The organism is Cellulomonas sp. PS-H5 (assembly GCF_019265565.1).
Taxonomy (GTDB): domain Bacteria; phylum Actinomycetota; class Actinomycetes; order Actinomycetales; family Cellulomonadaceae; genus Cellulomonas.
In genome coordinates, this window is sequence record NZ_JAHVCI010000020.1 from 1 (window position 1) to 57,671 (window position 57,671).

Below are 57,671 nucleotides of genomic sequence, written 5' to 3' on the forward strand. Positions count from 1 at the left end.
GTCGTTGCTGTGCATGAGCAGGAACTGGTGGAGCAGGTCGAGGTTGCCGGTGGGGTCGCGGTCGAGCAGGTCGAGCAGCTCGTCGAGGATGTCGGTCTTGGGGATGGTGCGGCCGTTGCGGTAGGCGATGGCCTGCCAGGCGGTGGCGCCGGCACCGGGTGCGCTGTGCAGGGCGGCGGCTACGTCGTTGTCGAGTGCCTGCCGTTCGGCGCGCAGGTTGTCGAGTGCGACGATCTGGGTCGCGATGTCGTCGGTGAGGGAGGCGACGGTGCCGCGGGCGTGGGTGATGCGCCAGGCCGCGGTGTCGTCGTCCTTCTCGTAGCGTGCGAGGGTCTTCTTGGCGGTACTGAGGGAGCCTTCGGCGCTGGACAGCGCGGAACGGATCTGGTCGCCGCGGGCCTGGATGTCCCTGAGGCGGGTGGCGTAGCGCACGAGCTCGTCCTTGACCCGGTCCCACGCCGCGACGGTGAGCCTGCTGGACTCGGTGGCCGCGTCCAGGCTCGAGCAGAACGCGTTCCCGGCCTGTCCCTGCCAGGCGGTGCGCACCGTAGGGGCGAGGGTGCTGGCGGTGCTGGCGGCGCCGGCGAGGTCGGTGCAGATCCCGCGCACCTGCTCGGCGGCGCTGTCGCACACGCTGGGCACGCCGTGGTCGGGCCGGCGTTCCATCCCGCTCACCGGAAGCTCTCCGCGACGTCGGTGTGCTCGTAGGGGTTGTCCGCGGGATGCGGCGGGGTCAGATCGCCGGGTGTCGAGGCCCGTGTCATCAGGGCCAATTTCGGCCTGGGTGTGGGAGAGGGTGACGGGTGGACGGTCGAGGAGCACCCGGCTATCACCAGGAACGCCAATGCGCTCATGGCGCACTCGCGCAGTCGTGTCCGCACGCTAGTTCACCTTTCCGGCCGCCATCTGGCCGCGGCTCGCGGTCTTGTCGCTATGGCTCATAGACAGCCATTTGCATTCTGCGTCGGGGATTACCTCGCCGCGAGGCTCGGTGGCCGGGTCGGAGGTGTGTCGTCCCGCCAATGCGGCGGGGGTGTCGAGAACGGCGCGGGCGATGTGAAGACGCTCGTCCGCGGCCAGTCGACAAAGATCTGGGTGGTGACTTCGACGTCGGGGCAGGGTTCGGAGCTGGGCTGCACTTCGCGGAGGCGGTGCGTGGTGGGTTCGAGCCCGAGTGTGATCAACGCGGTGCGCTCGTCCTCGGTCAACGGCGAGAGGTCGTAGGTGATCCGGAACCTCTGGGTCGAGCCTTCGGTCTCTACCTCACCCGTGCTTCGCAGGGCGTAGCGTTGGGGCGAATCCTCGTAGCACGCGATCACCTCGACGTGGCCATCGTCTCGAGGAGCGATCTCCAGTGGCGTGAAACTCGCCGGGCCGATTCCGAACCGATCTCCTCCTGTGGTGAACGAGTAGTTTTCCTCGCATTTGAACCCGTCTGCGTCCACCAGCGCCTTGTACTCGTCGGTGCTGCACAGGTCGTTGAGCCACCCCCACGAGGCGACGACGAAGTCGCGGCGGAGGGAGACGATGACGTCGGTGTGCTCGTAGGGGTTGTCCGCGGGGTGCGGCGGGTTCAGTTCGCCGGGTGTCGAGGCACGTGTCACCAGAGCCATGCTCGGCCTGGGGGTGGGGGAAGGTGATGGGTCGATGGTCGACGAGCATCCGGCGATCACCAGGAGGGCCAGTGCGCCGACGCCGCGTCGGCGAAGTCGTGTTCGCACGCTAGTTCACCTTTCCGGCCGCCACCTGATCACGGCTTGCGGTCTCGCCTTTATTGCTCATGGACAGCCATTTGCGGTCTGCGCCGGGTTTTACCGAGCCGCGAGGCTCGGTGGCCGGGTCGGAGGTGTATCGTCCCGCCAATGCGGCGGGGGTGTCGAGAACGGCGCGGGCGATGTGAAGACGCTCGTCCGCGGCCAGTCGACAAAGATCTGGGTGGTGACCTCGACGTCTGGGCAGGGTTCGGACCTGGGCTGCACTTCGCGGAGGCGGTGCGTGGTGGGTTCGAGCCCGAGCCCGAGCGCGATCAACGCGGCCTGCTCGTCCTCGGTCAAAGGCGACAGAATGTAGGTGATCAGGAACCTCTGGATCGGTCCCGCGGTCTCCACTTCACCCGTGCTTCGCAGAGCGTGGCGCTGGGGCGAGTCTTGATAGCAGGCGTGGACCTCGACGTAGTCATCGTCGCGAGTTACGACCTTCAGCGGCGTGAAACTCGCCGGGCCGATCGGTAGTTTATCTCCGCCTGTCGTGAATGAGTAGAATTCCGCGCACCTGAACACCCCATCCTCGTCGACCAGTGCCCGGTATTCGTCGGTCTCGCACAGGTCGTTCAGCCCCGCCCACAGGGCGACAGCGAAGTCGTGGCGTAGGGAGATGACGACGTCGGTGTGCTCGTAGGGGTTGTCCGCGGGATGCGGCGGGGTCAGATCGCCGGGTGTTGAGGCCCGTGTCACCAGGGCGGGCACGCTTGGCGTGGGTGTGGGGGAGGGTGATGGGTCGACGGACGTCGAGCACCCAGCGATCACCAGGCAGGCCAGTACGCCGATCCCGCAGCCACGGAGTCGTGTCCGCACGCTAGTTCACCTTTCCTGCTGCCATCTGATCGCGGCTCACGGTCTCGTCGCTATGACTCAGTGAGACCGAGTAGGCGCCATCGGTCTCCTCGCTGCTGAAGGCGGCCGCCGCGGTGTCGTACGTCTCGCCAATGTTCTTGGCGAAGTCATCGATCGTGACCGGGCGTACCAGGCCGGTGCCGAGGTCTACGACGGTGTACGGGGGGTTCATTCCGGCGATCGCGGTCTCGAGTGCGTCGCTGATCCTGGTATTGAGCTCGTCACGGCCCGCCGTCTTGGGGTTGTTGCGGATCTCGAGCAACTGATCGTCCGTCAGGATCTGCGGCATGATCTTCGCCAAGACGTCTGGCGCCACAGTGGTGGCAGCGGCAACTCCGATGCCGACGCCCGCACTCGCGCCCGGGACAGGTACCAATCCGCCGACCGCGAAGATCTGGTCGAGGAGCGCCCGCGACGAGTTGCTGAGGCGTGCCGCGTCCCCTGCTGCCTCGACGCTGTAGGCCGCGTACGTGAAACCCCACACGGCGCTCACCGAGCTCAGAAGGGCTCGGGCCTGATCGAGTGTCGGGGGCGTCACGCCCGTCACGTGGGCCAGCACCGCGTCGCCGTAAGCGCGCATCTGGACCAGGAAGGCACTCAGAGCGCTCGGATGGGTGGCGGCGACACCAAGGGCGCGAGCCAGGTTGCCGAACTGCGCATCCAGCGTCGGCGCGTTCTGGAGGAGTCCGTCGCGGAACACTTCCGCCGCTACGCCCGTGGACGTGGATCGATCCTGATCGCCGAAGATGTTGCCCGCGATCTCCGGGATGAAGGACGAGATGGCGATGGCGATGTCCAGTGCCGCCGCCGGGCTCACGTTCGAGGTGTTGTAGTCGGGACGGCCGCCCAAGTTGTCCAGAGCCGTGGAGCAGAACTCGAGGATCGCCTTCCACTGCTCGTCGCCGCCGGCGAGATCCACGGGTTCGTTCGCGATCGCCCGGAGCAGGGCGGCGGGTCCGGTGAACCCGTCGCTCGCCCAAGGATGCCTGCCGTACCAGTAGGCCACCGCTTCCGTTGGGTCGCTCCGCGAGAAGAAGTAGTCGCGAGCTTCCCCGGGGATCTGGCTCATGAGGAGGAAGAGCGTGTTCGCCAGCGACTCGATCGTGTAGTCAGCCGCTCCCGAAGGGGCGCCGAGGGGAGCGGTGATCGCAGCGAATCTCGTGGGGTTCAGGTGACGGAGTTCGTCGAGACGCGCGAACGCGCCGAGGCCCACGTGGGGCGGCACACCCGGCGATGCCAGCAGGCGGGCGAGGAGCTCCTGGTCTGAGGTGAGGGACGACACGGTGTCGGGGTCGATCGCGTTGACGAGTGCGGCACCGAAGGCGCGCTGCTTGTCGGAGGACCACCCGGACGAGGCCGTGACGAAGCCGGTGGCGAGCAATCCGAAGATGAAGGTGGCGGTGCCGCCCGGTCCGGCTCGGCGCATGAGGTCGATCAGCCCTCGTGCGCCGAGCCCGTCGAAGAACGTGCTCATGAGCTCGGTGTCGTTGCTGTGCATGAGCAGGAACTGGTGGAGCAGGTCGAGGTTGCCGGTGGGGTCGCGGTCGAGCAGGTCGAGCAGCTCGTCGAGGATGTCGGTCTTGGGGATGGTGCGGCCGTTGCGGTAGGCGATGGCCTGCCAGGCGGTGGCGCCGGCACCGGGTGCGCTGTGCAGGGCGGCGGCTACGTCGTTGTCGAGTGCCTGCCGTTCGGCGCGCAGGTTGTCGAGTGCGACGATCTGGGTCGCGATGTCGTCGGTGAGGGAGGCGACGGTGCCGCGGGCGTGGGTGATGCGCCAGGCCGCGGTGTCGTCGTCCTTCTCGTAGCGTGCGAGGGTCTTCTTGGCGGTACTGAGGGAGCCTTCGGCGCTGGACAGCGCGGAACGGATCTGGTCGCCGCGGGCCTGGATGTCCCTGAGGCGGGTGGCGTAGCGCACGAGCTCGTCCTTGACCCGGTCCCACGCCGCGACGGTGAGCCTGCTGGACTCGGTGGCCGCGTCCAGGCTCGAGCAGAACGCGTTCCCGGCCTGTCCCTGCCAGGCGGTGCGCACCGTAGGGCCGAGGGTGCTGGCGGTGCTGGCGGCGCCGGCGAGGTCGGTGCAGATCCCGCGCACCTGCTCGGCGGCGCTGTCGCACTCGCCGGGGACGCCGTGGTCGGGCCGGCGGTCGGTCCCGCTCACCGGAAGCTCTCCGCCAGTGCGGCGTCGACGCAGGTCATGCTGTCGACGGCGGCTTCGAGCTGGTCGCCCAGGTTCGCCCAGGAGGTGTAGGCGTTGGCGTCCTGCTGCCGGATCATCTGGAAGGCGTGCACGTAGGCCTGGATCACCTGGTCCGAGCCGCACGAGGAGATGGACGGGATCGTGCGGTCCGGGCGGATCATCGACCGGCACTCCCGGAGCGTGCGCACGGGTTCGGCCACTGCGTCGCCGCTCACGGTCAGGGTGCTCACGGTGTCGTCCTCGCTCTCGGGTCGGGTGGTGCCGGTCGTGGCTGGTCAGGGGCGTGGCAGCTGGACGGTGCGCGCGTGCCCGGTCTGGACGTACAGCCCGCGCCCGACGGGGAAGTCGGTGCGCCGCACCCGGGGGAACGACGTGCGGAACAGGGAGTCGCCGTCGGCCTGGTCCGGCTGCAGCGCGATCCCGCGCCGTTCGCTGCGGAGCTCGCCGATCAGGGGCCAGGACGACAACCAGGTCTGGGTCTCCGACTCGGCGATCACCAGGTGCCCGTTGCGGCGCGCGGAGCGGATCAGCCCGAGCAGGGCGGCGTCCACCTCGGAGTTCACGAAGTCGGCGACGCCCTCGATGACGAGGGTGCTGCCGGGCTCGTCGTCGTGGGGGACCTCGAACTCCGGCGCGAGGTCCCGGGCCATGGCCGCGATGTCCTCCATCCGGCGGGCCGTGCGGTCCCACACGTCGGCCTTGCCCGCCGCGGAGCGCCGGGGGCCCACGTAGTAGAGGGGTGCATCGGCGCGGTGGCGCCGAAGCGCGTGCGCCAGGGCGATGAGCGCGGTCGTGCGCCCGGACCCGGACATGCCGGCGACGACGAACGTCCCCGACCGGCCGAACCCCATCGGGGCGAGCGTGTCGTCGGCGATGCCGAGGACGGGTTCGCCGGCGACGTCGTCCGGCAGGTCCGCGACCGGGACGACGCTCTCGAGCCGCCGCACCCCCGGCGCCTCCGGAGCCCCGGCTGCGGCGATCTGCGCCGCCAGCGCCTCGATGTGCGTGGCCTGCTCGACGGGTGCGTCGCAGCCACCCGGAGTGGCGACCTGGATCACGTCCGTGGTGCCGGACAGCACGGCGCGGCCGGCGGGGGACTCGCCGGAGAACACGTCCTTGGGGATGCCGAGCTGGGCGGAGGCGTTCTCATCGACCTGCCGCAGCACGAGCCGCTTGCCGACGGCGCTGGCCATGGAGGTCGGCAGGCCGCTGGGCTGCTCCACGGTCACGACGACGTGGATCCCGACGGCCCGCCCCTCGGCGAGGACCCGCTGGAGCTGGGAGACGATCGCGGCGGTGGTCGACTGGCCCTCGTACGTGCTGCGGAACGCCACCAGGCCGTCCAGCAGCAGGTACAGCCGGGGGTCGTCCTGTCCGGCGAGGTCCCGGTAGCCGGTGAGGGTGTCGGCCCGTGCGGCGGAGTAGGCGCTCGCGCGCCGCTCGACCTCTGTGAGCAGCTCCGTCAGCAGCCGCTGCACCCGCTCCGTGTCCGACCCCGCGACGACGGACCCCACCTGCGGCAGCGCCTCGAGCATGCCGAGCGCGCCGCCGGCGAAGTCGAGCCCGTAGATCCGCACGTGCCCGGCGGCGGTGGCCGCGGCGACGGCGATCGAGCGCAGCGCGGTGGACTTCCCGGAGCCGGAGGTGCCGTAGATCGCGAGCGACCCGTCCTCGTCCGGCCGGTACCGGAACGCCACCTGAGCCTGGTCTGCGGGGACGTCGACGAGGCCGAGGGGCAGGTCGCCGTCGGTGTGGCCGGAACCGGTGTCCAGGGTGATGATCTCCGGCAGCTCGTCGAGCCACGGCCGCCGCGGCGCCGGGACGCCCGCCTGCTCCGCGGCGCGCCGCAGCGTCGCGACGACCCGCGCGGCGTCGGTCGGCCCCTCCACGGGCCGCTCGAGCAGCGCCTCCGGCGGCGGTGGCACCGTCCACTCCTCCCCGGGCCCGAACGCCAGCGTCTCGATGCCCACGGACACCGGCGGGGGCGCGCTGTCGGACCGCCCGCCGACGTATCCGGTCTGGAACATCGCGAGCCGCCCCGGGCCGGTCCGCACGGCGCCGCGCCCCGGGATCCGGGGGTCGAAGTGGGCCGCCATCGGGGAGCCGAGGACGTCGCTGGAGTCGGCCTCGTCGGCCATCCGCAGGGCGATGCGCAGGTTGGTGTTGGCGCGCAGGTTGTCCTTGATGACGCCGGCGGGACGCTGGGTCGCGAGGACGAGGTGCAGGCCGAGGGAGCGACCGCGCTGGGCGACGTCGACGACGCCGTCGACGAACTCCGGGATCTCCTGGACGAGGGCGGCGAACTCGTCCACGACGATGACGAGGGCCGGCGGGGTGCGGGGGTCGCCGGTGCGCTCGAGCGAGAGCAGGTCCTTGGCGCCGGCCTGGGCGAGCAGGTGCTCGCGGTGCCGGAGCTCGGCGCGCAGCGAGGTGAGGGCACGCCGCACGAGGTGGCCGGCGAGGTCCGTCACCAGGCCGACGCAGTGCGGCAGCTCGACGCAGTCGGCGAACGCGGCGCCGCCCTTGTAGTCGACGAACAGGAAGGTGACCCGGTCGGGGGAGTGCGCGGCGGCCATGCCGAGCACCCACGCCTGGAGGAACTCGGACTTGCCGGCGCCGGTCGTCCCGCCGACGAGGGCGTGCGGTCCCTGGGACCGGAGGTCGAGGACGAACTCGCCGTCGGTGCCCTGCCCGACCACGCCGCGCAAGTGGGCGTCGGACGACCGCCGGGCGGGAGGCGCGGTGCGGTCGAGGATCGACCCGGTCTCGTGCCAGCGCTCGACGACGGCGCCGGCGTCCTCGGCGACCTCCGGTCCGACGATCGCGAGGTAGCCGGCGGACCGGGGCAGGTCGGACTCGTCCAGGGTGAGGGCGCCCGCGTCGGTCACGCCCGCCAGGTGCCGCCCGAGGGCCGTGGCGGTCTCGGCGTCGAGGGTCTCGGGGGTGATGTCCCACCACTGGCCGTCGGCGGTCCGGCCGGTGCGCGCGCCGCGCTCGTCGGCGACCAGGACGGCCCGGCACGAGGCCGGCAGCCTGCGCTGGGTGTCGGCGCGCCAGACGACCACGACCCCGGCGGCGAGCCCCTCCTCGGCGATCCGCACGAGCCGGCCGCGCTCGGCCGGGGCGTCGTCCTCGACGAGCAGCACGACCCAGGGCAGCGCGGTGCCACCGCGGGGGCGGGAGCCCTCGAGGCGGTGGGCGATGAGCTCCTCGACCTGCGTGACGACGGTCGCGCACGAGGCGGGGCTGGACGCGAGGTGCGCCCCGAGCGGGGAGTGCGCCGAGTCGACGTGCGGCAGCCACGACAGCCACTCCCAGCGGGACGCGCTGGTCCGTGACGCGAGGCCCGCGACCACGACCTCGGCCGGCGAGTGCAGGCACGCGACCTGCGCGAGCAGCGCGCGGACGACGGGAACCGCGTGCTCGGGGTCCCCGGTGACGCCCAGCACGCCCAGGTCGGTCAGGTCCACGGTGTGCGGGACGCCGTCGACGTCCCGCAGCCCGTCCAGCACGTCCTGGAGCTCCTGCCACAGGCCGGCGTCGGCGGAGCCGCGGGACGGCTCCTCGACCGTGGTGCGCGACGGCGCGGTGCCGGTGCCGACCCGGACCGCGAGGAACCCGGGCTCCCCGGGGCGGGTCGACCACAGCACGGGCGCGAGGCCGAGGGCGGCGCCCACGGTCTCCCGCGTCGCGGGCGCCTCCGCGAGCCGCGCCTGCCGCTCGGACTCGTGGTCCGCGCGGACCTGCGCGCGCAGCAGGTCGAGCCCGTCGTGGAAGGCGGCGGTCTCGGTGACGAGCTTCCGCTTGCCCGTGCTCCGGCCGTTCCACCAGTTGGCCACCATCATGAGCGGGCTGAGCGCCACGAACATGAGCGACATCGGGTTGCGGGTGAAGGCGTACATCGCGGCGCCCACACCATCGGCCCGATGAGCATCAGCGCCGGGAAGCGCGAGGGCGTCGGCGGTGTGGGCACGTCCGGCGCGGGGACCGTGCGCTCCGGGTAGCGGGCGACCAGCCGCGGCGAGCGGTTGTAGGCCATCACGGCCCCCGACGCCCCGGCGGTGTGGGTGCGGGCCTCGGGGTCGATCACGAGGACCTGGAGCTCGGTGCCGCCGAGCACGAGGATGTCGTCGGGGCGCAGGACGCCGCGGGTCACGGCGCCGTCGCCGATGACGACCCCGTTGGCGGACCCGGCGTCGACGACCTCCACGACGTCGCCGACGAGCAGCCGCGCGTGCAGGCGGGAGACCTGGGGGTCGGTGAGCCTGAGGTCGCAGTCGGGTCCGCGCCCGATCGTGGCGGTGCCCGCGGGGAGGTCGAGCTCGCGGCCGGAGTCGGGGCCGGCGACGACGACCAGGCGGACGACCGCCGGTGCCTCGTCGCCCTGCTCGCGGTGGTCCGCCGCGGCGACGGTGATGGTCGACCCCGCGCGGAAGCCCGACTCGCTCAGGGTGGTCGCGGGATCGAGCGTGCGGAGCTCGACGTCGTCGGGCCGGTGGATGCGGAGCACGCGAGGTGGGGGCGGGGCGCCGACGGGGTCCGCACGGACCAGCGCGTCGGCGAGGTCGCCCGTGGTGGCCGTGGCGTCGGTGGTGATCGTCACCGGGGTCGCCGGCGCGTGCGGTCGGCGCAGGACGACGCGGGTGCGCATGGCTCCTCCGGGGGCGGGACGGCGGGCGGCGGCCAGGCCGTCGAAGGCGGGCGGTCGGGGCGAGCCGGCGCCGTGCGGAGGGGTGCGGCCCCCGTACGGCGCCGGTCGCGGTCAGCCGCGCAGCCGCGCGGCGATCTCGGTGTCGGTGTCGCGCAGCACCTGCGCGGTCGTCCGCAGGTTCTGCGCGATCTCGGTCAGGTTGCTCACGGTCGTCGTGGCTGCGGTCGTGAACTGCTCGTAGCTCTGGTTGAACGCACCCGACGCCTGGTCGGTGACGAATCCCGACGACACGAGGTTCTGGATGAACGTGCGCAGCTGCGTCAGCTGGTCGTTCAGCTGCTCGCGCCCGTCCGTCAGGCGGCGGGCCGCGGCGTCCATCTCGTCGTAGCTCACGTTCAGGTTGGCCATGGGGGACTCCCTCGTCGTCGGTGGCGGGCGGGGTGCGCCGCCCGTGCTGCCGGACGCTAGCGCGCCTCTCAGTGCCGCCAGCGGAAAGTTGAGTGCCGTCGGGGAAAGTTGAGTGGCGACGGAAATCGACACGGTATCGAAATGTGGTCAGACCGGGCACCGGTGCTACCTGAGCGGATGCAGCACTCAGTGGCAGGGAGCTCCCTGAGTAGTGCGCGCCGCGGGCCACTGGGTGGTGTGCGCGCTGTCCCGGACGACGTCCCGCGCCGCTGTGACCTGGGTGTCCGCTACTGTCCACCCCGCCGGTGCGCCCGTGCCGCCCGGCCCGCCGCCCGGCCCGCCGCCGCGTCGATCGTCCGTCGAAGGAGTCCGTGTGTCCGCCGTTCCTCGTGCCCTGAATGCGTGGTCGGCTCGCCGCCGCATTGTCGTGGCCGCCGCTGCGCTCGGCATTCTCGCGCTCGTTTCGGTGCTCGTGGTCCCGCGTCATTCCGTGGCCTCCGAGCAGCACGGGTTGCAGACCATCGGCGTGCAGCTGGGGACGGACGGGGCGATCCGGGCGGTGTCCACGGCGAGCGTCGTGCGGGACGAGGCCGGGGGCATCACGGAGCTCCGCGAGGACCTGGAGCCGGCGCAGGCCGCAGCCGACCTGCCCGTGCGGGTGCAGACCGCCTGGTGGCACGACGGGACCTCGGGCACCGACCTCGCGGACCTCGACGGCAGGGCGGGGCGGTTCGTCGTGCAGGTGGCCGTCCAGGACCTCACCGCGCAGCCGACCGACGTGGCGTTCGAGACGGGCGGCGCCCGGTACCAGCAGCAGGCACTGGTGGGCGTGCCGCTGACGGTGGTGGCGAGCGCCGTCGTGGGCGCCGGGGACCGGGTGGTCCAGGTCGACGACGGTGCGCAGGACGACCCGCGGGTGACGGACGGCGTTCTGGTGGAGACGGTCGAGGGCGCGCGCTCGGTGCAGTGGGCCGCGTTCCTCGCCGCCCCGATGCTGTCCCCGACCGCCGAGTTCACGCTGGTGGTCGAGTCGGCGGACTTCCGGGCGCCCTCCGTCGACCTGACCGTCCAGCCCGGGCTGGTGACGGACCCCTCGGTGGCCGCGCTCATCGACCGGGCGTACGGCGCGGACGGGTACGCCGCGCGGCAGGAGAGCGCCGCGATCGGGCTCGTGCAGCGGGTGGGCCGGACCCTGGCCGAGGGGCTGGACTTCGTCGACCAGGTGCACGCCGCGCTGGTGCAGGACGTGGCGCACCTCGGCGAGCGGACGTACCAGAACCTCGGGTCGAGCTCCGAGCAGGTGCTCGACCACCTCGCCCGCACGGGCGAGGAGCTCGAGGCCGTGCTGACCGACACGCGGTCCGGCCTCACCCAGGTCGGCTCCGAGACGCACCGCGGCGTCCGCGACCTGTCGCGCTCGGTCACGGACGTCCTCGGCTCGCCCGGCGTGCGCCCCGCGCTGTCGGAGACGGTCGTGGCCGGCTGCTCGGTGACCATGCCGGCGCTCGCCGAGGGCGAGGCGCGCACCGTGTCCGCCACCGTGCACCTGGCGGACGCACAGCTGCGAGCCGTCGCGGACCTGTTCGCCGCGGGCCGGGCCGCTCCACCCGACAACTGCCGCGCGGCGCTGCACGAGCTGGTGCTGGAGACGGTGGGCGACCCCGTCGCGCTCGAGGACCCCGAGGCCGCGGCCCGCTGCGAGGCGACCCCCGAGGGTTGGCGCACCGTCGCCTGCACCCTCGCGGTGGCGCGCGGCGCCCTCGCCGCGGACTTCACGCTGCTCGCGACCGCGCTCGACGACGTGCGCACCGTGGCCGACCGGCTCGACGTCGGCGCGCTGAGCGGCACGCTCGGCGGGGCGCAGGGCGTGGCCGCGTCGCTGACGACGCTGCGCGACGAGCTCGCGGCTGCGCGGGCGGGGTCCCGCTCGGTCGGCGCCGACCTCGCCGCCTGGGTGGACCGCGTCCAGGCCGCGTCGGACGACGCCCGCGCGGGCGTGCGGGCGTCGCGTGCGGCACTGACCGGCACCGCGGCGGCCGTGGACCGGCTGCGATCGGCCAGGGACGACGTGCACCGGCTGCTGTTCGATCCTGCCGACGGCCTCGGCGCGACGCTCGACGCGCTCACCGAGCCCGGGGGAGCGCCCGCCGGCACGGGCGCGTGGTTCCTCGCGTCGCCGTACGCGGGCGCGCTCGACGACCTGGCTGCGACCCTCGGGGGCGACGGGTGCCCCGCGGGCTGGTCGGACGACCTCGGCCCCGGCTCGGAGGCAGAGGAGGTCGTCGCGGCGCTCGACCGCCTGGGCGCGGCGGACTGCCCGCTCGGCGACCTGGCGGCGGCGACCGCCGACCTCGTCACCGGCTACGCGAGCGCGGTCGCGGGGAGCGACCTGCTGACCGAGAGGGCCGGCACCGCGCGGGCTGCGCTCGACGCCGTCGAGGACGCCTTCGGCGCCCTGGACGCGGCGGTGGACGACCTGGAGGCGTCGACCGGCGCGTCCGGGCCGATGGCGCAGGCGCTGCGCGCCCTCGACGACCCCGGCTCCGGGACCGGGGCGCTCGCGGCGGTCGCGGCGGAGGTCGAGGAGGCGCGCGCGCTCGTGGCCGACGGCGGGGACCTGCACGCGCTCGACGAGCGGGTGGCGGCCCTGGTGGCCCTGGTGAGCGGGATCTGGCCCGACGACTCGGTCCAGCCGACGCCCGACGCTCGCGAGTGCGCCGCGGTGCAGCCGTCGCCCGCGGGGCGTCCCGACGCCTCGGCGCAGGCGGTGGTGTGGCTCGCGAACCGGTTGCTCTGCCTCGAGGCCGACCTGGGGAGCCGGCTGCGTGACCTCGACGACCGGCTGGGTGCGGTCTCGGCCGGCTCCGACGCGCGGCTCGGGCACGCCTCCGAGCGGACCCGGGACGCCGCCGACCGCGCGCACGAGCAGATCGACCTCCTCTCCGCCGGGCTGGTCGCCGAGGTGACGGCGCAGCGGGAGGCGGCCACGGCGAGCTCGCAGGAGCTGGTCGCGGCGGCCCGGGAGCAGGTGCGGGAGGAGATGGACGCGGTCCTCTCGGGTTACGACCTGGCCAGCAGCGGGGTCCTCCAGCAGCTCACCGAGGCGATGGACCGATCGGGCGCCCAGTCGCAGTCCGTGGCGGCGTCGCTCGGCGGGGACTTCGCCGACCTCCTGGCCAACCTCGGGTCGCCCGACCCCACCAGCAGGGGCGGTCTGCTCGGCAAGCTGCACGGCGTCACGACGCAGGTCGGTGACACGGGCGGCGTGCTCGACTCGGTGCACGGCACCACGACCGCGTACGGCAACGTCCGCTCCGGGGAGCTCCGCGACCTCGACCTGCGGGCCGCCCAGTTCGCCGCGGCGGAGGAGCGGCTCACCGCGTACCGACCGTTCGCCGGCGTCGACGAGGACCTCGAGACGGTGTTCGTGTTCCAGCTCCGGGGCGAGCGGTGACGCCGCGCCCGGTCCGCGCGGCCGCGGCCGGCGCGGTCGCGGCCCTGCTGGCGGTCCTCGGCGCGTGCACCGCCCCGGAGCCGGTGCCGGAGGTCCCGGCCGTACGGCCCGAGCTCTCCCGCACGGCGGAGATCCCGGCAACGGTCCGCCTCGGCGTGCTGATCCCGCCGCTGGAGGGCGTCGGGTCCGAGTTCCGGCCGCTGGTCGAGGGGGCGCAGGTCGCCGCGTACCGGTTCGGGCTCGGCGGCCACCGGGTGGAGCTGAGCGTCGCGCTGGACGACGGCACCGCGGACGGGGCGCTGCGGTCGATGCACGCCCTGCTCGCCGAGCGCGTCGCGGGGGTCGTCCTGGCCTCGCCAGGGGCGCACACGGTCGCCGCCGTGGCGGCGGCGGACGACGCGGCGACCGCCGTGGTGCTGCCGTACGGTGCCGCAGCGGGTGTCGCACCGGGTGCGTGGTCGGTCGCCCCGAGCCCCGGCGCCGTCGCGGCACGGGTGCACGACGCGCTCGACGGGCTGGCGGCGAGCACGCCGTACCGCGTGGCGGCGGCCGACCGGCCGGACCCGGGCCCCGGCGACGCGCCCGACGACGACGTGCCGCCGGGCGCGCCGTCCCGGACGGGAACCCCCGAGGACCCGGCCGCCACCGCCGCGGAGATCGTCACGCTGCTGGACCAGCGGCTCGTCGACGCGGTCGTCGTGGACGCCCCTGCGGTCGACCAGGCCGCCCTCGTGGTCGCGCTGCAGGGCCTGCTCGGGACGCGACAGCTCCCGGTGGTGCTGACCCCGGAGGCGCTGACCCCGGTGTTCGGGGACACGCTCGCGGCGGCGGGGACCTCGGGCGGCCGGCTGGTGGGCATCGGCACCGACACCCAGGACCACACCGCTCTCACGGGCTCGGGCGAGGGATCCCGCACCGCGGCGTTCCTGGCGGCGGTGCGGCTCGCGGCCGGCGACCCGGCGTGCCGCAACGTCTACGACGACGACGGCTGCGGGGCGGGTGTGCCGAGGGCCGACGCCGCGAGCCACGACGCCGCGCTGGCGCTCGTCCGGGCCGTCGACCGCGCGGGGTCGGACGAGCCCGCGCGGGTGCGCGAGGCGCTCGGCGGCCTGCAGCTCGGGCGGGCGGACGGGCTCGCCGGGCCGGACCTTGACTTCCGCTCGGCCCAGGCGCTCGCGGACGCCGACGTGGTGCTCCTCCAGGCCTCGACGTCCGACGCCGGGGTGCGGCCCGCCGCGCCCGACGGGTCGCGGGCCGCCCTGTCCTGGTTCGCCGGGGCCACGCCGTGACGGAACCGGCCGCCGCGGGTCGCGCCCTCGGCAGCCGGTACCGGCTCGTCGACCGGCTGGGGTCGGGCGCGTCCGGCGAGGTCTGGCGAGCCCACGACCGCGAGACCGGTGCCGATGTGGCGGCGAAGCTCCTCTGGCCCCAGCACGCGGCCGACCCGGAGATCCTCGGGCGGTTCGTCCGGGAGCGGTCGGTGCTCCTCGGCCTGGACCACCCGCGGGTGGTCCGGGTCCGCGACTTCGTCGCCGAGGGCCGGGACCTGGCGATCGTGATGGACCTCGTCGCGGGGCCCAGCCTCGGCCGGCTGCTCCGGGAGCGGGGCACGCTGCCGCCCGCCACGGCGGTGCCGCTCGCGATCGCGGTGCTCGACGCGCTCGACGCCGCCCACCGCCGGGGGGTGGTGCACCGGGACGTGAAGCCGGACAACGTCCTGCTGGCCCGCGCGGGCAGCCTCGCGGCGGCCGACGTCCGGCTGGCCGACTTCGGCATCGCGGGCATCGTCCAGGACGAGGGAGCGCCCGGCACCGAGCTGATCGGCACCCCCGCCTACATGCCGCCCGAGCTGGTGGCCTACGGCAGGTCCGGGCCGGCGTCGGACGTCTACGCGGTCGGCGTGCTCCTGTACGAGCTGCTCGCCGGCCGGACACCGTTCGCCGGCGAGGGCACCCACCTGACCCTCGGCATGCGGCAGATGGAGGACGCCCCGCCGCCGCTGCCGGTGTCCGCGCCGCTGCAGCGGGCGCTGGACCGCCTGCTGAGCAAGGACCCCGCCGCGCGGTCTGCTGCGGCGGAGGCGGCGCACCTGCTCAGGTCCCTGCACGAGACGGACCTCGCGGGCCCGGCGCTCGCGGTGCAGCCGACGCCGGCGTCCTGGTCGCGGAGTGCGACGGCGTTGCCGGGGAAGCGGGCCGTGGAGGCGGCGCTCCGCGGGACGTCCTCCGCGGACACCCCCGGGGCCGCCGCGAGGCCGGACCGCGCGGCCGACGGGGCGCCTGCCGAGGCGCCCGACGACCTCGAGGCCACCTCGCTCCGCGCGGCGCGGCCGGCGCGGCCGATGCCGGCCGGTCCCACCGAGGACGAGCGGTCGTCGGAACCCGACGGGTCCACCATGATGCGGGCGGCGGCTCCGGACCCGCGGATCGTCCCCCGGAGCGCGCTGGCGCGACGGACGTCGAGGCGCGCCAGGGTGCTGATCGGGGTCGGTGCGGTCCTGCTGCTGGGTGGCACCGGGGCGGGGGTGTGGGCCTCCGGGGTCCTCGACCGGGAGCCGGGCGCGACGGAGGTCGAGGTCACCACGGCTGCCGCGCACCGCAGCGGCAGCACCCTGCCGACCGGCCTCCGGATGGACCTCGACGCGTCGTGGGACGCGCGGGACCGCGTCACGCGGCTCCGGGTCTCGCTGTCGGCGGCCCCGAACGCGCCGCTCAGCGGCGACGTCCTCGTCGTCACCCCGGCGCCGGACGGCGGCTGCGCCGACGCGGTCGGGGAGGAGGGGGTGGTGCGGCCCGTCCGGGCGTCGAGCGACGGCGTCGACCTGGCGTGCGGCCAGCGGCTGCTCGACGTCGACCTCTCGGGGCCGGGGACCGCCGTCGTCGACCTCGCCGTGGACCTGGTGCCGGTGGGCGCCGACGGAGTGATCGCCGACGACTACGGCCCGTGGCTGGAGACGGTGCAGCAGGCCACCGACGCGGCCCTGCCGGGCTTCCCCGGCGCCGCGTTCGCGCTGCAACGGGTCTCCGGCGTGCGAGTGGAGCCGATCGGGGTCACGCTCGCGGCCGCCGCGACCCCGGTGCCGTACCGGGTGACGGCGCAGCTCGCCGGGGCAACCGGTGCCGAGGAGATCGAGCTGTTCACCCCGGACACGAGCGACGGCATGGAGACCGAGCTCCTGCAGCAGCTCACCGGGGGAGCCGGGCTCGACGGCGTCACGGTCTCGTCGTGCCACGCCGCCCAGGTCGTCGGCATCCGCGTGCTCGCTGAGCAGCCCGACTCGTCGTGCCACGTCCGGGTCGTCGTCGGCGCCCTCGACTCGGGCGAGGCGGGGTTCGCGATCCGGATGCGCTGAGCGGCGACCGCCTCAGCCCCGCGCGCCGCCGTAGTGCGCCGCCAGCCGCGCGAACCCCTCGTCCAGGCCCACGGTCGGCGTCCACCGCAGGTCGGCGCGCGTGGCGCGCTGGTCGAACCAGTGCGCCGTCGACAGCTGCTCGGCGAGGAACCGGGTCATCGGTGGCTCGTCCGTCCCGGGGCGCAGCCGCCACACGGCCTCGACGAGGCCGCCCGCCGCGCGGGCGAGGCCGGCGGGGACGCGCCACGCCGGGGGCCGCACCCCGCCCGCGCGGCAGATGCCGGTGAGGAGGTCGGCGACGGTCCGCGGCTCGCCGTTGGTGAGCACGTAGGCGTGCCCGTGCACCTCGGGCGCGCCCGCCCGGTCGAGCGCCGCGACGATGCCGTGGGCCGCGTTGTCGACGTAGGTGGTGTCGATGAGCGCGGCGCCCTGGTCGAGCAGCGGCAGCCGGCCGCGGGCGGCGCGGTCGAGCACGCGCTCGACGAGCTGGGTGTCCCCGGGCCCCCAGACGAGGTGCGGGCGCACGGCCACGACGGCCATCCCGCGGTCGCCCCCGCGGTCGCGGTCGAGCGCCAGCAGCTCGGCCGCCGCCTTCGTGCGGGCGTAGTCGCCGCGGGCGTGGGCGGGGTCTGCGGGCTCGGCCCCGACGCCGACGAGCGACGAGCCGCCGTGCGCGACCGACGGCGACGACACCTGGACGAACCGCCGGACCCCGGCGCGCTCGGCGGCGTCGAGCAGGGTGGTGGTGCCGCCGATGTTGACGGCGTCGAACTCCTCGCGGGGCCCTGCGAGCGAGACCCGCGCCGCCAGGTGCACGACCGCGTCGACGCCGTCGAGCGCCGCGGCGACGGCGGCGGGATCGGTGACCGAGCCCGCGACGTCCCGGGCCCCGGGCACCGCCGAGGGTCGGCGCTGCAGCGTGCGGACGTCGTCGCCGCGGTCGGCCAGGACGCGCGCGACGGCGCCGCCGAGCAGCCCGGACGCCCCGGTCACCAGGACGGTCACGGCGCGCCCACCGGGCCGCCGGACAGGACGCGCGAGGCCCAGGCCGCCAGCCGGGTGCGGTCGATCTTCGAGTTGTGCCGGACGTCGGTCGGCATCCGCGGCGCCACCAGGACGGCGGCGAGCGGGACCGGCGAGGCGGCGCGCGCGGCGTCCGCCAGGTCCGACGGGGCCAGGCCGGCGTGCCGGGGCGCCTCGTCGGCGGGCGGCTCGACGACGGCCACCGCCTGCTGCACGCCCGCGGGCCCGACGCCGACGACGGCCGCCCGGCGCACGCCGGCCACCCGCTCGACGTGCTGCTCCGGCCCCACCGGCGCCAGCGGGCCGTCGGCGGTGACGAGGACGTGCGCGAGCCGGCCCTCGATCCACAGCCGGCCCTCGGCGTCGAGGTGGCCGACGTCGCCGGTGCGGTGCCAGCGGCCGTCGGGCACGCCGCGCTCCGCGGCGCGGTCGGTCAGCCACAGCCGGTCGTAGTGCTGCTTGAGGTGCGGGGCGCTGATCAGCACCTCGCCGAGCACGCCCGGGGCGTCCGACGGCGCACCGGTCGCGGCCCCGTCGGCGTCGAGCGCGCTGACGAGCACCCGCCCGGGTCCGACCGGCCGGCCGACGCACACGCCCGCGTCCGGCGCGGCCGCGGCGGACCGGATGCCGTCGAGGGTGATGTCGGTGACCAGCAGGCACTCGGTCATCCCGTAGGGCGTGTGCGCCTCGGCCGCGGGCATCAGCGCGGCCGCCGATCCCAGCAGGTCGGCGCTGATCGGCGCGCCGGTCGACAGGAACGTCCGGACGCGGGCGAGCGCGGCGCGGTCGTCGGCGTCGAGGTCGTCGGCGGTCGCGACCACGTTGAGGATCGCGGCGGGGGACAGGAACACGATCGAGCCGTCGGCGGCCCGCACCGCGTCGGCCACCGCGCGGGCGGTGAGCGTGCGGGGCGCGGACACGTCCATGTCGGGCGTCACCGAGCGCGTGCCCAGCGCCGGTCCGAGCAGGGCGAACGGGGCGAAGCCCGTCACCAGGCCGGTCTCCGGCCCGACGTCGAAGTGCGTCGCGAGCACGTCCCGGAGCGCCGACAGCTGGGCGTGGGTGTAGACGACGCCCTTCGCGGGGCCGGTGGAGCCGGACGTGAACAGGATCGCGGCCTCGTCGGCCGGGCCGGGCTCGGCCGGCAGCACCTCGTCGCGGCCGAGGTCGGCGACGTCGACGAGCAGGTGCGCCACGTCGAGCGCGCGCCGCGCCGCGGGACCGAGCGGGTCCGCCGCGATCCGCACGCCGGGCCAGCCGAGCGCGCGCGCCGCGAGCAGGCCCTTCGTCTGCCCGACCACCCAGTCGGGCTGGGCGCCGCGCTGCGCGCGGGTCAGGCCGCGCGGGCCGAGGCCGGCGTCCGCGACCACCACGACCGCGCCGATCCGGAGGCAGGCGTAGACGAGGGCGGTGAGCGTCGGGCCGGGCTGGACCAGCAGCGAGACCCGGTCGCCGGGCTCGACACCGACCCGCCGCAGCCCCGCGGCGATCCGGCGCACCTGGCGGGCGAGCAGCCGCCAGGACACGGTCCGCGGGCCGCCGTCGGCGCCCATGTCGAGCACCGCGGGGCCGGGGTCGTCGGCGCGGGCGTCGAGCCGGTCCCAGAGCGGGGTCCAGGGCTCGGCGGCGTCGGGTGCGTCGTCGGCCGGCGTCGCCCGGGCCGGGGCGGCCGCGGCGGCCCCGGTGCCGTCGCCCGGCACCGCCTCCGCGAGCCAGTCGAGCAGCGGCGTCGCCCAGTCCACGTCCTCGGCGACCAGGTGCCCCGCGCCCTCGTACCGGTGCACGCGCGCCTGCGGCAGCCGGTCGACCAGGTCGTCCAGGTACCGGTCGCGGAACACGGGGTCGCGCGGGCCCCACTGCAGGAGCGCGGGGACGTCGAGCCGGGCGACGCCCGCGGCGATCCGGCGCAGCTCCGGCGCGCTCGGGTGGTCGCGGTGGCCGGGGATGTCGGCGACGAAGCCCTCGACCCCGCCGCGGTCCTCGGCGTGCCGGTAGGGCGCCCGGTACGCGTCCGCGACCTCCCGGGCCAGGGGCGGGTGCGCCAGGGCGAGCGTGGTCTCGAGGAAGGCGGGCGTGGTCGACGTGGCCAGGCGCAGCACCGGCCCGGCGGTGGCCGCGCGCAGCGGCGCGGGGATCGGCTCGCCGTCCGGGTGGGCGATCGCGGTGTTGAGCAGCGCCAGGCCGGCCAGCAGGTCGGGGTGGTCGACCGCCCAGCCCATTGCGACGACGCCGCCCCAGTCGTGCCCGAGGACCACGACCGGCCCCGTCAGCCCGAGGGCCGTCGTGAACGCGTCGAGGTCCCGGACCCGCTCGGGCAGGGTACGGTGCCGGCCCGTGCGCGCGGAGAAGCCCATGTCGAGCTGGTCGACCGCCACGACGCGCCACGCCGGCCGGCCCGCGGCCGCGGCGTCGAGCGTCGCGGGGATCAGCGACCGCCACAGGTAGGACCACGTGGGGTTGCCGTGCACGGCGAGGACCGTGCCGACCGGGGTGATCCCGCGCGCGGCGAGCTCAGGCCCCGTGTCGAGGTGGTGCCAGGCGGGCTCGCCGACGCCGAGGCCGGTGTCGGGCGCGGGGTCGGGGGCGCCCTCGGGGAGCGGCAGCAGCCGGCTGAACCGCGGGTCGAGGCCGGGCAGCCCGGCGGGCGGGACGGAGGCGGGACGGACGCGGAGCGCAGCGGTCACCAGGCGAGCTCCATCATCGCGGTGTTGATGCCCGAGCCGACGCCCATGAGCAGGACCCGGTCGCCCGACCGCAGGGAGTGCTGCTCCTCGACCAGCGTGATCGGGATCGACGCGGGGCCGACGTTGCCGAGGTGCGGGAAGGTCGTGGGGACGCGCTTCCGGTTCAGGCCGACCGCCTTGACGATGGCGTCGGTGTGCACCCGGGACACCTGGTGCGTGACGTACCGGTCCATCGACGACCAGTCCCAGTCCCGCTGCGCCTCGTGCCAGGCGTCGACCACGAGCTCCAGCCCGCCCTCGAGCAGCGCCCGGGCGTCGGTGAGCATCGCGTCGGCGCTGCCCACGCACAGGTCGTGGAACCGGGTGGCCGCGCGGGTCACCCCGCCGAGGACCCGGTGCCCGCCGGGGTTCTCGTCCGTCCGGCCGAGGACGGCCGCTGCCGAGCCCGAGCCGAGCGTCAGCGTCGCGAACTCCTCCATGAAGTCCTCGCGGCCGACCTCCGGCCGGAGCAGGCGCTCGACCGTGGTCCGCTGGATGTCGTCGGCGTCCTCGCCGTTCACCACGACCGCGTACCGCACCTGGCCGGACTCGATCATCGTCGCCGCCAGGCTCATCCCGTTGATGAACCCGAGACAGGCGTTCGCCACGTCGAAGTTCACCGCGTGGCTGCCGAGCCCGAGCCCGTGGTGCAGCCGCACCGCGACGGACGGCTCCAGGTGCTTGCGGGTCACCGACGTGTTGATCAGCAGCCCGACGTCGCCGGGGTTCACGCCCGCCTCGCGGAGCGCCTCGGTGCCCGCGGCGATCGTCGCGGTGTCGGCGTCCTCGCCCGGCCCCCAGTTGCGACGCTCCTCCACCCCCGCGACGCGCTCCAGGACCGTCCGCGGCAGCCGCAGCCGGCGCAGCGCCGACCCGAGCCGCTCGGAGATCTCGGCGGACGTGGTGATGCGGCTGGGCAGCCGGCTCGCGACGGAGAGCAGCGAGACGTTGCCGAACCGGGTGGTGGCGTTACCGGACACACGGGCTCCAGACGGGCGACAGGACGAGCGGGGCTCGCGGCGTACTGAGGGAGCCAGCATGCTGCACCCGGCTCCAGCGCGCGCCACGAAGGTCCTGGTGCGACGGGGCGGACCTCTCTGCCGGGGGTCCGGGACGGGGCACCAGGGGGTGAACGAGCGCGCGATCCCGCGGGTTCCGGGGCGTGCGCGTGGTGTCGGACACGTCCCGCACCCGCCCGCCCGCCGGAAGCGCCGTCCCTGGTCGCCGGGCCGCCCGCGCCCGTAGGTTGGGCGCCATGACCGACGTGCTCGTGACCGCCGCCGACCTCGCCCGCGAGCTGGACGGGCCCACCCCGCCGCGGCTGCTCGACGTGCGCTGGGCGCTCGGCGGCCCGCCCGGGGTCGACGCGTACCGGGCCGGCCACCTGCCGGGCGCGGTGTTCGTCGACCTGGACACGGAGCTCGCCGCGCCGCCGAGCGCCGCCGAGGGCCGGCACCCGCTGCCCGACGTCGTGGACCTGCAGGCCGCGGCGCGCGGCTGGGGGCTGCGCGCCGGCGAGCCGGTCGTGGTCTACGACGACTCCGGCGCCACGTCGGCCGCGCGGGCGTGGTGGCTGCTGCGCTGGGCGGGCGTCGCCGACGTGCGGATCCTCGACGGCGGGCTGCCGGCGTGGGTCGCGGCGGGCGGGGCGCTGGACACGGCCGAGCCCGCGCCGGAGCCCGGGGACGTGACGCTGACCGGCGGCCAGCTGCCCGTGCTCGACGCCGACGGCGCCGGACGGTGGGCCGAGGAGGGCGTGCTGCTCGACGCCCGCGCCGCCGAGCGGTTCCGCGGCGAGGTCGAGCCCGTCGACCCGCGCGCCGGGCACATCCCCGGCGCGGTGAGCGCGCCGACCGCGGACAACCTGGACGACGACGGCCGGTTCCGACCCGTCGACGACCTGACCGCGCGGTTCGCCGCCCTCGGGGTGGCCGAGGGCGGCGAGGTCGCGGTCTACTGCGGCTCCGGCGTCACCGCCGCGCACCAGGCGGCGGCGATCGTGCTGGCCGGGCGCACCCCGGTGCTTTACCCGGGGTCGTGGTCCCAGTGGTCGAACGACCCGGAGCGCCCGGTCGCCGTCGGGGAGTGACGCCGGGCCGCGCCGGGCCGCGCCGGCGTCAGCCCGCCGTCCGGCCGCCCGCCGACGCCGCGCCGAGCCAGGTGTGCGGGTTCCGGTCCCAGCACCAGCCGAGCTTGGGCCGGCGCTCGCTGATCCACACCGCCGGCACGCGCTGGTTCTCAGCCCGCGAGCCCATCAGCGAGAAGCACCGGTTCGGTCGCAGCATGTCCGGCCGGACCGCGACCAGCGCGATCCCCTCGGCGACCGTCAGCGGCGTGCGCCCGCGGCTCCGGACAGTCGCCAGCGCGTCCTCCGGCCGGGTGTTGCAGAACTCCGTCCCGGTGTCCACGTCGAGCAGCAGGTACGGCGCCGCGGGCACGTCGAGGCCGGGCAGCGGGCGGTAGCCGGCCATCTCGTCGTCGTCGATCACGCTGACGCCGGGGCGCGTCCCGCGGCGCAGCGCCGGCACCGACGCGTTGGCCCGCCCGGTGCCGCCGTCGAGCACCAGCACGAACGGCACGTGGTCGTCCGGGTCGACGGACGACGGCCCGGCCGCGGCGCCGGCGCCGAGCGCGGCACGCAGCGGGGCGACCGCGGCGACGAAATCGGCGGGGGACAGGCCGTGCACCGCGGCCAGGCCGAGGTCGAGCTGCGCGCGGACCTGCCGGTCGAGCTCGGCGGCCGCCGCGGCACCGGGGTCGTACGGCTCGGGCGCGCGGTCGGCGGCGGCGACGGTGGGCCAGGTGGGGTCGGGGGCGATGACGGGGACGGGCACTCCGCGCTCCTCGGGGTCGTCGGTCCGGGAGGGGGTGAACGCCCGGCGTGCCCGGCGGGTTCCCGGGGCCGCGCCTCAGTCGTCCGCCGGCTCCTTCGGGCGGTCGCGGTCCTTGCTCGGCTGCACCCGCTTCGGCTCGCCGGGCATCTTCGGGTACTCCGGCGGGTAGGGCAGGTCGCCGAGGTCGTGGTCCCGCTCGTCCTTCGCCGCGAGCTCCAGCAGCCCGTCGAGCGACCCCGGCGCGACGGCGTCGGTGCCCTCGGCCGGCGAGGTGCGCGCGACCAGCGGCGCGAACAGGTCGCCCACCTCCGCGAACCGCGACGGCATCGTCGTCACGTCGAAGTCGTCCGGGTGCACGTCCGGCACCTCCTCCCAGCGCAGCGGCGCGGAGACGGTGGCGCGGCGGTTCGGGCGGACCGAGTAGGCGGAGGCGATCGTGCGGTCGCGGGCCATCTGGTTGTAGTCGACGAAGATGGTCTCGCCGCGCTCCTCCTTCCACCACTTCGTCGTGACCTGGCCGGGCAGCCGGCGCTCGAGCTCGCGGCCCAGCGCGATCGTCGCCCGCCGGCACTGCGTGAACGACCAGCGCGGCTCGATCGGCACGAAGATGTGGAGGCCGCGGCCGCCCGACGTCTTGGGGAACCCGGTCAGCCCGTGCTCGGCGAGGATCTCGCGCACGTGCGGCGCGACCCGGGCTGCGTCGTCGAAGGTCGTGCCGGGCTGCGGGTCCAGGTCGATGCGGAGCTGGTCGGGCGCCTCGACGTCGGCGCGGGTCACCGGCCACGGGTGGAACGTCAGCGTGCCGAGGTTCGCGGCCCAGGCGACCACGGCCAGCTCGGTCGGGGTCACCTCGTCGGCGGTGCGGCCGGACGGGAACGTGATCGTCGTCGACTCGACGTAGTCCGGCGCGCCCTGCGGGACCCGCTTCTGGAAGAACGCGTCGCCCTTGTTGTCCATGCGGGTCGACAGCTTTGCGCCCTCGAACCAGCCGCGCGGCCAGCGCTCCAGCGTCGTCGGCCGGTCGCGCAGCGCGCCGAGGATGCCGTCGCCGACGCTCACGAAGTACCGGACGACGTCGATCTTGGTCAGGCCGCGGTCGGGGAAGTAGACCTTGTCGGGGTTGGAGACCCGCACGGTGCGGCCGCGCACCTCGATCTCCTCGGCGGGCACCTTCGACGGGCTCATGGAGGTCACGCTAGGGCCGACCGCCGACGCGCGCACCCACCCGGCCGAGATGAGCGCGCGCCCAGGGGTGTCAGGCGGCCGGCGCGTCCCCGCCCGCGGCGAGCGCGGCGTCCAGCTCCTCGAGGATCCGCCGGCACTCCTCGACGTCCCAGGGCGTGCCCGCAATCTCGAACTCGAACAGCACCGGCCGGCCCGACCGGGCCGCGATGTCCCGAGCGGCGTGCTGGTAGTACCGGCCGAAGTTCCGGTTCCCGCTGCCCATCACGCCGACCATGCGGCGGCGGTTCACCTCGGAGCGCAGGAACCGGCGGACCGCCTCGGGGATGGTGTCGTTGGCCTCGTTGCCGGTCTTGTACGACGGCGTGAGCAGCACCCACGGCCCGTCGGCCTCGCTGAGCCGGACCTCGCGCCGCGACAGGTCGAGCACCGGCCGGTCGAGCCGCTCCGCGAACGACCGCACGAGCCCGGAGCTCGACGAGTAGTAGTACACGGGGGTCTGCCGCACGCTCACGCCTCCGACCCTCCCCGCACGGCGCCCGCGGCGCCGGGGACCAACGTCCCGCGCTCCCCTCGTGCGCCGCCCGGGTCGCCTGCGCCGAGATGGCAACTCTCGACTGTGTCCGGGGGCCCCGGTACAGCCGAGAGTTGCCATCTCGGCGGGTGCTGGCCCGAGGGAAGGGGCCGGGGGACGCAGAACGGCCGGGCACCCCCGCAGGGGTGCCCGGCCGTTCCGCGCGTGAGCGCGAGATCAGAGCTGGTCGCCCGTGCCGCTCTCCGACGGGGCGCTCGCGTCCGAGGCCGGGGCGCTGCCGCCGCGGGCCGCCGCGATCGACTCGTGCGCCGCCGCCACGACGGCGTCCGCCGTGATGCCGAACTCCTCGTAGAGCGTCTCGTACGCGGCCGAGGCGCCGTAGTGCTCGAGCGACACGGCACGGCCGGCGTCGCCGAGGATCTTCCACCAGGACAGCGCGATGCCGGCCTCGACGGAGACGCGGGCCTTCACCGAGGAGGGCAGGACCGACTCGCGGTAGGCCTCGTCCTGCTCGGCGAACCACTCCAGCGACGGCGCGGAGACCACGCGGGTCGGGACGTCGGCGGCCTCGAGGGTCTCGCGGGCCGCGACGGCCAGCTGCACCTCGGAGCCGGTACCGATGAGGATGACGTCCGGCGTGCCGGTGGACGCCTCGAGCAGCACGTACGCGCCGCGGGCGACTCCCTCGGCGGACGCGAAGCCCTCCTCGCCGCGGGGGAACGTCGGGACGTTCTGCCGGGTGAGGATGAGCGCGGCGGGGCCGTCGGTGCGCTCGAGGATCGCCTTCCACGCGTGCGCCGTCTCGTTGGCGTCGGCGGGGCGGACGACCGCGAGGCCCGGGATGGCCCGGACGGCGGTGAGGTGCTCGACCGGCTGGTGGGTCGGGCCGTCCTCGCCGAGGCCGATCGAGTCGTGCGTCCACACGTAGATCGCCGGCACGCCCATGAGGGAGGCCAGGCGGACCGAGCCGCGCATGTAGTCGGAGAACGTGAAGAACGTCCCGCCGTACGGCCGGGTCAGGCCGTGCAGGGCGATGCCCGAGAGGATCGCGCCCATGCCGTGCTCGCGGATGCCGAAGTGCAGCGTGCGGCCGTACTGGTCGCCCGCGAACTCGTGCGTGGAGCGCTCGGCCGGGATGAAGGACGGCTCGCCCTTCATGGTGGTGTTGTTCGAGCCGGCGAGGTCGGCCGAGCCGCCCCAGAGCTCGGGCAGCACCGGTGCGAGGGCGGAGAGCACCTCGCCGGAGGCGGCGCGGGTGGCGACGGCCTTGCCGGCGGGGAACGTCGGCAGCGCGTCGGCCCAGCCGGCCGGCAGCTTGCCGGCGCGGAGGCGCTCGAGCAGCTCGGCGCGCTCCGGGTTGGCCTCGCGCCAGGCGTCGAAGCCCTTGCTCCACTCGGCCTTGGCGGCGGCGCCGCGCTCGAGGGCCTTGCGGGTGTGCGCGATGACCTCGGGCGCCACGTCGAAGGACTTCTCGGGGTCGAAGCCGAGGACCTCCTTGAGGCCCTTGACCTCGTCGGTGCCCAGCTTGGAGCCGTGCGAGCCGTGGGTGTTCTGCTTGGTCGGCGACGGCCAGGCGATGATCGTGCGCAGGCCGATGAACGACGGGCGGTCGGTGACGGCCTTGGCGGCCTCGATCGCGGCGTGCAGCGCGTCCACGTTCTCCGTGTACTCGCCGCCGGAGGTCCAGTCGACGAACTGGACGTGCCAGCCGTAGGCCTCGTAGCGCTTGACGACGTCCTCGGTGAACGCGATCTCGGTGTCGCCCTCGATCGAGATGTGGTTGTCGTCCCAGATCGCGATGAGGTTGCCGAGCTTCTGCGTGCCGGCGATGGACGAGGCCTCGGAGGACACGCCCTCCTGCAGGTCGCCGTCCGAGCAGATCGTGTAGACGAAGTGGTCGAACGGGCTGGTGCCCGGGGCGGCCTCGGGGTCGAGCAGGCCGCGCTCGCGGCGCGCGGCCATGGCGAAGCCCACCGCGGAGGAGATGCCCTGGCCGAGCGGGCCGGTGGTGATCTCGACGCCGTCGGTGTGCTTGTACTCGGGGTGGCCGGGGGTCTTGGAGCCCCACGTGCGCAGCGCCTCGATGTCCTCGAGCTCCAGGCCGAAGCCGGCCAGGTAGAGCTGGATGTACTGCGTCAGCGAGGAGTGGCCCGCCGACAGGATGAACCGGTCGCGGCCCAGCCAGTGCGGGTCCGCCGGGTCGTGCCGCAGCACGTTCTGGTAGAGCAGGTACGCGGCCGGGGCCAGGCTGATCGCCGTGCCGGGGTGGCCGTTGCCGACCTTCTCCACCGCGTCCGCGGCCAGGACACGCACCGTGTCGACGGCCTTGACGTCGAGCTCGGACCAACCGACCTGCTGGGCCACAGGAGCCTTCGCGTTCACCGCACCTCATTTCCGCCCGGACCTCGGCGGCCCGGATCTTCGGGGGTTTCTGCTCGCCCGGTCGCGACGGACCGGCCGCGGGCACTGCCTCCGAGCCTAGACTCCCGGGCGGTCACGCGGGACATCGGGCCCAGGGGTCCGGCCCGCGGACGAGGTAACCGACAGGCGGACACGCGTCTCGTGCGTCGGACGGTTGACCTACGCTTGACCGGTGACCGACCCCCAGCCCTCGCTCGAGGCCCGCCGCGGCCTCGCGCGCCACGAGGTCCCCGACCCGTTGCGCAACGACGTCCGGATGCTCGGCGAGTTCCTCGGCCGCGTCATCCGCGAGTCCGGCGGCGACGACCTGTTCGACGACGTGGAGCGCGTCCGCGCGCTGACCATCCGCGCGCACGACGAGCAGGACCTGTCCGCGCTCACGGAGGCGGAGGAGCTCGTCGACTCCTTCTCCATCGAGCGCGCCCAGCAGGTCGCGCGCGCCTTCACCTGCTACTTCCACCTGGCGAACCTCGCCGAGGAGCACCACCGCGTCCGCGTGCTGCGCGCCCGCGAGGCGGAGCTGCCGGCCGGCGAGCTCATGCAGGACGACTCCCTGCCCGCCGCGATCGACGCGCTGGCGAACGAGGTCGGCCGCGACGAGGCCGTGCGCCGGCTCCAGGAGCTCGAGTTCCGCCCGGTGCTCACCGCGCACCCGACGGAGGCCCGCCGCCGCTCGGTGTCCCGGGCGATCCGGCGCATCTCCGACCTGCTGGCCGAGCGCGACGCGCTGGCCGCCGGCGGCACCTCCCGCGCGGAGAACGACCGCCGCATCCTGGAGGAGATCGACACGCTGTGGCGCACGTCGCCGCTGCGGGCGCAGAAGCCCACGGTGCTGGACGAGGTCCGCACCGTGATGAACATCTTCGACACCACGCTGTTCGACACCTTCCCGACCGTGTACCGCCGCCTGGACGACTGGCTGTCCGGCGAGGGCGCGGGTCGCCGCGAGCCGGCGGTCCGCCCGTTCGTGCGGCTCGGGTCGTGGATCGGCGGCGACCGCGACGGCAACCCCAACGTCACCGCCGAGGTGACCCGGGCCGCCGCCGCGCTCGCGAGCGAGCACGTGCTGACCGCGCTGGAGGAGTCGGCGCGGAAGATCTCGGCGAAGCTCACGCTCGACGACACCGGCACCCCGGCCAGCGCGGAGCTCACCGCGCTGTGGCACCGGCAGCGGGACCTCTCCGAGGACGCCGCGACCAAGGCCGCCGCCGAGGTGAAGCACCAGCCGCACCGCCGCGCGCTGCGCATGGTCGCGGAGCGGCTCGCCGCCACCCGCCGCCGGGACGCGGACCTGTCGTACGCCGGCCCGGAGGAGGTGCTGGCCGACCTCGACGTCGTGCAGCGCTCCCTGGAGGCCGCGGGCGCGACCCGCGTCGCGTTCGGCGACCTGCAGAAGCTCATCTGGCAGGTGCAGACCTTCGGGTTCCACCTCGCCGAGCTCGAGGTGCGCCAGCACTCGCAGGTGCACGCCGCGGCGCTCGCGGACATCGAGGCCAAGGGTCTGGACGGCGACCTGGAGCCGCGCACGGTCGAGGTCCTCGACACCTACCGCGCGATCGGCGCCGTGCAGCGCCGGTACGGCGTCGCCGCCGCCCGCCGGTACATCGTGTCGTTCACGCAGGCGCCGGAGCACCTGGCGGCGGTCTACCAGCTCGCCGAGCTGGTGTTCCCGGACCCGGCCACCCGCCCGGTGATCGACGCGATCCCGCTGTTCGAGACCTTCGCGGACCTCGAGGCCAGCGTCGACATCCTGGAGTCGATGCTCACGCTGCCCGCCGTGCAGGCGCGGCTCGCGGAGAACGGCCGACGCGTCGAGGTCATGCTCGGCTACTCGGACTCGTCCAAGGACGTCGGCCCGGTGGCCGCGACCCTCGCGCTCGACGTGGCGCAGAGCCGGATCGCCGAGTGGGCCGGCAAGCACGACCTCAGCCTCACGCTGTTCCACGGCCGCGGCGGCGCCCTCGGGCGTGGCGGCGGCCCGGCCAACCGCGCCGTGCTGGCCCAGCCCCCGGGCTCGGTCGACGGCCGGTTCAAGCTCACCGAGCAGGGCGAGGTCATCTTCGCCCGGTACGGGAACCCGACGATCGGCGCCCGGCACATCGAGCAGGTCGCCGCGGCGACCCTGCTGGCGGGTGCCCCGTCGACCGAGCAGCGGAACGCGGCCGCCACCGCGCGGTTCGCCGACCTGGCCTCCGCGCTGGACGCGTCGTCCCGCACCCGGTTCTACGAGCTGGTGCGCGCCGAGGGCTTCCCGCAGTGGTTCGCCCAGGTCACCCCGCTGGAGGAGATCGGCCTGCTGCCGATCGGCTCCCGCCCGGCGCGCCGCGGCCTGTCCGTCGAGTCGCTCGACGACCTGCGGGCGATCCCGTGGGTGTTCTCCTGGTCGCAGGCCCGGACCAACCTCGCCGGCTGGTTCGGCCTCGGCACCGCCCTGGAGTCGGTCGGCGACCTCGCCGAGCTGCAGGCCGCGTACGCCGAGTGGCCGCTGTTCAGCACGATGATCGACAACGTCGAGATGTCGCTGGCGAAGACGGACGAGCGGCTGGCCGAGCGGTACCTCGCGCTGGGCGACCGGGACGACCTGGCCCAGCTCGTGCTCGAGGAGATGGCGCTGACCCGCCACTGGGTGCTCGCGATCACCGGCTCCGACCGCATCCTGTCCCGCCGCCGGATCCTCGGCCGGGCCGTCCAGCTGCGCAGCCCCTACGTGGACGCGCTGTCGCTGCTGCAGATCCGCGCGCTGCGCGCGCTGCGGACCGGCGAGTCCGAGGACCTGGTCGAGGAGAACAAGCGGCTGCTGCTGCTGAGCGTCAACGGCGTGGCCGCCGGCCTCCAGAACACCGGCTGACCGGACCGGCCCCGCACGCGCGACGGCCCGGCACCCCCGCGAGGGGTGCCGGGCCGTCGGCGTTCCCGGGTGTCAGGCCCAGAGGCGCTTCGTGGCGATCTGCGCGCCCTCGACCAGGGCCTCGAGCTTGGCCCACGCGATCTGGTGGTGGATGCGTCCGCCCAGGCCGCAGTCGGTCGCCGCGACGACGTTCTCCCGGCCGACCAGCCGTGCGAACCGCTCGATGCGGTCGGCGACGAGCTCGGGGTGCTCGACGACGTTGGTCGCGTGCGACACCACGCCCGGGAGGATCAGCTTGCCGTCGGGCAGCTGCACGTCCTCCCAGACCCGCCATTCGTGCTCGTGCCGGACGTTGGCGGCCTCGAACGAGTAGGCGCCCGCGTTCACCTTCAGCATCGACCGGACGATGTCCTTCATGGGCAGGTCGGTGGTGTGCGGGCCGTGCCAGGAGCCCCAGCACAGGTGGTACCGGATCCGGTCCTCGGGCAGCCCGCGCAGCGCGTGGTTGAGCGCCTCGACCCGGAGCTCCGTGAACTTCACGTAGTCCTCGACGGTCGGCTCCGGGGTGATCTGGTCCCAGTTCTCCGCCATCGACGGGTCGTCGATCTGCAGCACCAGGCCGGCGTCGATGATCGCGACGTACTCCTCGCGCAGCGCGTCGGCGAGCGCCCAGACGTACTCTTCGTCCGTGGCGTAGTACTCGTTGTCCATCCGGGCGGCCGACGCCGGGGCGATGGAGGTGATGAAGCCCTCCCGCGCGCCGGTGGCGTCGAGCGCGGCGCGCAGGTTGGCGACGTCCTCCGCCACCGCGTCCTGGCCGGTGTACGTCACCGGGGCGACCGCGGTCGGGAACGGCTTGGGGTCGCCGCCGTGGAACACGCCGCTGGTCGGGTCGGCGTACGCCTCCTCGAAGGCGGCGCGGTCGCGGCGCCGGCCGAAGCCGGTCACCTTGACGTCGCCGGGGCCGGACTGGACGTCCTTGAAGATCCAGGACGCGCCGTCGCGCAGCTCCAGGCCGCCGAGCCGCTGGAACGAGTACGACCACCAGGCGCCGTAGTCGATCGCGCTGGTCATGGCCTTGCCGAACTCGCCGTCGCCGGGCACGTCGAGGCCGAGGTCGACCTGGCGGCGCACCAGGGCCGTGACGGCGTCCCGGAGCAGGCCGGCGTGGTCCCCGGCGTCCTGGCCGGCCTCGCGGGCGGCGTTGGCGGCGATCAGCTCCGGCGTGCGCGGGAGGCTGCCGGCCTGGCTCGTGAGGATGTGGTCGGTGCTGCGGATCATCGGGTCTCCCGGCTCGGGGCGGACGTGCGGGCCCATCGTCGCACCGCGTCCGGACCCGGGTGCTGCCCGTCCAGGGGTCGGGCCGCGGCTGCGTGCGCGTCCGCGCCGGCCGGGCCGTCGCCGGTCAGAGCCGCGGGAGCACCTGCTCGCGCACCTGCTTGCGCAGCACCTTGCCGAGCATCGACCGCGGCGTGTCCTCGATCGCGACCACTCGCTGCGGCACCTTGTACGCCGCGAGGTGCTCGCGGCAGTACGCGCGCAGCGCCGCCTCGTCCAGGTCGGCGCCCTGCGCCAGCTCGACCGCGGCGACCACCATCTCGCCGCCGCGCTCCAGCGGCTTGCCGATCACGGCGGCGTCGGCGACCGACGGGTGCCCGCGGAGCACGGCCTCGACCTCCGACGGGGAGACGTTGAACCCACCGGTGATGATGAGCTCCTTCGCGCGGTCCACGATCGTGGTGAACCCGTCGGGATCGACGGTCACGATGTCGCCGGTGCGCAGCCAGCCGCCCGGGAGCAGCGTCGCGGCCGTCTCGTCCGGGTTGTTCCAGTAGCCCGCGAACACCTGCGGGCCGTGCAGCAGCAGCTCGCCGGGCTCGCCCGCCGGGACGTCCGTCGTCGGGTCGTCCGGGTCCACGACGCGCATCCGCGTGGACGGGAACGGGACGCCGATCGTGCCGGTGCGCCGGGTCGGGTGGAACGGGTTGCCCAGCGCGACGGGGGACGACTCGGTCATGCCGTAGCCCTCGACGAGCAGCCCGCCTGACATCGACTCCCACAGCTCGACGGTGGCGTCCGGGAGGTTCATCGCGCCCGAGATGCAGAACCGGCAGGACGCCAGGGACACCCCGCGCTCCTTCGCGGCCATCGCGGTGCGCTCGTAGATCGGTGGCACGGCGCAGTACACGGTCGCGGGGGACTTCGTCATCGCGTCCAGCACGAGGCCGGTGTCGAACTTCGGGAACAGCACGAGCAGCCCCTGCTTGAGCACGCCGTACGTGAGGTAGAGCGTCATGCCGAACGCGTGGAACATCGGCAGGATCGCGTAGAACACCTCCTTGCGGTACTCCGCCCCGTGCATCCACGCCTCGCCCTGCAGCGCGTTGGCGTACAGGTTGAGGTGCGTCAGCATCGCGCCCTTGGGGCGGCCGGTGGTGCCGGAGGTGTACTGGATCGCGGCCAGGTCGGTCACGGCGGGGCGCGGGTGCGCCGGGTCGAGCGGGCCGTGGGAGAGCAGGTTCTCCCACGGGATCGTGCCCGGCGCGGGAGCCGTGAGCGACCGGCGGGTCGCGCGCAGGCTCGGCACGGGCAGGGCCAGCGCCGCGCGCTTCACCGCGGGGAACGCCCGGAGCAGGTTCACCGACACGACGTGCTCGACGCCGACGTCCGCGGGGAACTGCTTCACCTGCTCGACGGCCTTGTCCCACGCGATGACGACCCGCGCGCGGTGGTCCTCGAACTGGTGCCGCAGCTCGCGCGACGTGTAGAGGGGGTTGTGCTCGACGACGACGGCGCCCAGCCGGAGCACCGCGTAGAACGCGACCACGTGCTGCGGGCAGTTCGGCAGCAGCAGCGCGACCCGGTCCCGCGGCTGCACGCCCAGCCGGCGCAGGCCCTCGGCGGCGCGCTCGACCTGCGCGCCGAGCTCGGCGTACGAGGTGCGGCGGCCGAAGAACTCCAGCGCCGGCGCGTCGCCCGCCTCGGCGACGGAACGCTCGAGCATCGCCACCAGCGACTCGGTGGGGAGCTCGATGTCGGCGGGGACGCCGGGCTGGTACTGCGCGAGCCAGGGGCGGTCGTCGGTCGAGGTCATGCCGCCATTGTGGCGGGATCAGCCCAGGCGCGGGGCGGCGAACGGGACGCGCTGCGCCAGGTCGCGGAGCACGTGCAGCAGGATCCGGTTGAACGCGACCGGCGCGTGGCTGTTCACGTCGTGCCCGGCGTTCGGCACCACCCACTGCCGCGCGCCCGGGTGCGCCCCGAGGTAGCGCCGTGCGCCGAACCGCAGGGGGTCCCGCGCGCCGTTGACCAACCACACCGGCAGCGCGAGCCGGCGCAGGTCCTGCACCGGCGTGTAGCCGTGCAGCGCGCTCAGCATGTCCGTGACGACGTGCCAGGTGCCGCCGCCCAGGCCGAGCGCGCCGACCACCCGGCGGGACGCGCGGCGGTAGGCGCCGAGCGGCTTGCCCTTCAGGTCGGTCGAGCAGCCGGCGAGCACGACGCCGGCGAGCCGGTCCTCGTGCCGCGCCGCGTATGCGAGCGACATGTACCCGCCGAGCGACAGGCCGACCAGGAGCGGCGGCTCGGCGCAGGCGCGCACGGCGGCGTCGATGGCGTCGAGGCCGCCCTCGAACGTCAGGCGCTCGTGCGCGCGGCTGCCGTGGCCGGGCAGGTCGATCGCGATCGTCGGGTGGCCGCCCTCGGTGAGCGCGCGGACCTGGTCGTCCCAGATCTTCGACGAGGTGCGGGTGCCGTGCACGAGCACGATGGGGTGCGGCTGGTTCTCAGGGGTGGACATGTGCCGTTCCGGGGGGAGGTGCGGCCGGCCGTCTGCGGCCGGTCGTCGCATCGCCGCGGCGATGGTCCGGACCGCGGGATCTGCCTCCACGGTAAGCCCGGAACCTGGGACGCACCTGGGTCGCCCGGGATTCACCCGGGTGACCCGCGTCACGAGTCCGCGGGCCCGCAGGTCAGACGCCGAGCAGCCCTCGGCGGTGCGCGATCGCGACCGCCTCGGCCCGTCCGCCGGCGCCCAGCTTGTCCAGCACCCGGGACATGTGCACGGAGACGGTCTTGCCGCTGATGTAGAGCCGCTCGCCGATCTGGCGGTTGCTCAGGCCCTCGGCGGCGAGCGCCAGCACCTCGGACTCCCGGCCCGTGAGGACGTCGGTGCCCCCGGCGACGACGCCCGGGACGTCGAGCCGACCGCGGCGCGCGAGGTCGGTGACGGCGGTGACCAGGGGAGCGGCGCCGATGGCCCGCGCCTCGGCGAGGGCCGCCGCGGCCGCGTCGCCCGCCGCGGCGCGGTCGCCGGCACCGAGCAGCGCCTCCGCGTGCCGCCACCGGGTGCGCGCGAGCTCGTACCGGTAGCCGTAGTCGAACTCGGCGACGGCGGCGGCCCACGCGTCCGGGTCCGCGACGCCGAGCAGCCGGGCGTGCTCGGCGTGCGCCCGCGCCAGCCACGCGCGGCCCTCCGGCCCGAGCTGCCCGCCGCGCGGCCGGCCGCGGTCGGCGGTGACGACCGCCCGGTTGAGCAGCCGCGCGCCGAGGTCGAGCCGCGGCGCGGGGTCCCGGCCGGCGAGCCGGTCGGCGGCGGCCTGGTCGGCGAGCGCGGCGATGCCGAGCGCGGACAGCCAGATACCGCCGAGGAAGTAGTCGGACCACACGCGGCTGATCTCGTCGATGAGCTCGTGCGCGAGGGCCACGGCCTCGTCCAGGCGTCCGGCCCAGGTGAGGGCGTCGACGGCGCAGCCGCCCGCGATGAGCGTGATCATCGTGTCGTCGTGCTGGCCGTGCAGCAGGGACAGCCCGCGGTCGGCCGCGTCCGCGTCGCCCCGCGCGACGGCGGCGTACATCTGGACCCCGTCGACGGCGGACGCGGCGCGCGGCGGGCCGGGGTCGGCGGTGGGCGCCGGCGGCGTGAGGTCGCCGCGCGCGTACCGGACGATCTCGGCGAACAGCCGCAGCTCGACGCCGTACGCGCTCCAGGTCAGGCCGGACCGCGCGGCGAGCTCCAGCCCGGCCGCGGTGGTCGCGGCGGCCTCGTCCAACCGGCCCGCGTAGTACCGGTTCGCGGCGAGGTTGTAGGTGCAGCGCAGCTCGGTGGTGGTGTCGCCGGCGTCCCGCGCGCGGTGCAGGGCCACGGTGAGCAGGTCGGCGGCGCGGTCCCGGTCGTCGACGACGAGCACGGCCAGCGAGATGAGCGCGTCGGCCTCGGCGTCCACGGCGCCCGCGGCGCGCGCCTCGTCCACCGCGGCGGCGGCCGAGACCTCGGCCTGGTCGTCCAGGTCGGAGTTGAGCGCCGCGCGGGCGTGCGTCGCGAGGGCCCACGCCCGCGCCGCGTCCGGGGTGCCGTCGAGGTCGGCGAGCGCCTCGAGCGCGCGGTCGGTCTCGCGCAGCGCCTCGTCGACCCGCTCGGCCCCGAGGAGGTGCCGGGCGAGCGTGGTGCGCAGCGCCGCGACCCGGCGCGCCCCGGCGTCGTCGCCCGCGCCGCTCGCCGGGCGGTCGACCGCCGCGACGGCCTCGCGCGCCATCGCCACCGCGCGGTCCCCGAGCCCGGCCCGGCCGCCGGCCGCCGCGGCCGCGAGCAGCACGTCGACCCGCTCCTCCCCGAGGTCCTCGGCGGCGGTGGGCACGCCCGGCCACAGCCGGAGCACGGTCTCCAGGTGCCGCAGCTCCTCCGCCGGCGCGAGCACCCGGCCGGCCTCGCGCGCGGCGTCCCGGGACGCGAGCAGGGCGAGCCGGTTGTCGTGGGAGAGCAGCGCGTGGTGCGCACGCTCCGCCGGGGTGGCGAGCGCCGGGTCTGCCGCGGAGGCCAGCAGGTAGTCCCGGTGCAGCGCGACCTGCTCGCCCGGGAGCAGGTCGGCGTACACCGCCTCCGCCAGCAGCGCGTGCCGGAACGCGATCCGGCGGTCCTCGCCGACCAGCACGTGGTGGGCGACCGCGTCCCGCAGCGCCGCGTCGAACGCCGCGTGCCGGGCCGGGTCGTCCGAGGTGCCCGTGACGACCGCCCGCAGCAGCGGCTCGGCCACCCGGCGGCCCGCGGCGGACGCCGCCCGCACCAGGCGCTGCACGTCCGGGTCGAGCGACTCCAGCCGGGCCCGGAGGACGTCGGCGAGCGTGCCCGGGAGGTCGGCGTCGGTGCCGCGGGCCTCGGTCAGCTCCTCGGCGAAGTAGGCGTTGCCCTCCGACCGGCGCTGGATGCGGCGCAGCGCGGCCTCGGGCAGGGGCTGCCCCGCGAGCCCCGTGGTGAAGGCGCGCAGCTCGTCCGGGGTGAACGGCGGCAGGTCGATCCGCTCGACCCGCGGGTGCCGCCCCAGCTCGGCCAGCACCGGCCGCAGCGGGTGCCGGCGGTGCAGGTCGTCCGCGCGGTAGGAGCCGACGAGCAGCACCGGCTCCGCGCGCAGCCGCGCCACCAGGAACCGCAGCAGGTCGCGGCTGGACGAGTCGGCCCAGTGCAGGTCCTCGAGCACCAGGACGAGCGGTCGCCCGGGCGAGCCCGCCGCGGCGAGCGCTGCGGCCACGCCGTCGAACAGCTGCAGGCGCTCGGCCTGCTCGTCGGCGCCCGTGCGGACCGGGTCCGCCGACCCCGCAGCCCCCGACGGCAGCAGCCGGCGCAGCGCCGGCCGGGCGGCCACGACGTCCGCGACGCCGGGGCAGTCCGCGTCGACGACCTGGTGCAGGGCGTCCGCGAACGGCAGGTACGGCAGGCCGATCTCGCCCAGGTCGACGCAGTGGCTGATCACGACGGTGGCGCCGCGGGCCGTGGCGAGCCGGGCGGTGTGGGTGAGCAGCCGGGTCTTGCCGACGCCCGCGTCCGCGCCGAGCAGCACCAGGCCCGGCTCGCCGGCGCCGGCGCGCTCGACGGCCGCGAGCAGCGCCGCGACCTCCTCGTCGCGGGCGACGAAGGGCGCACGTCCCACCGACCGGCTCATGAGGTCGATGGTGGCAGCCTCCACCGACACGCGTCCCCTCCTTCTGCCGTCGGCGGATCAGCGACGTCCGCGCCGCCAGCGCCAGCCCAGGTCGGACCCGCGCACGGCCGCGCGGACGACCTCCTGGCGGTAGGCCACCTCGGCGTCGAGCGCCGGGCCCCAGATGGTGTCCATGTCGGTCTCCCCTGTGGTGCGTGCCCCGCCGGTCCGGCGGTGGCGTGCCGGGCCCCTCCCGGCAGGAACCACCCTGGTGCTGAGGTCGGGGGCGCCGGATCGGTCGACCGACCAGTCCGGGGGACCGGATCATGCGGCCGTGCGCCTGAGGCGCCCCTGAGGCGGCCGGCCGCGGGCTGAGGCGGCCGGTGAGGTGGGCCTGAGGCGCCCGCCGGCGGGCCGGTCGTGCGAGGCTCGGGGCATGACGACCGCCACCACCGACCCCCGCCCCGCCCCCGCGCGCGACGTGCTCGACGAGGTGTTCGACGCCGTCCTGTTCGACATGGACGGCACGCTCATCTCGTCCACGCGCTCGGTCGAGCGGTGCTGGCTGCGGCTCGCCGGCGAGTACGGGATGCCCACCGACGACCTGTCGCCGTTCCGGTACCACGGCGTGCCGGCGCGGGACATCCTCGACCTGCTGCTCGCCGACCGGGACGCTGCGGAGCGGGCGTCGGCCCTGGCCCGGGTGGTCGAGCTGGAGGTGTCGGACACCGAGGGCATCGAGGTGCTGCCGGGCGCGGTCGAGGCGCTCGCGGCGCTCGGCGCGTCCGGTGGCGCCGCCGGCCGCGCGGCGGTGGTGACCTCCTGCGGCGCCCGCCTGGCCGCCGCGCGCATCGCGGCGGTGGCGCTGCCGGCCCCGGCGACTGTCGTCACCGCCGACGACGTCGAGCGCGGCAAGCCCGACCCGGAGCCGTACCGCGCGGGCGCCGCCCGCCTCGGTGCGGACGTCGGGCGCTGCCTGGTGGTCGAGGACGCGGAGTCCGGGGTCCGGTCCGGGCGCGCGGCGGGGTCGGCCGTGCTCGCGCTGCGCACGACCGAGGCCGAGGGGCCGGGCGGCGGGGCGGACCTGGTGGTCGACGACCTGTCGGCGGTGCGGTTCGAGGTGACGGGCGCGGGCGTGCGGGTGCGGCGGGCCTGACCCTCCGCGGCCTCCGGGGCGGGCACGGAGCCGGTCAGGGTGCGGTTCAGGGTCCGGCCAGGGTCCGTCCCGGATGTGCCGCGCGAGCGGGACCGGCACCGTAGGGGGTGTCGCGGAGCACCGCGGCGCACGCGGCAGCACGACGGGAGAGAACCACGATGACCGGCATCTACGAGTCCCTGTGGCGGAGCGGCCTGGTCCGGCCGCTGGACGGCCGGGTCCTGGGCGGCGTCTGCGCCGGCCTCGCGCGGCGGTTCGGCATCGACGCCTGGCCCATGCGGTGGCTGTTCCTGATCGTGCTGATCGTGCTGCCGGGGAGCCCGCTGCTGATCTACCCGCTGCTGTGGATCTTCATGCCGGGCGAGGACTGGGTCGCCCGGGTGCACGGTCCGAGCGCGTACGCGCAGGCGTTCCCCGGTGCGCGCCCGCAGGGCTACCCGGCGCCGCAGCAGGCGCCGTACGCGCAGCCGTACCCGTACGGCGAGCAGCCGCCGGCCACGCCGACGACCCCGCCCACGACCCCGCCCACGACCCCGCCCACGACCCCGCAGCCGCCGGCCGACCCCGCCGACGGCCCGCGCTGACGGCAGGCCATCAGGGCACCAGCACGTTGTACCGCGGGACCGGGGGGAGGGACCCGGTCTCGCGGAGCCACCGCGGGGACGCGTCGACGGGGAACGCGGTGACCGGGCGTACGCCGCCCGGCCCGACCCACCCGTAGACCAGCGCCCCGCCCCCGACGCCCTGCGCACGGACCACCACCGTGCGCAGGGCGTCGGCCGTCCCCAGGACGGCGTCGTCCCGGACCAGGAGCGCGCCGGCGTCCGGGTCGGCCAGCACCGGCAGCACCGCGTCGGTGACCCGCTCCAGCAGCGTGCGCCCGTCGGGCCGGTGCCACGGCAGCAGGTGCCGCGGGTCGAGCCCGAGCGCGCCCGCCAGCGCGCCGCCGGTCCACCGGTCCCGCTTGAGCCCGAACGGCGTCGCGGCCGTCGAGAGCAGGTAGCCGTACACGTGCGCCAGGCCGGCGTCCGCGCCGGGGAACTCGACCGGCAGACCCGCTCGGCGCTGCAGCCAGGCGAGCACCGGACCGGGGACGACGGGTGCGCCGGTCAGCTCGTCGACCACCGAGGACCGCCCCCAGCGGCCGAACGTCCCGCGCTCGCGGTCGGCGTCGACCTGCGCGGCGAGCCAGCCGACGGGGCCCGAGAGGTGCAGGGCGCCGTCGGGGTCGTCGGCGGCGGCCCGGGCGGCGGCGTCCAGGGCGCGCAGGGCCTCGGCGTCGAGCGCGCGGAGCGCGACGGCGTCGAGCGGCGCGGGACCGCAGGGCGCGGGGGAGGGGCGGGCGTCGCGAGGCACGGCCGCACGCTAGCCCCGCCGGTGCGCCCGGCCGGCGGTCGGAGCGGCGGCACGTCCCCGCTCCCCACGAGTGTTCACCCGCCGTTCGCCGTTGTTCACGCGGTCGTGGTCATCTCGTCCAGAACGCACCCCTAGCGTGGACGGTGCGTCCAGACGGGCGTGACCCACCGGGCGATCCGCCCCCGCACGTCAGGCGACCCGTGAGCCGTACCGACACCCTCCTCCTGCTCGACTTCGACGGCACCGTCGCCGTCGGGCACGGGCCGGTGCACGCCTACGCCCGCGCCGCGGCGTCCAGCCTCGACCCCGACGCCCGGCGGGCGTTCCTGGCCGAGGCGACCGCCGCGGTCGAGGGGCTCGGCGACCCCGTCCCCGCCGGCCGCGGCGCGGGGAGGTCCGACGCGCGCGGCGCCTCCGCCGACGGCCTGCTGCCGCTCGACGGCTACGACCTGGTCCGCGTGCTCGCGGAGAAGCACGGCGTCGGCCCGCTCGCGCTGTCCGCCGCCTACCTCGCGAGCCGGCACGCGCTCGGCACCGACGACGCCCCGGTGTCCGCGCCGCTCGGGCTGGCCGCGGTGCTGGCCGAGGTGCGGACCGAGGCGACCGTCGTCCTCGCCACCAACGCCCCCGCCATCCGGCTCCCCGAGACGCTCGCCGCGCTCGGCCTGGCCGGCCTGCTCGACGGCGTGCTGACCGAGGTCGGCAAGCCCGCCGGCATGGCCGCGGTGCTCGACCGGCTCGGCGTCGCCCCGGCCGGCCCGGTGCGCGCGCTCAGCGTCGGCGACGTCTGGGCCAACGACCTGGCGCCCGTCGCCGCCCGCGGTCACGCGACCGCCCTCATCTCCCGGCGCCCGCCGCCGGAGGCCCGCCCCACGTGGACCGTCCCCGACCTGCCGGCGCTGTACCCGGCGCTCCGGGAGTGGGTCCGCGCGGACGGGCGCACCGCACCGTCCCAGCCCCAGCCCGCCCGGGTCCCCGCCCGGGTCACGACCGAAGGATGACCATGTCGAAGCACGTCCTGCCCGGCGCCGCCCTGCTGGCCGTCGCCGCGCTCGCCCTGTCGGCCTGCTCCGGCGACGCCGAGGCCACGCCGTCCGCCGCCGAGACCGCCGCCGACCCCACGTCGCTCACTCTCGCGCTGGTCCCCTCGCAGGACCAGGACGGCCTCGTCGACACCGCGAAGCCCCTGACCGACTACCTCACCGAGGAGCTCGGCATCGAGGTCACCGGCGTCGTGTCGAAGGACTACCAGGCGGCCGTCGAGGCGATGGGCGCCGACCAGGCGCAGATCGGCTTCCTGCCGTCGCTGCAGCTCTGGCAGGCCTCGGACATGTACGACGCCAGCGTCGTGCTGCAGACCGAGCGCAACGGCAACATCTCCTACCCGGCGCAGTTCATGACGAACAACCCGGACAAGTACTGCGAGGACGAGCCGGTCGAGCGCGACGGCATGCTGTTCTGCAACGGCGCCGACGCGCTGCAGGGCCCCGCGGGGCTCGACTCGATCACGAAGGTCGAGGGCGCGAAGGTGGCACTGCTCGGCCCGGCCTCCCCGGCCGGCTACATCTACCCCGTCCTCGCGCTGCAGGAGGCCGGCCTCGACACCGACGCCGACATCGAGCAGCTGCCCGTCACCGCGAACGACGCCTCCGTGCTGGCCGTCTACAACGGCGACGCCGAGGTCGGCTTCTCGTTCTGGGACGCCCGCACGATCGTCGCCAAGGACGCCCCGGACGTCGGCCAGAAGGTCGTCGTGTTCGCCCTGACCGAGGAGATCCCGAACGACGGCGTCGCGCTCGCGTCCTCCCTGTCGCCGGAGCTCCAGGACCGCATCACCACGGCGCTCGAGGACTTCTCGAACACCGAGGAGGGCTCGCAGGTGCTCACCGACATCTACTCGATCTCCAAGCTCGCCCCGGCCGACCCGGCGTCGCTCGACGTCGTCGCCCGCGCGGCGGAGAAGCTCGGCCTGCAGTGAGCGCAGGCCTCCGGGCCGTTCCGGGCACCGCTGCCGTGGCCTCGGCCGCGGCTGCGGTGCCCGCGCCGTGGCCCGTCCGGATGCGCGACGTCGTCGTGCGGTACCCGAACGGCGTGACCGCCCTCGACGGCGTCTCGCTCGACCTGGAGCCGGGAGAGATGGTGGCCGTCGTCGGCCTGTCCGGCTCCGGCAAGTCGTCGATGATCCGCACGCTCAACGGCCTGGTGCCGGTCACCTCCGGCAGGGTCGAGGTCGGCGGCCACGACGTCACCGCGGCCCGCGGCCGGGCGCTGCGCGCGCTGCGCGGCGAGGTCGGGATGATCTTCCAGAGCTTCAACCTGGCCGGCCGCGCCACCGTGCTGCAGAACGTCCTCGTCGGGCGGGTCGCGCACGCGCCGACCTGGCGCACGCTGCTCGGCGCGCACACCGCGCAGGACAAGGCCGTCGCGTACGAGGCGCTCGACCGGGTCGGCATGCTCGACCGGGCCTGGCACCGCGCATCGCACCTGTCCGGCGGCCAGCAGCAGCGCGTCGCGATCGCCCGGGCCCTGGCCCAGCAGCCGCGCGCCGTCCTCGCCGACGAGCCGGTCGCCAGCCTCGACCCGCCCACCGCGCACGGCGTCATGGCGGACCTGCGCCGGGTCAACCGCGAGCTCGGCATCACCGTCGTCGTGAACCTGCACCTGCTCGACCTCGCCCGCGAGTACGGGACGCGGCTGATCGGGCTGCGGGCCGGGCAGGTCGTCTACGACGGCCCCGCCGCCGACGCCAGCGACCGGGTGTTCGAGGACATCTACGGCCGGTCGATCCGCCCCGACGACGTGCTCGGCTCGTGAGCGCCGCCGACGTCGCCGCGCCGGCCGGGGTCCGCCCCGCGCGCCCCGCCCTCGTGCCGCCCCGGCGCCCCGCTGGGCGGTGGAAGGCCGCCGCCGGCTGGGCGGGAGTGCTCGCCGTCACCGCGCTCACGCTCGCCCCCGGGATCGGCGTCGAGGTCGACCTCGGCGCGCTCGCCCGGAACTGGCGGAACGGCGCGGACAAGATCGTCGCGCTGCTCCAGCCGGACTGGTCGTTCTTCCCGCGCACCGTCGAGCCGCTGCTCGAGACGCTGCAGATGGCCGTCATCGCCACGGCGGTCGCCGGCGTCGTCTCGCTGCCGCTCAGCCTGTGGGCCGCCCGCACCACCAACCCGCACCCGGTCCTGCGCGGCGTCGTCCGCGGCGTGCTGAACGTCGTGCGGGCCGTGCCCGACCTGCTCTACGCGTCCGTGCTCGTCGCCATGGTGGGCGTCGGCGCGCTGCCCGGCATCCTCGCCCTCGTGCTGTTCGACGTCGGCATCGTCGTCAAGCTCGTCTCCGAGCAGCTGGAGGCCGCCGACACCGGCGCGCTCGAGGCGGCGCGCGCGGCGGGCGGCACCCAGCTGCAGGTGAACCGCTCGGTCGCGGTGCCGGACATGATGCCCGGCTTCTGGAACCAGCTGCTCTACGTCCTGGAGCTCAACGTCCGCGCGTCGTCGGTGCTCGGCCTGGTCGGCGCGGGCGGCATGGGCCTGCTCATCGACGCCGTGCGGTCGTTCTACCGGTACGACCAGCTCTCGCTCATCATCCTGGAGATCCTCGTCGTGGTGCTCGTCCTCGAGGCCGTCAGCAGCGCCGCCCGCCGGAGGCTGCTGTGACCGCCCCCGCCCCGGCGCCCGCGCCCGCCGCCGACCGTCGCGTCCGGGGTGCCCTGACCGGCGCCGTCGTCCCACCGCCGCGCCCGTCCCGGCTCGCGCTCCGGGCGCTGTCCGCGGCCGTCGTGGTGGTCGTCGTCGCCGCGTTCTGGTCGGTCGACATCTCCTGGGGCCGGCTCGCCGACCTGCCGTCCGAGGTCGTCCGCTACCTGTGGCTCATGTTCAGCGCGCCCGACTGGTCGGCGCTGCCCGAGGCCCTGTGGCAGACCTGGCGGTCCGTCGCGATGGCCTGGCTCGGCACGGTGCTCGGCATCCTGATCGCCACGCCGCTCAGCCTGCTCGCCGCCCGGGGCCACGGCCCGGCACCGGTGCGCGGGGCGCTGCGGCTCGTGTTCGCGGTGATCCGCGCGGTGCCGGAGATCATCATCGCCATCGTCATCCTGTCGGTCACCGGCCTGACCCCGCTGACCGGCGCCCTGGCGCTCGCGGTCAACGGCGTCGGCACCCTCGGCAAGTGGGGCTACGAGGCGATCGAGGGCATCGGCCGCGGCCCCGTCGAGGCGGTCCGCGCCGCCGGCGGATCCGGCGCCCACGTGCTCCGCTGGGGCGTCTGGCCCGAGGTGCTGCCCGCGTTCGGGTCCTTCTGGCTCTACCGGTTCGAGATCAACGTCCGCTCGTCCGCCGTGCTCGGCCTCATCGGCGTCGGCGGCATCGGTGACATGCTCACCTCCTACACGCAGTACCGGCAGTGGTCGACGGTCGGCGTGCTGCTCATCGTGGTCGTGGTCGTCACGGTGGCGATCGACGCCGCGTCCGGGGCCCTGCGCCGCCGGATCATGGAGGGAGCCCGTGCCCGTGCCGTCCAGCCCTGACGTCGTCGCGCACCCCACGGTGCGGATCGCCACCGCGCTGCCCAGCGTGCTCGCCAGCGAGCGCCGGGTCCTCGAGGAGGTGCTGCACCAGCCCGAGCGGGTCGTGGAGAGCACCGCCCAGGAGGTCGCCGACCGCGTCGGCGTCGGGCGGTCGACCGTCGTCCGCGCGTGCCAGGCCATCGGCTACAAGGGCTACCCGCAGCTGCGCGTGGCGCTCGCGGCCGAGCTCGCCCACCGGGACGAGGAGGTCGACTACGGATCGAGCGCCCTCGGCCGGCTACGAGCGGACATCGCGGCGCTCGCGGCTGCCCTGCCGCAGGTGACGGCGGTCCTCGACGAGGACACCGTCGAGCGCGCCGTCGGTGTGCTCACCGGGTCCCGGCGGCTGCTCGTCCTGGCCAACGGCCTGTCCGCGCCGCTCGCCACCGACATGGCCATGCGGCTCACCGCCGTCGGGCGACCCGCGGACTTCGTCGCCGACTCCATCGGGCAGCAGATCGCCGCGCGCGGGCTCGCGCCCGGGGACGGCTGCGTGGTGCTCAGCGGGTCCGGCGCCAGCGAGGCGACGCTCAAGGTCGCGCGGGCGGCGCGGCAGGGGGGTGCCGCCGTCGTCGCCGTGACGTCGTTCCGCGGGTCGCCGCTGGGCGAGCTGGCCGACGTGGAGCTCGTCGTCGCGCCCGCCGCCACCACCTTCCAGCACGAGCTCGAGCGGACCTCGCGGATCGCGCTGGCCGTGCTCGTGGAGTCGCTGGTGGGGGTCGTGGCGGCGCGGTCCGGGGCGGTCGCGCAGGCGACGCACGACCGGGTGCTCGACATCCTCAGCGACAACCTGGCGGACTGAGCCTGCGCGGCGCCGCGCGGCTGCGCGGCGAGGGGCGCGGCGGTACGGCGAGGGCGTCAGCCCAGGACCTCGACCTCGACCTCCCACGCGAGGTCGTCGAGGATCTCGGCTGCGTGCGTGTTCGCGGCACGAACCGCCGTCTCGAGGTCCGGGGCCTCGCCCCGCAGGTCGAATGTCACCCGCCCGCCGGCGAACCCGTCCGGGGCGTCGTCGCGCAGCGCGCCGAGGGCGTCGGCCATGCCGGCGCGGGTCTCGTCGTCGGGCACGTCGGGAACGGTGAGGTGGGCGACGTAGTCGGGCATGGGGGACATGGTGCCCGACGGCACCGACACGGGCCGTGGCGGTGACCTCTGCGCTCGATCCCTGGGGGTCCTGGCCCGAGCCGCGCGCGGGCACCCGGATCAGAACGGGGGTGGCGCGTCGTGGGGATCGGCGGTGGCGTCGTGGCTCTGCCCGGTGCCCGGCCGGGTGAGGTAGCGGTGCCCCGTGGGGGTGATCCACTCGTAGAGCCCGGGTTCGATCTGCCGCAGCCGGAAGCCGCCGTCGGTCTTGAGGCGGTGGTGCCGGTGGCACAGGGGGCCCAGGTTGTCGGCGTCGGTTCCGCCCAGGGGCGCGTCGGGATCGCCACCGGGTTGAGGGTGGAACTCCTGGGTGTGGTCCAGCTCGCACGCGCACGCCGGGGCCACGCAGCCGGGTGCGGCGCACGTCTTGTCTCGGACGCGGACGAGTTGTGCGAGCACGGCGGGTGGTCGATATCGCTCGCGGCCGACGTCCAGGACCCGGTCGGTGAGCGGGTCGGTGACGACGCGCTGCCAGACCCCGCCGATCGCCAGGGCTCTTGCTTGGACGGCGTCGATGGGGCCGTGGCCGTCGAGGTGCGCGGGCTGGTCGTCCAGGCCGAGCAGGGTGGAGGCGGGGATGGTGATGCGGACCTCGGCGCCCGGACGGCCGGAGCAGCGGGTGCAGCCGCGACGCGCGGGCGCGGGTGAGGTGGCGGCGGCGCTCGGCACGAGCGAGGGCGCGGTGACCGCGACGGCGGGCGCGCTGGCTCCGGACGGTGCGCCCGACGACGTGGCCTCGGACGGTGCGCTCGACGCGGTGGCGACGTGGCTGGTCCTGGTCGGGGGGTCGGTCTCCACCCCGGCGTCGATGACTGTGCCGGTGTCGATCGCCACGCCGGCGCCGGGCTCGACGTCTGTGCCGGTCTGGGCTGCCGTGTCGGTCCGGGACGCGGTCCTGGTTGATGCGTCGGGCGCTCCGGACGGCGAGGCAGGGCGGCCCGCGCCGGCGACTGCATCGGTGGTGGAGTCGGTGGCGGTGTCGCCGAGCGGGGTGAGGGTGGCGATCGGGATCGGCTCGACCGGGCGGGTGAGCACCACGCCGTCCCGGTCGGTGAAGGTCTCCCCGTTCCACGACCGCTTCGGCTCCGACGGGACCGGCAGCGCCGGGGACAGGTGGACCTCGAACGCCGGACCATCGGACTCCGGCACATCGCCCACGATCAGGTCCCGCAGCCCGTCGGCGCGCAGCTGATCCAGGGTGCGGTCGTCGCCGAGGGCCTTGGCGGTCTTCGCGGCGTGGGTCAGGACCCCGTCGACGCGCAGCGCGTCCGCCGCGTCCAGGACCAGCCACATGGAGGCCATGCCGTCCGGCTGCGGGCGCGGGTGGGAGACCCTCCTCGTGCACCGGGCGCGCTCCCGGCGACTCGCGGCGCCCTCGGGGTCGACCAGCCGGATCTCCCGCGCCACCCGCTGCCGGAGCTCGGCGACCGAGCACTGGTCGGCGTCCGGCAGCACCGCGTCCTCGACGGCGTGCGCGACCTGGAACGACAGGTCCGCCAGCTCGGCGGTCAGGACCTGGGCCTTGGCGGGGTCGAGGTGCCCGACCTCCAACGCCTCGCGGGTGGCGCCGAGCATCCCGTCGAGCACGAGGGCCCGGTGCACGGTCTTCGTCGCCGTGACCCGCGGCCAGCCCAGCCGCATCGCCAGCTCGTCGCCGGCCACGCACGCGTGCGTCGGAGGCGCACCGGCCAGCGGCGACCACTCCGGGCTCATCTCCTCCCGGGAGGCCAGCTCGGCGATCAGGCCGAGGGTCCGGGCGTGCTGGTAGGACTCGATCCGGGTCTGCGCGGCGATCACCTCGACCACGATCGTCGAGGACAGCACGCTCGGGTCCAGACCCCGCAACCAGGCATCCAGCTCGGGTCCGGGCGGGCAGGAACGGATCGCCTCGATCTGCCGCTGCTCGCTCGTGCGCGGCGCTCCACCTGCGGCGATGACAGGGTCCGGGCCGAAGTCCGTCAGGCAGGTCCCGTCGGGCCCGTAGACCGGCAGCACCGCGTCGGCGATCGGGTCGCCGTCGGGGTGTTCCTGCAGGTCAGCTGCCATGGAACGACACTACCGACGGCCACCGACACGACCCCGGCGGCCGACACCCGCCCTGGGGACGACGCACGGCCACCGCACCTGTGGACGACTCGGCGCCCGCACGACGCCCGCGCCCGAGCGCGCCACCGCCGTACCGAGCGGTCAGCCGCGGGCCTCTCCGCCGACAGGCCCCGCGGGCGCGCTCGGCGGCTCCTCCGAACCCGTCGTTCGCGCCTTCTCCGTCCGCGCCGCGTCCCCCGGCGCCGTCCCCGCCCCGTCCGCCGCCGCCGCCCCTGCCGCGTCCCCTGCCGCAGTCCCCGCCGCCTTCGCCGTCCCCGTCGCCGCATCCGTCCCCGTCGACACCGGCGGCGCCACCTCCGCCGCGGATCCCGGGATCGCGATCGCCGACACCACCGCCCCCGCCGCCATGAGCCCGGCGCACGCCAGCATCGCCACGGGGTGCGCGTCGGCGAGCACGTCCGGGTCGGACAGCCCCGCGCCGACCCCCGCCACCAGGGGCAGCACCGCGACGGCGAGCAGCCCTGCCACGCGCGCGACGGCGTTGTTGGTCGCGGACGCCACCCCGGCCAGGTGGTCGGGCGCCGCGGCGAGCGCGGTGGCGGTGAGGGGCGCCACGGTGAGCACGAGGCCCACACCGACCAGCAGGACGCCCGGCAGCACGTCGAGCAGGTAGTGCGCGTCCCGCCCGATGCCGCCGAGCAGGACGGCCCCGGCGCCGGCGAGGAGCGGCCCCACCGTCATCGGGATCCGCGGGCCGATCCGGGCGCCGAGGGCTCCGCCCTGCGCCGACAGCAGCAGCATGAGGAGGGTGACCGGCAGCGACGCGATGCCGGCGGCCAGCGGCGACCAGCCCGTCACCACCTGCAGCGTGACCGGGAGGAAGAAGAAGATGCCGGTGAGCGCGGCGTAGACCAGCAGGGTCGCGAGGTTCACCGCGGCGAACGGCCGCCAGCGGAACAGCCGCAGCGGCAGCGCCGGGTGGTCGGAGCGTGCCTCGGCGACGAGGAACCCGGCCAGTGCGAGCACCCCGGCCCCGCCCACGGCCAGCACCGGCCCGGTCGGTGTCCCCGCCTCGGACCACGCCGTGAGCGACCAGGTCAGGGCGCCTAGCCCGATCCCCGCGAGCACGGTGCCCAGGACGTCGAGCCGCCCGGAGGCCTCGGGATCCGCGGACTCGGGGACGAACCGCACGGCCACGACGACCACGAGCGCCGCGAGCGGGATGTTGATGCCGAACACCCAGCGCCAGCCGACCTGCTCGACGATCCAGCCGCCGAGGAAGGGCGCCACCGCCCCGGCGGCCCCGCTCAGCCCCGACCACGCGCCGATGGCCTTCGCCCGGTCGCCGGCCACGAACGTGGCCTGGAGGATCGCCAGCGACCCCGGGGTGAGCAGCGCGCCGCCGACGCCCTGCAGCGCGCGCGCCGCGACCAGCAGCCCGACGGTCGGGGCGACGGCGCAGAGCACCGAGGCGGCGGCGAACGCGACGGTGCCGATGAGGAACACGCGCCGTCGGCCGAACCGGTCGCCGAGCGACCCGCCGAGCAGAAGGAGCGCCGCGAGGGTGAGCGCGTAGCCGTTCACCGTCCACTGCAGCCCGGCGGTCGTGGCGCCCAGCTCGTCGGCGATGGCGGGCAGGGCGATCCCGACGACGGTGCCGTCGAGGAAGACGAGCGCGGACCCGAGGACCGTCGCGAGCAGCGTCCCCCGGCCGGCGGGGGAGCGCAGCACCAGGCCCGCGGGCGCGCGGTCGGGGGCGTCGGCGGGCACGTCACCTCCCTGCGGCTCGGGCCGTCGGTGCCGCCCCCGGAAGACCCGTCGGGCGCCCGCCGTGCCCTGCGACAGTACGACCGACGACCCCCGACGGGCACCCCCGCGGGGGTGGGGGAACCCCTACCCGGCGTGTCGTTCGGTCAGCGGACACGCGCCGCGTCGGGCACAGTAGGCGGGTGGGTGACGTCAGGGACCTTCGTTCGGCGCCGGGTGCGAGGCGTGCTGACGCGCGCGCGGAGCACGACGAGCTGGTCCTGGACGCCCGTCGGTCGGCCCCGCGCGCGGCGCGGCACTGGATCATGCACCGGGTGGCCGCGTCGGGTGTGTCGGGGTCGGCGAACCAGGTGATCGAGCTGCTGACCGGCGAGGTCGTGGCGAACGCCGTCGTGCACGGGCCCGAGCACGGGCGCGTCCGCGTGGCCGTGCGGATCGACCACCGTGGCGTGCGCGTGGCGGTGACGGACGAGAGCCCCGCGCGCCCGCAGGTGCAGCACCCCGCGCCGACCGCGGTCAGCGGCCGTGGCATGGCGCTGGTCGAGGCGCTGTCCCGCACCTGGGGCGTCGACGAGCACGGCGCCGACGGCAAGACCGTCTGGTTCCTGGTCGACCCCGAGGCCGACTGACCCCGAGGCCGACTGACCCCGAGGCGGACCGACCCCCGGCGCCCCCGCGGCGGCGCGCCCGGGACGGGTGCGCCCCGGTCAGCCCGCGCGACCCCCGCCGAGCGCCAGGTCCACGACCAGCGCGCGGTGGTCCGACATGCCGGTGTCGACGGCGACCGGCTCGCTCGACGGCACGACCGGCCCGTCGAGCAGCACGTGGTCGATCTGCCGGTCCGGGACCTCGACGGGGAACGTGTTCACCCGCCCGACGGACCGCCACCCCGACACCCGCGCCGGCGTCGCGCCCTCGAGGTTGAGGTCGCCCGTGACGGCCAGCGGCCTCGGCAGGCCCCGGCACGCCCGCACGAGGTGCCGCAGCTGGACGACGTTCCACGCGGTGATGAACGTCAGGTGGGTCGCGACGACGGTGATCGGGCCGTCCGGGGTCTCGACGACCGCGGCGAGCGCGGCCCGCTGCTCGTCCTGCACCAGCGAAGGCCGCCGGTTCCCGCGGTGCACCATCGGCACCCGGCGGCGGAGCGTCGGCAGCGTCAGCACCCGCCAGGCGCTGACCGGGTGCCGGCTGAGCAGCGCGATGCCGTAGGCGGCGATCGCCGGCTGGTCCTCGCCGGTGGCGGCGGTCCAGGTGCCGGGGTGGCCGTGCAGCGTCGCGACGAACCGGTGCGCCTGCGCGCCCATCGCCTCCGCCGCGACGGCCGTCAGGTCGGCGCCGTGCGACCGTGGCTGGTCGCGGTCGACCTCCTGGAGCGCCAGGACCTCGGCGTCGAGCCCCCGGACGGCCGAGGCGAACCTGTCCAGGTCCACCTTGCCGTCGGTCAGGCTCCGCCCGTGCAGGATGTTGAACGTCGCGAGTCGCACGTCGGCGATTCTTCCCGTCGCCCTGCGGACGCGCGCGTCGTCGTGCAGACTCCGGGGGCATGACCTCCGACGCCGCGACCGCAGCCGCCGTGGGTGCCGAGGTGGGACCCGGCGCCGCGGACCCGCCCGACCCGCGCACCGCGCTGCAGGACGCCCTCCGGATGGCGGCCGTCGCGCTGGAGGAGGCGGGGATCCCGTTCGCCCTGGTCGGCGGGTACGCCGCCTGGGCCCGCGGTGCGCCGGAGCCCGACCACGACGCGGACTTCGCCATCTCGGAGGAGGACGTGCCGCAGGCGCGGGCCGCGCTCGCCGCCGCCGGCCTCGACGTGCAGGACCCGCCCGAGAACTGGCTGTTCAAGGCGTTCCACCACGGGGCGCTGGTCGACATCCTGTTCCGGATGGTCGGCGAGCCGATCACGCGGGAGATGCTCGCGCGCTCGGACGTCATGGAGGTGCTGGCGGTCCGGATGCCGGTGCTCGACGCCACCGACATCATCTCGGCGAAGATGCGGGTGCTCGGGGAGCACTACTGCGACTTCACGCGGATGATCGCGATGGTCCGGGCGCTGCGCGAGCAGATCGACTGGGACCGGGTGCGGGCGGAGACCGCCGGGACGCCGTACGGGCGGGCGTTCCTGCTGCTCGTGCACGAGCTCGGCGTCTCGCCGGTGGGGCCCGCGGACCGCTGACCCGAGAGCGTTCGCGAGGCGGGTGCAAGAACCGGCCCCGACGCGACACAGTGGTGGCACAGGCGCGCGCCGACGCGCGCGCCTCGCCACCGACGCGAGGGGAACGCGTGCACAGCGCTCAGCAGCCGGCCGCCGGGACGGACGCCGCCGAGGGGTCGGACGACGTCGCCGGGACGGACGCGCCCGCGCCGTCCCCCGCCGCGACCGGGCCGCGCGACGAGCCGTGGTTCGAGGACCTGTTCAGCCGGCACGCGACGGCGGTGCACCGGTACCTCCTGCGCCGCGGTGCGGCGGACGACGCCGAGGACCTCGCGGCGGACGTGCTGACCGTCGCCTGGCGCCGGCGCGCGGAGGTGCCGGACGGCCACGAGCTGCCGTGGCTCTACCGGACGGCGGGCTTCGTCCTCGCCAACCACCGCCGCAAGGGCCGCCCGGTACCGGTGGAGACCGTGCCCGACGAGCCCGACCCGGACGACCCCGCGGTCCTGGCCGTGCGCGACGAGCGGGTGCGCGAGGCGCTCGCCCGGCTCAGCGCCCGGGACCGCCAGGTGCTGCTGCTCACCGCCTGGGAGGGCCTGACGGGCGACGACCTCGCGCTCGTGCTCGGGTTGTCCCGCGGCGGGGCGGACGCCGCCCTGTCCCGCGCCCGCTCGCGACTCCGGGAGGCGTGGGCGGCGGACTGACCGCCCGCGCGCGCGTGGGTCCGCCGGCGCCGCCCGTGCAAGGCCCGCCGGGCCGGCGACACAGAGGGGGTGGACGCGCCCCGCGCCGCACCGGCGGAGGGCGCACGGACCCGAGGAGACCACCGTGGACGAGCACCGCGACCAGCACCCGGACCCGGCCGACGCCGCGGCCCGCGCGGAGGACGAGGCCCTGGCGCGGCTGCGTGCCGCCGACCCCGCCGCGGACGCCCCCCTGGACACGGCGGCGCTGCGGGCCGAGGTCGCGCGCCGGACCGCGGCCGACGCGACGACGGTCGACCCCGCCTCCGGCCCCGACGGCGACACCGTCGTCGAGCTCGCCCCGCGCCGCCGTTCCCGGTGGCTGCAGGTCGCCGCGGTGGCCGCGGCGGCCGCCGTCGTCGCGGGTGCGGGCGGCTACGCCGTCGGTGCGACCGGCGGCGACGGGGACGCGGTCACGGCCGACGCGCCGATCACCCTGCAGGGCGCCGGCCCGGAGGCGGCGACGGCGATGTCGGGGGCCGCCGACACCGCGGACCTGCGGATCGCGCCCTGGTTCGGCGGCCGGGCGGTGTTCACCGCCTCGGGGCTCGCCGACGACGCGGGCTCCGGCCACGCGTGGGCCTTCGACGCCGCGTCGGTGTTCTCCGCGGAGACCGCGGCGCGCGTCGCCGGCGTCCTGGGTGTCGCCGGCGACCCGGTGCAGCAGTACGGCGCGTGGACGGTCGGCCCGCAGGACGGCTCGGGGCCGACCGTGTCCCTGCAGCCCGACGGCACCGCGGGCGTGAGCTACTTCGACCCGACGCGCGACCCGTGGTCGTGCACCGCGTCGGCGCCGGACCAGCCGGACGGCGCGGCGACGTCGGACGGCTCGGCGGGGGCGACGTCCGAGGGCCTCGCCGCCGGCGAGTCGTCCCCGGAGCCCGGGACCCTGGACCCGGCGCTCGTCGACCCGGCGCTCCCGACGGTCGTCGGCCCGTCCTGCGAGCCGACGGGCGGCCCGGCCCCGGCGGGCGACGCCGCGACCTCGGCCGTGCGGGATCTGCTCGGCTCCCTCGGCGTCGACCCGGACGGCTACCAGTACGAGGTCGTCGACACCGGCGACGCCCGCTCGTCGTCGGTCACGGCCTACCAGGTGCTCGACGGGCAGCAGACGGGCCTGACCTGGTCGGTGACGCTGGTCGCCGACGGGGTGCAGTCGCTCTACGGGTCGCTGGCCCCGCTCGTCGACCTGGGGGAGTACCCGGTCGTCGGCGCGGCGACCGCGGTGGAGCGGCTGAACGACCCGCGGTTCGGCTCCGGCTCGGGCGGCGTCATGCCGCTGGCGCGGGCGGAGGCCACGGACGGCGCCGCCGCGGGCGACGCGTCGTCGTCCACCGACCCGACGGTCCCGCCGACCGCCACGCCCGGCTCGGCGATCCCGTGGTCGGTGCAGCAGGTCACGATCACCGGGGCCCGGCTCGGCGTGACCCAGGTGTCCGGCGCCGACGGCGCGGCGCTGCTGGTGCCGGCCTACGAGCTCTCCGACGCCGACGGCTCGACCTGGAGCGTCATCGCCGTCGACGAGGGCTCGCTCGATCTCGCCGGGTGACCGGCGACGCGCCCGGCCGCGGAGGGCGGCCGGGCGCGCAGGGGGCGCTGCAGCCCTGACGCGGGCGGGGAGCCGGGAGGGACGGCTCCCCGCCCGCGGTGCGTCCGGGCGCCGGCACATCGGACCCGGCCGTGCGGTTGCCGACCGGCGCGGGGCACGGGACCGTCGGTGGATGGGACGACGACACGACCGCACCGTGCACCGCACCCCCCACCGCGCCGGCCCGGGCCCCGTGCCCGGTGACCCGACCGTCGCGCTCGCGCTGCCCCGCCGCCGCGGGACCGCCGCCGGGCTGCTGCTGCGCAGCGCCGTGCTCGGCGTCGCCGCGGGCAGCCGGGCGTCGCTGGCGCTCGCGGCACCGACGCTGGCCGACCCCGCGACCGGGGGGCTCAAGCGCCTGGGCGCCCGGCTCGGCGTCCTCGTCGAGCTCACCGGCGACAAGCTCCCGAGCACCCCGAGCCGGTTGAACCCGCCCGGCCCGCAGAGCCGGGCGGTGGCGGCGGCGCTCGGCGGCGTGGCGCTGGCCCGGCAGCGGGGCCGCTCGGTCGTCCTGCCGGCGGCGACGGCGGCGCTGTTCTCGACCGCGGGCACCTGGGGCGGCGCCGCGTGGCGCGCCTGGGCGGCGCAGCGGGGCCCGGACTACCGAGGCGCGTTCGCCGAGGACGCGGTGGCCCTCACCCTGGCGACCTTGGCTGCGCACACGCGCCGCTGACTCGTCCGCCGAGAGGGCAACCGACGCGTCGAGCGAGCAGTCGCCGCCTACTCGCTCGACGCGTCGGGTACTCGCTCGGCGGGGGCCTCGCGGGCCGTCGCCACGCGGACGTGCGCCGCCATGCCGCCGTCGCCGAACGTGGGCTCCACCAGCGGCAGCGCCGGGTCCGCCGCCACCAGCGACTCCCAGTCGCCGAGCCGGCGCACCGCGGTCGCCTCCTGCGCGACCAGCACGTCGGCCAGGTGCGCCACGTAGGCCGCGCGGTGCTTGTCGACGATCCCGCGGAACAGCGCGAGCCGCCGGGTCATGCTCCGCACGTTCGCGGACGCGGGCGCGGTCCGGTACCCCAGGAGCGGCTCCGGCGCGATCGCGACCCGCCCGCCGCCCGCGAGCATCCCCAGGTACAGGTCCCAGTCCTCGAACCCGGAGCGCATCGCCTCGTCGTACCCGCCGGCCCGGTCCCACGCCGCGCGCCGCAGCACCGCGGACCCCGGGCAGGCGTTCCGGTGCAGGAAGTCGACGAGCGTCCCGCCGTCCGGTCGCACCACCCCCGACGCCACCCCGAACAGCGCCAGCCAGGACGACGCCGCGACCACGTCGGGGTCGGCGAGCAGCGGCGCGACGCGCGCCAGGAACGGCGGTGCCACCCGGTCGTCGCCGTCGAGCACCAGCACCAGCGGCGCCTGCGTCGCCGCGATCCCGGCGTTCCGCGCCGCGCCCACCCCCGCGTTGTCCTGGCGGAGCACCCGGACGCCGTCGGCGCGCAGCCGGTCGAGCACGGCCAGCGACGCGGCGTCCGTCGATCCGTCGTCGACCACCACGAGCTCGGCGCACGGCGCGGTCTGCGCGCGGACCGAGGCGACGGCCTCGGCGACCTGCTCGCGCTGGTCGTGGGCGGTGACGACGACGGCGACCTCCATGCCGGGCACGCTAGCGCGGCGGCAGCGGCAGCGGCGGGGGCGGGCCCGGGCGCCGCGCGCGGGCGGCCGCGTCGCGCAGCGGGATGCCTGGCCCGTGCACGGTCACAGTTGCGTAACGGAGTCCAGGCCGGGCTGGGCTTCAGACCACGCGTCTGCCTACTGTGACCGTGCACAGCGAGGTGAGGGAGCAGGAGCGGGATGACGGAGTTCGGCTGGCCGACGCGGGGGATCTCCTACGGCGGCGACTACAACCCGGAGCAGTGGCCGCGCCACGTCTGGGACGAGGACGTCGCGCTGATGCGCGAGGCCGGGGTCACCCTGGTGAGCGTCGGCATCTTCTCCTGGGCGCTGCTCGAGCCGCGCGAGGGGGAGTACGACTTCGCCTGGCTCGACGACGTGCTCGACCTGCTGCACGCGAACGGCATCGCCGTCGACCTCGGCACCCCGACCGCCGCGCCGCCGGCCTGGTTCTACGCGACCTACCCGGACTCGCGCGTCGTGACCCGCGACGGCACCGCGCTCGGCCCGGGCTCGCGCGGCATGGCCTCGCCGTCGTCGCCGGAGTACCGCGCGGCGGCGACGCGGATCGCGGGTGAGCTCGCCCGCCGGTACGCCGACCACCCGGCCGTCGTGATGTGGCACGTCCACAACGAGTACGGCGCCCCGGTCGGCGAGGACTTCTCCCCGGCGTCGGTCGCGGCGTTCCGCGACTGGCTGCGCGCGCGCTACGGCACCCTCGACGGGCTGAACGCCGCGTGGGGCACCGCGTTCTGGGGCCAGGTGTACGGGGAGTGGGAGCACGTCGGCGCGCCGGCCGCGACCGCCTCCACCCCGAACCCCGCGCAGCGGCTCGACTTCGCGCGGTTCACCGACGAGCAGCTGCGCGCGTGCTTCCGCGCCGAGCGGGACGCGATCCGCGCCCACGCCGCCCAGCCGGTGACCACGAACTTCATGGCGCACCAGTCGTACAACACCGACCTGTGGCGCTGGGCCCGCGAGGTCGACGTCGTGTCCGACGACCACTACCTGTGGTCCCCGGACGAGGACGCGCACGTCGGCCTGGCCCTGTCCGCGGACCTGACCCGGTCCGTCGCGCGCGGCAAGCCGTGGATCCTCATGGAGCACTCGACGTCGGCGGTGAACTGGCAGGGCCACAACATCGCCAAGCGCCCCGGGGAGATGCACCGCAACGCGTTCACCCACCTGGGGCGCGGCGCCGACGGCATCCTGTTCTTCCAGTGGCGTGCCTCCCGCTCCGGCGCGGAGAAGTTCCACTCGGCGATGCTGCCGCACGCCGGCACCGGGTCCCGGGTGTTCCGCGAGGTCGTCGACCTGGGCGCGAAGCTCGGCCGGCTCGACGAGGTCCGCGGCTCGCGGGTGCAGGCCGACGTCGCCGTGCTCTACGACTGGGAGTCGCTCTGGGCGCAGGACCTCGAGTGGCGGCCTTCGGACGAGCTCGGCTTCCGCGAGCGGGTCCGCGCCTACTACGAGCGGCTGTGGCGGGACGGCGTGACCGTCGACTTCGCGCACCCCGAGGACGACCTGTCCGGCTACCGCCTGGTCGTCGCGCCGTCCTCGTACCTGGTGACCCAGGCGGCCGGGAAGAACCTCGCCGACTACGTCGCCCAGGGCGGCACGCTCCTGGTGTCCTGCTTCGCGGGCGTCGTCGACGAGCACGACGCGGTGCACGAGGGCGGCTTCGGCGCGCCGCTGCGCACCGCGCTCGGCCTGACCGTCGAGGAGTTCCTGCCGGTCCGCCCGCAGCACGAGGTCGCGGTCGACCTGGACGGCACGACGATCCCGACCGCGGCGTGGAGCGAGCACCTGGCGCTGGACGGCGCCGAGGTCCGCGGGACCTACCGCGGCGGCCCGGCGGACGGCCTGCCCGCGATCACCCGGCACGCGCACGGCGCGGGCGCCGGCTGGTACGTGAGCACGAAGCTGGGCGTCGACGCGCTCGCCCCCGTGCTCGCGGCGGTGTACGCGGACGCCGGGGTCACGCCGCCGGGGCTGCCCGAGGGCGTCGAGGTCACGGTCCGGCGCGGCGAGGCGCACGACTACGTGGTCGCGGTGAACCACCGCGACGAGCCGGTCACCCTCGCGGTCCCCGGCACCGAGCTGCTCTCCGGCACCGACGCCGGGGAGTCGTACGAGGTCGGCGCGGGCGAGGTGGCGGTGCTGCGCACCGCCGCGCGCCCGCAGGGGGGTGGTCGCTGACCGCACGACCGCGGCTGCCGCCCGCCCCGCCGGACCCCCTCCGGCGGCCGGGGCGGACGGCAGCTCCGTACCGCGGCGGCGCACCGAGCGCCCCGCACCCACCACGGGTCGCAAGGACGCGATCGACGCGCGAGCGGCGGCCCTCCCGGAAAGGACGACACATGCGCAGGCACTTCGCAGCCGGCGTCGCCGCAG

At 75.8% G+C, this 57,671-nt stretch carries 45 protein-coding genes (1 of these 45 running past the window's edge); 20 read left to right on the forward strand and 25 right to left on the reverse strand.

All coding sequences use genetic code 11. The features are described from left to right. The 8 genes from J5O08_RS09860 to J5O08_RS09895 form a co-directional block, all read right to left on the reverse strand. The coding region (locus J5O08_RS09860; protein WP_218706669.1) for a hypothetical protein at positions 1-666 on the reverse strand (666 nt) is incomplete at its 3' end. Between the two features lie 305 nt (positions 667-971). Further along, a complete protein-coding gene (locus J5O08_RS09865; protein WP_218706670.1) occupies positions 972-1,604 on the reverse strand; it encodes a hypothetical protein in 633 nt (210 codons plus the stop codon). 207 nt (positions 1,605-1,811) lie between these two features. Continuing rightward, positions 1,812-2,465 (reverse strand): hypothetical protein, encoded by a 654-nt coding sequence (locus J5O08_RS09870; RefSeq protein ID WP_218706671.1) that lies wholly within the window; start codon positions 2,463-2,465, stop codon positions 1,812-1,814. A gap of 109 nt (positions 2,466-2,574) precedes the next feature. Next, positions 2,575-4,770: a hypothetical protein gene (locus J5O08_RS09875; protein WP_218706672.1), complete on the reverse strand. Its 2,196-nt coding sequence runs from the start codon at positions 4,768-4,770 to the stop codon at positions 2,575-2,577. After that, positions 4,767-5,039 (reverse strand): hypothetical protein, encoded by a 273-nt coding sequence (locus J5O08_RS09880; RefSeq protein ID WP_218706673.1) that lies wholly within the window; start codon positions 5,037-5,039, stop codon positions 4,767-4,769. Before J5O08_RS09880 ends, J5O08_RS09875 begins: the two co-directional genes overlap by 4 nt. A 45-nt stretch (positions 5,040-5,084) precedes the next feature. Further along, positions 5,085-8,711: an FtsK/SpoIIIE domain-containing protein gene (locus J5O08_RS09885; protein WP_218706674.1), complete on the reverse strand. Its 3,627-nt coding sequence runs from the start codon at positions 8,709-8,711 to the stop codon at positions 5,085-5,087. Beyond that, the gene (locus tag J5O08_RS09890; protein WP_218706675.1) at positions 8,651-9,460 is read right to left on the reverse strand and encodes an FHA domain-containing protein; all 810 of its coding nucleotides are present in this window, start codon (positions 9,458-9,460) and stop codon (positions 8,651-8,653) included. The genes J5O08_RS09885 and J5O08_RS09890 overlap by 61 nt, the downstream gene beginning before the upstream one ends. Before the next feature lie 111 nt (positions 9,461-9,571). Beyond that, on the reverse strand, positions 9,572-9,868 hold the full coding sequence (locus J5O08_RS09895; RefSeq protein WP_218706676.1) for a WXG100 family type VII secretion target: 297 nt from the start codon (positions 9,866-9,868) through the stop codon (positions 9,572-9,574). A 490-nt stretch (positions 9,869-10,358) separates the two neighbouring features. On the opposite strand from J5O08_RS09895, the gene J5O08_RS09900 reads away from it, so the two are divergent. From J5O08_RS09900 to J5O08_RS09910, 3 genes are read left to right on the forward strand one after another with little or no spacing between them, the layout of a single operon-like run. Continuing rightward, positions 10,359-13,322 (forward strand): valine--tRNA ligase, encoded by a 2,964-nt coding sequence (locus tag J5O08_RS09900; RefSeq protein WP_218706677.1) that lies wholly within the window; start codon positions 10,359-10,361, stop codon positions 13,320-13,322. Further along, positions 13,319-14,611 (forward strand): hypothetical protein, encoded by a 1,293-nt coding sequence (locus tag J5O08_RS09905; protein ID WP_218706679.1) that lies wholly within the window; start codon positions 13,319-13,321, stop codon positions 14,609-14,611. Before J5O08_RS09900 ends, J5O08_RS09905 begins: the two co-directional genes overlap by 4 nt. Then, positions 14,608-16,674: a serine/threonine-protein kinase gene (locus J5O08_RS09910; RefSeq protein WP_218706681.1), complete on the forward strand. Its 2,067-nt coding sequence runs from the start codon at positions 14,608-14,610 to the stop codon at positions 16,672-16,674. Before J5O08_RS09905 ends, J5O08_RS09910 begins: the two co-directional genes overlap by 4 nt. 12 nt (positions 16,675-16,686) lie before the next feature. Here J5O08_RS09910 and J5O08_RS09915 read toward each other — a convergent pair whose 3' ends face one another. From J5O08_RS09915 to J5O08_RS09925, 3 genes are read right to left on the reverse strand one after another with little or no spacing between them, the layout of a single operon-like run. Then, complete coding sequence (locus tag J5O08_RS09915) at positions 16,687-17,679, reverse strand: NAD(P)-dependent oxidoreductase (protein WP_218706683.1); 993 nt, start codon at positions 17,677-17,679, stop codon at positions 16,687-16,689. Beyond that, positions 17,676-20,381, reverse strand: coding sequence for an alpha/beta fold hydrolase (locus J5O08_RS09920; protein WP_218706685.1), 2,706 nt, complete (start codon positions 20,379-20,381; stop codon positions 17,676-17,678). The genes J5O08_RS09915 and J5O08_RS09920 overlap by 4 nt, the downstream gene beginning before the upstream one ends. After that, entirely contained in the window at positions 20,378-21,400 is a 1,023-nt protein-coding gene (locus J5O08_RS09925; protein WP_217614455.1) for a 3-oxoacyl-ACP synthase III, read from the reverse strand. The genes J5O08_RS09920 and J5O08_RS09925 overlap by 4 nt, the downstream gene beginning before the upstream one ends. A gap of 275 nt (positions 21,401-21,675) precedes the next feature. Between J5O08_RS09925 and J5O08_RS09930 the strand changes: the two genes are divergently transcribed. Continuing rightward, complete coding sequence (locus tag J5O08_RS09930; protein WP_218706687.1) at positions 21,676-22,509, forward strand: sulfurtransferase; 834 nt, start codon at positions 21,676-21,678, stop codon at positions 22,507-22,509. A 28-nt stretch (positions 22,510-22,537) separates the two neighbouring features. On the opposite strand, the gene J5O08_RS09935 is transcribed toward J5O08_RS09930, so the two are convergent. The 4 genes from J5O08_RS09935 to tkt all read right to left on the reverse strand — a co-directional run bounded on the left by J5O08_RS09935 (position 22,538) and on the right by tkt (position 27,353). Continuing rightward, a complete protein-coding gene (locus tag J5O08_RS09935; protein WP_308281524.1) occupies positions 22,538-23,254 on the reverse strand; it encodes a DUF5701 family protein in 717 nt (238 codons plus the stop codon). A 75-nt stretch (positions 23,255-23,329) separates the two neighbouring features. Next, positions 23,330-24,439: a non-homologous end-joining DNA ligase gene (gene ligD, locus J5O08_RS09940; RefSeq protein WP_218706689.1), complete on the reverse strand. Its 1,110-nt coding sequence runs from the start codon at positions 24,437-24,439 to the stop codon at positions 23,330-23,332. Positions 24,440-24,509: 70 nt separating this feature from the next. Continuing rightward, positions 24,510-24,944 (reverse strand): class Ib ribonucleoside-diphosphate reductase assembly flavoprotein NrdI, encoded by a 435-nt coding sequence (nrdI, locus tag J5O08_RS09945; protein ID WP_218706716.1) that lies wholly within the window; start codon positions 24,942-24,944, stop codon positions 24,510-24,512. Between the two features lie 243 nt (positions 24,945-25,187). Continuing rightward, the gene (gene tkt / locus J5O08_RS09950) at positions 25,188-27,353 is read right to left on the reverse strand and encodes a transketolase (protein WP_218706690.1); all 2,166 of its coding nucleotides are present in this window, start codon (positions 27,351-27,353) and stop codon (positions 25,188-25,190) included. A 211-nt stretch (positions 27,354-27,564) separates the two neighbouring features. On the opposite strand from tkt, the gene J5O08_RS09955 reads away from it, so the two are divergent. Then, a complete protein-coding gene (locus tag J5O08_RS09955; RefSeq protein ID WP_308281527.1) occupies positions 27,565-30,240 on the forward strand; it encodes a phosphoenolpyruvate carboxylase in 2,676 nt (891 codons plus the stop codon). 72 nt (positions 30,241-30,312) lie between these two features. Here J5O08_RS09955 and J5O08_RS09960 read toward each other — a convergent pair whose 3' ends face one another. From J5O08_RS09960 to J5O08_RS09975, 4 genes are all read right to left on the reverse strand, one after another. Next, positions 30,313-31,521: a cobalamin-independent methionine synthase II family protein gene (locus tag J5O08_RS09960; RefSeq protein WP_218706691.1), complete on the reverse strand. Its 1,209-nt coding sequence runs from the start codon at positions 31,519-31,521 to the stop codon at positions 30,313-30,315. Positions 31,522-31,645: 124 nt separating this feature from the next. Beyond that, complete coding sequence (locus J5O08_RS09965; RefSeq protein WP_218706692.1) at positions 31,646-33,334, reverse strand: long-chain-fatty-acid--CoA ligase; 1,689 nt, start codon at positions 33,332-33,334, stop codon at positions 31,646-31,648. Between the two features lie 18 nt (positions 33,335-33,352). Continuing rightward, on the reverse strand, positions 33,353-34,039 hold the full coding sequence (locus J5O08_RS09970) for an alpha/beta fold hydrolase (RefSeq protein WP_217614462.1): 687 nt from the start codon (positions 34,037-34,039) through the stop codon (positions 33,353-33,355). Positions 34,040-34,211: 172 nt separating this feature from the next. After that, positions 34,212-37,205: an AAA family ATPase gene (locus tag J5O08_RS09975; RefSeq protein ID WP_308281528.1), complete on the reverse strand. Its 2,994-nt coding sequence runs from the start codon at positions 37,203-37,205 to the stop codon at positions 34,212-34,214. A gap of 385 nt (positions 37,206-37,590) precedes the next feature. Between J5O08_RS09975 and J5O08_RS09980 the strand changes: the two genes are divergently transcribed. Next, entirely contained in the window at positions 37,591-38,310 is a 720-nt protein-coding gene (locus J5O08_RS09980; RefSeq protein ID WP_218706693.1) for an HAD-IA family hydrolase, read from the forward strand. A 158-nt stretch (positions 38,311-38,468) separates the two neighbouring features. Then, positions 38,469-38,894 carry a PspC domain-containing protein gene (locus J5O08_RS09985; RefSeq protein WP_218706694.1) on the forward strand — a complete coding sequence of 142 codons (426 nt, stop codon included), beginning with the start codon at positions 38,469-38,471 and terminating at the stop codon, positions 38,892-38,894. A gap of 10 nt (positions 38,895-38,904) precedes the next feature. Here the strand turns inward: J5O08_RS09985 and J5O08_RS09990 are convergent, their stop codons facing one another. Continuing rightward, entirely contained in the window at positions 38,905-39,666 is a 762-nt protein-coding gene (locus tag J5O08_RS09990; RefSeq protein ID WP_218706695.1) for an amino acid deaminase, read from the reverse strand. A gap of 200 nt (positions 39,667-39,866) precedes the next feature. Between J5O08_RS09990 and J5O08_RS09995 the strand changes: the two genes are divergently transcribed. The 6 genes from J5O08_RS09995 (at position 39,867) to J5O08_RS10020 (ending at position 45,026) form a co-directional block, all read left to right on the forward strand. Further along, positions 39,867-40,667, forward strand: coding sequence for a hydrolase (locus J5O08_RS09995; protein WP_218706696.1), 801 nt, complete (start codon positions 39,867-39,869; stop codon positions 40,665-40,667). A 2-nt stretch (positions 40,668-40,669) separates the two neighbouring features. Beyond that, on the forward strand, positions 40,670-41,644 hold the full coding sequence (gene phnD / locus J5O08_RS10000) for a phosphate/phosphite/phosphonate ABC transporter substrate-binding protein (RefSeq protein ID WP_374225965.1): 975 nt from the start codon (positions 40,670-40,672) through the stop codon (positions 41,642-41,644). A gap of 80 nt (positions 41,645-41,724) precedes the next feature. Continuing rightward, entirely contained in the window at positions 41,725-42,480 is a 756-nt protein-coding gene (gene phnC / locus J5O08_RS10005; RefSeq protein ID WP_218706719.1) for a phosphonate ABC transporter ATP-binding protein, read from the forward strand. After that, entirely contained in the window at positions 42,477-43,316 is an 840-nt protein-coding gene (gene phnE / locus J5O08_RS10010) for a phosphonate ABC transporter, permease protein PhnE (RefSeq protein ID WP_308281529.1), read from the forward strand. Before phnC ends, phnE (J5O08_RS10010) begins: the two co-directional genes overlap by 4 nt. Beyond that, a complete protein-coding gene (gene phnE, locus J5O08_RS10015; protein ID WP_218706698.1) occupies positions 43,313-44,185 on the forward strand; it encodes a phosphonate ABC transporter, permease protein PhnE in 873 nt (290 codons plus the stop codon). Before phnE (J5O08_RS10010) ends, phnE (J5O08_RS10015) begins: the two co-directional genes overlap by 4 nt. Continuing rightward, the gene (locus J5O08_RS10020; protein ID WP_218706699.1) at positions 44,169-45,026 is read left to right on the forward strand and encodes a MurR/RpiR family transcriptional regulator; all 858 of its coding nucleotides are present in this window, start codon (positions 44,169-44,171) and stop codon (positions 45,024-45,026) included. The genes phnE (J5O08_RS10015) and J5O08_RS10020 overlap by 17 nt, the downstream gene beginning before the upstream one ends. A 56-nt stretch (positions 45,027-45,082) precedes the next feature. Here the strand turns inward: J5O08_RS10020 and J5O08_RS10025 are convergent, their stop codons facing one another. The 3 genes from J5O08_RS10025 to J5O08_RS10035 form a co-directional block, all read right to left on the reverse strand. Further along, positions 45,083-45,328, reverse strand: coding sequence for a hypothetical protein (locus J5O08_RS10025; protein ID WP_147794388.1), 246 nt, complete (start codon positions 45,326-45,328; stop codon positions 45,083-45,085). Between the two features lie 99 nt (positions 45,329-45,427). Next, a complete protein-coding gene (locus J5O08_RS10030) occupies positions 45,428-47,413 on the reverse strand; it encodes a DUF222 domain-containing protein (protein ID WP_218706700.1) in 1,986 nt (661 codons plus the stop codon). Positions 47,414-47,554: 141 nt separating this feature from the next. Next, complete coding sequence (locus J5O08_RS10035; protein ID WP_218706702.1) at positions 47,555-49,183, reverse strand: DHA2 family efflux MFS transporter permease subunit; 1,629 nt, start codon at positions 49,181-49,183, stop codon at positions 47,555-47,557. 179 nt (positions 49,184-49,362) lie between these two features. On the opposite strand from J5O08_RS10035, the gene J5O08_RS10040 reads away from it, so the two are divergent. After that, entirely contained in the window at positions 49,363-49,809 is a 447-nt protein-coding gene (locus tag J5O08_RS10040; RefSeq protein ID WP_239198962.1) for an ATP-binding protein, read from the forward strand. A gap of 78 nt (positions 49,810-49,887) precedes the next feature. Here J5O08_RS10040 and J5O08_RS10045 read toward each other — a convergent pair whose 3' ends face one another. After that, positions 49,888-50,667 (reverse strand): endonuclease/exonuclease/phosphatase family protein, encoded by a 780-nt coding sequence (locus tag J5O08_RS10045; protein WP_217614473.1) that lies wholly within the window; start codon positions 50,665-50,667, stop codon positions 49,888-49,890. Positions 50,668-50,726: 59 nt separating this feature from the next. On the opposite strand from J5O08_RS10045, the gene J5O08_RS10050 reads away from it, so the two are divergent. The 4 genes from J5O08_RS10050 (at position 50,727) to J5O08_RS10065 (ending at position 54,339) form a co-directional block, all read left to right on the forward strand. Further along, positions 50,727-51,356: a nucleotidyltransferase family protein gene (locus tag J5O08_RS10050; protein ID WP_147794384.1), complete on the forward strand. Its 630-nt coding sequence runs from the start codon at positions 50,727-50,729 to the stop codon at positions 51,354-51,356. A gap of 107 nt (positions 51,357-51,463) precedes the next feature. After that, complete coding sequence (locus J5O08_RS10055; RefSeq protein WP_218706703.1) at positions 51,464-52,039, forward strand: sigma-70 family RNA polymerase sigma factor; 576 nt, start codon at positions 51,464-51,466, stop codon at positions 52,037-52,039. A 124-nt stretch (positions 52,040-52,163) separates the two neighbouring features. Continuing rightward, positions 52,164-53,627, forward strand: coding sequence for a hypothetical protein (locus tag J5O08_RS10060; RefSeq protein ID WP_218706704.1), 1,464 nt, complete (start codon positions 52,164-52,166; stop codon positions 53,625-53,627). Positions 53,628-53,799: 172 nt separating this feature from the next. After that, positions 53,800-54,339, forward strand: coding sequence for a hypothetical protein (locus J5O08_RS10065; RefSeq protein WP_218706705.1), 540 nt, complete (start codon positions 53,800-53,802; stop codon positions 54,337-54,339). 47 nt (positions 54,340-54,386) lie between these two features. Here J5O08_RS10065 and J5O08_RS10070 read toward each other — a convergent pair whose 3' ends face one another. Further along, positions 54,387-55,259 (reverse strand): glycosyltransferase family A protein, encoded by an 873-nt coding sequence (locus J5O08_RS10070; protein WP_218706706.1) that lies wholly within the window; start codon positions 55,257-55,259, stop codon positions 54,387-54,389. A 198-nt stretch (positions 55,260-55,457) separates the two neighbouring features. On the opposite strand from J5O08_RS10070, the gene J5O08_RS10075 reads away from it, so the two are divergent. Both J5O08_RS10075 and J5O08_RS10080 read left to right on the forward strand, forming a co-directional pair. After that, positions 55,458-57,476: a beta-galactosidase gene (locus J5O08_RS10075; RefSeq protein WP_218706707.1), complete on the forward strand. Its 2,019-nt coding sequence runs from the start codon at positions 55,458-55,460 to the stop codon at positions 57,474-57,476. Positions 57,477-57,637: 161 nt separating this feature from the next. Next, a protein-coding gene (locus tag J5O08_RS10080) for a maltose ABC transporter substrate-binding protein (RefSeq protein ID WP_217614479.1) crosses the window boundary here: on the forward strand, positions 57,638-57,671 show its 5' portion. It continues 1,211 nt past the right edge of the window; the window shows 34 of its 1,245 coding nt (coding positions 1-34); its start codon is at positions 57,638-57,640; its stop codon lies off the right edge, out of view.

Bases quoted from the DNA above. Each gene is read 5' to 3' on its own strand.
- J5O08_RS09890 (WP_218706675.1), bottom strand. From the start codon at position 9,460: ATGCGCACCCGCGTCGTCCTGCGCCGACCGCACGCGCCGGCGACCCCG.
- J5O08_RS09980 (WP_218706693.1), top strand. From the start codon at position 37,591: ATGACGACCGCCACCACCGACCCCCGCCCCGCCCCCGCGCGCGACGTG.
- J5O08_RS09970 (WP_217614462.1), bottom strand. From the start codon at position 34,039: ATGTCCACCCCTGAGAACCAGCCGCACCCCATCGTGCTCGTGCACGGC.
- phnC (WP_218706719.1), top strand. From the start codon at position 41,725: ATGCGCGACGTCGTCGTGCGGTACCCGAACGGCGTGACCGCCCTCGAC.
- J5O08_RS09960 (WP_218706691.1), bottom strand. From the start codon at position 31,521: ATGATCCGCAGCACCGACCACATCCTCACGAGCCAGGCCGGCAGCCTC.
- ligD (WP_218706689.1), bottom strand. From the start codon at position 24,439: ATGAGCCCGTCGAAGGTGCCCGCCGAGGAGATCGAGGTGCGCGGCCGC.
- J5O08_RS09985 (WP_218706694.1), top strand. From the start codon at position 38,469: ATGACCGGCATCTACGAGTCCCTGTGGCGGAGCGGCCTGGTCCGGCCG.
- J5O08_RS09885 (WP_218706674.1), bottom strand. From the start codon at position 8,711: ATGTACGCCTTCACCCGCAACCCGATGTCGCTCATGTTCGTGGCGCTC.
- J5O08_RS10070 (WP_218706706.1), bottom strand. From the start codon at position 55,259: ATGGAGGTCGCCGTCGTCGTCACCGCCCACGACCAGCGCGAGCAGGTC.
- J5O08_RS10050 (WP_147794384.1), top strand. From the start codon at position 50,727: ATGACCTCCGACGCCGCGACCGCAGCCGCCGTGGGTGCCGAGGTGGGA.
- J5O08_RS09930 (WP_218706687.1), top strand. From the start codon at position 21,676: ATGACCGACGTGCTCGTGACCGCCGCCGACCTCGCCCGCGAGCTGGAC.
- J5O08_RS10075 (WP_218706707.1), top strand. From the start codon at position 55,458: ATGACGGAGTTCGGCTGGCCGACGCGGGGGATCTCCTACGGCGGCGAC.
- J5O08_RS10065 (WP_218706705.1), top strand. From the start codon at position 53,800: ATGGGACGACGACACGACCGCACCGTGCACCGCACCCCCCACCGCGCC.
- J5O08_RS10025 (WP_147794388.1), bottom strand. From the start codon at position 45,328: ATGCCCGACTACGTCGCCCACCTCACCGTTCCCGACGTGCCCGACGAC.
- J5O08_RS10030 (WP_218706700.1), bottom strand. From the start codon at position 47,413: ATGGCAGCTGACCTGCAGGAACACCCCGACGGCGACCCGATCGCCGAC.
- phnD (WP_374225965.1), top strand. From the start codon at position 40,670: ATGTCGAAGCACGTCCTGCCCGGCGCCGCCCTGCTGGCCGTCGCCGCG.
- J5O08_RS09895 (WP_218706676.1), bottom strand. From the start codon at position 9,868: ATGGCCAACCTGAACGTGAGCTACGACGAGATGGACGCCGCGGCCCGC.
- J5O08_RS09965 (WP_218706692.1), bottom strand. From the start codon at position 33,334: ATGACCTCGACCGACGACCGCCCCTGGCTCGCGCAGTACCAGCCCGGC.